Source organism: Methylorubrum aminovorans (genome assembly GCF_022179725.1).
Lineage (GTDB): Bacteria > Pseudomonadota > Alphaproteobacteria > Rhizobiales > Beijerinckiaceae > Methylobacterium > Methylobacterium aminovorans.
The window spans coordinates 111,581-166,309 of record NZ_BPRC01000009.1; the positions used below are offsets into that span (position 1 = coordinate 111,581).

The 54,729-nt window shown below is 69.2% G+C and carries 55 protein-coding genes and 1 pseudogene (2 of these 56 only partly in view); 27 read left to right on the plus strand and 29 right to left on the minus strand.

The window, feature by feature from the left end:
• Positions 1–1,021: the 5' portion of a DUF8728 domain-containing protein gene (locus MFF24_RS14200; protein WP_238225062.1), read on the minus strand. 479 nt of this gene lie to the left of the window's left edge; only the first 1,021 of its 1,500 coding nucleotides appear in the window; it begins with the start codon at positions 1,019–1,021; its stop codon lies beyond the left edge, outside the window.
• A gap of 216 nt (positions 1,022–1,237) precedes the next feature.
• On the opposite strand from MFF24_RS14200, the gene MFF24_RS14205 reads away from it, so the two are divergent.
• The 5 genes from MFF24_RS14205 (at position 1,238) to MFF24_RS14220 (ending at position 3,457) form a co-directional block, all read left to right on the plus strand.
• Positions 1,238–1,657 (plus strand): hypothetical protein, encoded by a 420-nt coding sequence (locus MFF24_RS14205; protein ID WP_133089918.1) that lies wholly within the window; start codon positions 1,238–1,240, stop codon positions 1,655–1,657.
• Between the two features lie 81 nt (positions 1,658–1,738).
• Positions 1,739–2,011 (plus strand): sulfurtransferase TusA family protein, encoded by a 273-nt coding sequence (locus MFF24_RS14210; protein WP_238225063.1) that lies wholly within the window; start codon positions 1,739–1,741, stop codon positions 2,009–2,011.
• Between the two features lie 23 nt (positions 2,012–2,034).
• Positions 2,035–2,601, plus strand: coding sequence for an NUDIX domain-containing protein (locus MFF24_RS14215; RefSeq protein WP_108938869.1), 567 nt, complete (start codon positions 2,035–2,037; stop codon positions 2,599–2,601).
• Between the two features lie 98 nt (positions 2,602–2,699).
• Positions 2,700–2,834, plus strand: a complete 135-nt coding sequence (locus MFF24_RS28835) for a hypothetical protein (RefSeq protein WP_283214504.1) — start codon at positions 2,700–2,702, stop codon at positions 2,832–2,834.
• A gap of 221 nt (positions 2,835–3,055) precedes the next feature.
• The gene (locus MFF24_RS14220; protein ID WP_133089921.1) at positions 3,056–3,457 is read left to right on the plus strand and encodes a DUF3775 domain-containing protein; all 402 of its coding nucleotides are present in this window, start codon (positions 3,056–3,058) and stop codon (positions 3,455–3,457) included.
• Positions 3,458–3,524: 67 nt separating this feature from the next.
• Here the strand turns inward: MFF24_RS14220 and MFF24_RS14225 are convergent, their stop codons facing one another.
• The 5 genes and pseudogenes from MFF24_RS14225 to cobS form a co-directional block, all read right to left on the minus strand.
• Complete coding sequence (locus MFF24_RS14225) at positions 3,525–3,965, minus strand: phospholipase A2 family protein (RefSeq protein WP_238225065.1); 441 nt, start codon at positions 3,963–3,965, stop codon at positions 3,525–3,527.
• Positions 3,966–4,284: 319 nt separating this feature from the next.
• A complete protein-coding gene (locus MFF24_RS14230; protein ID WP_238225067.1) occupies positions 4,285–4,977 on the minus strand; it encodes a retropepsin-like aspartic protease family protein in 693 nt (230 codons plus the stop codon).
• Complete coding sequence (locus tag MFF24_RS14235; protein WP_238225069.1) at positions 4,977–5,186, minus strand: DUF1289 domain-containing protein; 210 nt, start codon at positions 5,184–5,186, stop codon at positions 4,977–4,979. The genes MFF24_RS14230 and MFF24_RS14235 overlap by 1 nt, the downstream gene beginning before the upstream one ends.
• 54 nt (positions 5,187–5,240) lie before the next feature.
• Positions 5,241–5,919 (minus strand): annotated as a pseudogene (locus tag MFF24_RS14240) (DUF6891 domain-containing protein).
• Between the two features lie 14 nt (positions 5,920–5,933).
• Entirely contained in the window at positions 5,934–6,761 is an 828-nt protein-coding gene (cobS, locus tag MFF24_RS14245; RefSeq protein WP_166058534.1) for an adenosylcobinamide-GDP ribazoletransferase, read from the minus strand.
• Between the two features lie 169 nt (positions 6,762–6,930).
• Here cobS and cobT point away from each other — a divergent pair, with 169 nt between their 5' ends.
• Entirely contained in the window at positions 6,931–7,962 is a 1,032-nt protein-coding gene (gene cobT, locus MFF24_RS14250) for a nicotinate-nucleotide--dimethylbenzimidazole phosphoribosyltransferase (protein WP_238225072.1), read from the plus strand.
• Between the two features lie 231 nt (positions 7,963–8,193).
• Here the strand turns inward: cobT and MFF24_RS14255 are convergent, their stop codons facing one another.
• Positions 8,194–9,735 carry a sensor histidine kinase gene (locus MFF24_RS14255; protein ID WP_238225074.1) on the minus strand — a complete coding sequence of 514 codons (1,542 nt, stop codon included), beginning with the start codon at positions 9,733–9,735 and terminating at the stop codon, positions 8,194–8,196.
• Between the two features lie 323 nt (positions 9,736–10,058).
• On the opposite strand from MFF24_RS14255, the gene MFF24_RS14260 reads away from it, so the two are divergent.
• From MFF24_RS14260 to MFF24_RS14270, 3 genes are all read left to right on the plus strand, one after another.
• Positions 10,059–10,514, plus strand: coding sequence for a (2Fe-2S)-binding protein (locus MFF24_RS14260; RefSeq protein ID WP_238225076.1), 456 nt, complete (start codon positions 10,059–10,061; stop codon positions 10,512–10,514).
• A gap of 35 nt (positions 10,515–10,549) precedes the next feature.
• Entirely contained in the window at positions 10,550–12,745 is a 2,196-nt protein-coding gene (locus tag MFF24_RS14265; protein ID WP_238225078.1) for a xanthine dehydrogenase family protein molybdopterin-binding subunit, read from the plus strand.
• A 149-nt stretch (positions 12,746–12,894) separates the two neighbouring features.
• Positions 12,895–16,662, plus strand: coding sequence for a GAF domain-containing protein (locus tag MFF24_RS14270; protein ID WP_238225079.1), 3,768 nt, complete (start codon positions 12,895–12,897; stop codon positions 16,660–16,662).
• 89 nt (positions 16,663–16,751) lie between these two features.
• Here MFF24_RS14270 and MFF24_RS28840 read toward each other — a convergent pair whose 3' ends face one another.
• Both MFF24_RS28840 and MFF24_RS14275 read right to left on the minus strand, forming a co-directional pair.
• Positions 16,752–16,877 (minus strand): hypothetical protein, encoded by a 126-nt coding sequence (locus tag MFF24_RS28840; RefSeq protein WP_283214505.1) that lies wholly within the window; start codon positions 16,875–16,877, stop codon positions 16,752–16,754.
• Between the two features lie 33 nt (positions 16,878–16,910).
• Complete coding sequence (locus tag MFF24_RS14275) at positions 16,911–18,143, minus strand: amidase (RefSeq protein WP_238225081.1); 1,233 nt, start codon at positions 18,141–18,143, stop codon at positions 16,911–16,913.
• Positions 18,144–18,256: 113 nt separating this feature from the next.
• Here MFF24_RS14275 and MFF24_RS14280 point away from each other — a divergent pair, with 113 nt between their 5' ends.
• From MFF24_RS14280 to MFF24_RS14295, 4 genes are all read left to right on the plus strand, one after another.
• Positions 18,257–19,240 carry an extensin-like domain-containing protein gene (locus MFF24_RS14280; protein WP_238225083.1) on the plus strand — a complete coding sequence of 328 codons (984 nt, stop codon included), beginning with the start codon at positions 18,257–18,259 and terminating at the stop codon, positions 19,238–19,240.
• Positions 19,241–19,417: 177 nt separating this feature from the next.
• The gene (locus MFF24_RS14285; protein ID WP_108938882.1) at positions 19,418–19,885 is read left to right on the plus strand and encodes a hypothetical protein; all 468 of its coding nucleotides are present in this window, start codon (positions 19,418–19,420) and stop codon (positions 19,883–19,885) included.
• 98 nt (positions 19,886–19,983) lie between these two features.
• Positions 19,984–20,658: a ribonuclease T2 family protein gene (locus MFF24_RS14290; protein ID WP_108938883.1), complete on the plus strand. Its 675-nt coding sequence runs from the start codon at positions 19,984–19,986 to the stop codon at positions 20,656–20,658.
• 95 nt (positions 20,659–20,753) lie between these two features.
• Positions 20,754–21,560 carry a 23S rRNA (adenine(2030)-N(6))-methyltransferase RlmJ gene (locus tag MFF24_RS14295; RefSeq protein ID WP_238225085.1) on the plus strand — a complete coding sequence of 269 codons (807 nt, stop codon included), beginning with the start codon at positions 20,754–20,756 and terminating at the stop codon, positions 21,558–21,560.
• Between the two features lie 12 nt (positions 21,561–21,572).
• Here MFF24_RS14295 and MFF24_RS14300 read toward each other — a convergent pair whose 3' ends face one another.
• The 3 genes from MFF24_RS14300 to MFF24_RS14310 all read right to left on the minus strand — a co-directional run bounded on the left by MFF24_RS14300 (position 21,573) and on the right by MFF24_RS14310 (position 23,635).
• The gene (locus MFF24_RS14300; RefSeq protein ID WP_108938885.1) at positions 21,573–21,842 is read right to left on the minus strand and encodes a DUF6894 family protein; all 270 of its coding nucleotides are present in this window, start codon (positions 21,840–21,842) and stop codon (positions 21,573–21,575) included.
• Positions 21,843–21,855: 13 nt separating this feature from the next.
• A complete protein-coding gene (locus tag MFF24_RS14305) occupies positions 21,856–22,086 on the minus strand; it encodes a hypothetical protein (RefSeq protein ID WP_108938886.1) in 231 nt (76 codons plus the stop codon).
• A gap of 115 nt (positions 22,087–22,201) precedes the next feature.
• The gene (locus MFF24_RS14310; RefSeq protein WP_108938887.1) at positions 22,202–23,635 is read right to left on the minus strand and encodes an FAD-linked oxidase C-terminal domain-containing protein; all 1,434 of its coding nucleotides are present in this window, start codon (positions 23,633–23,635) and stop codon (positions 22,202–22,204) included.
• Positions 23,636–24,001: 366 nt separating this feature from the next.
• Between MFF24_RS14310 and MFF24_RS14315 the strand changes: the two genes are divergently transcribed.
• Positions 24,002–24,364 (plus strand): c-type cytochrome, encoded by a 363-nt coding sequence (locus MFF24_RS14315; RefSeq protein ID WP_108938888.1) that lies wholly within the window; start codon positions 24,002–24,004, stop codon positions 24,362–24,364.
• Positions 24,365–24,597: 233 nt separating this feature from the next.
• Here MFF24_RS14315 and MFF24_RS14320 read toward each other — a convergent pair whose 3' ends face one another.
• The 4 genes from MFF24_RS14320 to MFF24_RS14335 all read right to left on the minus strand — a co-directional run bounded on the left by MFF24_RS14320 (position 24,598) and on the right by MFF24_RS14335 (position 29,321).
• The gene (locus MFF24_RS14320; protein WP_238225087.1) at positions 24,598–25,083 is read right to left on the minus strand and encodes a MarR family winged helix-turn-helix transcriptional regulator; all 486 of its coding nucleotides are present in this window, start codon (positions 25,081–25,083) and stop codon (positions 24,598–24,600) included.
• A gap of 670 nt (positions 25,084–25,753) precedes the next feature.
• On the minus strand, positions 25,754–26,362 hold the full coding sequence (locus tag MFF24_RS14325; RefSeq protein WP_133089940.1) for a DUF1254 domain-containing protein: 609 nt from the start codon (positions 26,360–26,362) through the stop codon (positions 25,754–25,756).
• A complete protein-coding gene (locus MFF24_RS14330; RefSeq protein ID WP_133089941.1) occupies positions 26,359–27,042 on the minus strand; it encodes a DUF1214 domain-containing protein in 684 nt (227 codons plus the stop codon). The genes MFF24_RS14325 and MFF24_RS14330 overlap by 4 nt, the downstream gene beginning before the upstream one ends.
• Positions 27,043–27,053: 11 nt before the next feature.
• The gene (locus MFF24_RS14335; protein ID WP_238225088.1) at positions 27,054–29,321 is read right to left on the minus strand and encodes a transglycosylase domain-containing protein; all 2,268 of its coding nucleotides are present in this window, start codon (positions 29,319–29,321) and stop codon (positions 27,054–27,056) included.
• A 322-nt stretch (positions 29,322–29,643) separates the two neighbouring features.
• Here MFF24_RS14335 and MFF24_RS14340 point away from each other — a divergent pair, with 322 nt between their 5' ends.
• Positions 29,644–30,108, plus strand: coding sequence for a YcgN family cysteine cluster protein (locus MFF24_RS14340; protein WP_238225089.1), 465 nt, complete (start codon positions 29,644–29,646; stop codon positions 30,106–30,108).
• 10 nt (positions 30,109–30,118) lie between these two features.
• On the opposite strand, the gene MFF24_RS14345 is transcribed toward MFF24_RS14340, so the two are convergent.
• A complete protein-coding gene (locus MFF24_RS14345) occupies positions 30,119–30,751 on the minus strand; it encodes a GNAT family N-acetyltransferase (RefSeq protein WP_238225090.1) in 633 nt (210 codons plus the stop codon).
• Positions 30,752–31,019: 268 nt separating this feature from the next.
• On the opposite strand from MFF24_RS14345, the gene MFF24_RS14350 reads away from it, so the two are divergent.
• The 4 genes from MFF24_RS14350 to zapE all read left to right on the plus strand — a co-directional run bounded on the left by MFF24_RS14350 (position 31,020) and on the right by zapE (position 35,237).
• A complete protein-coding gene (locus MFF24_RS14350; RefSeq protein WP_238225091.1) occupies positions 31,020–31,571 on the plus strand; it encodes a TadE/TadG family type IV pilus assembly protein in 552 nt (183 codons plus the stop codon).
• A 152-nt stretch (positions 31,572–31,723) separates the two neighbouring features.
• Positions 31,724–32,407 carry a TadE family protein gene (locus tag MFF24_RS14355; RefSeq protein WP_238225092.1) on the plus strand — a complete coding sequence of 228 codons (684 nt, stop codon included), beginning with the start codon at positions 31,724–31,726 and terminating at the stop codon, positions 32,405–32,407.
• Positions 32,392–33,825, plus strand: a complete 1,434-nt coding sequence (locus tag MFF24_RS14360) for a TadE/TadG family type IV pilus assembly protein (RefSeq protein ID WP_238225093.1) — start codon at positions 32,392–32,394, stop codon at positions 33,823–33,825. The genes MFF24_RS14355 and MFF24_RS14360 overlap by 16 nt, the downstream gene beginning before the upstream one ends.
• A 197-nt stretch (positions 33,826–34,022) precedes the next feature.
• Positions 34,023–35,237, plus strand: a complete 1,215-nt coding sequence (gene zapE, locus MFF24_RS14365; protein ID WP_238225094.1) for a cell division protein ZapE — start codon at positions 34,023–34,025, stop codon at positions 35,235–35,237.
• Between the two features lie 3 nt (positions 35,238–35,240).
• Here the strand turns inward: zapE and MFF24_RS14370 are convergent, their stop codons facing one another.
• The 4 genes from MFF24_RS14370 to MFF24_RS14385 form a co-directional block, all read right to left on the minus strand.
• Complete coding sequence (locus MFF24_RS14370) at positions 35,241–35,816, minus strand: DNA-3-methyladenine glycosylase (RefSeq protein ID WP_238225095.1); 576 nt, start codon at positions 35,814–35,816, stop codon at positions 35,241–35,243.
• A 20-nt stretch (positions 35,817–35,836) separates the two neighbouring features.
• Entirely contained in the window at positions 35,837–36,523 is a 687-nt protein-coding gene (gene rnhA / locus MFF24_RS14375; protein WP_238225097.1) for a ribonuclease HI, read from the minus strand.
• A 106-nt stretch (positions 36,524–36,629) separates the two neighbouring features.
• The gene (locus tag MFF24_RS14380) at positions 36,630–37,433 is read right to left on the minus strand and encodes a hypothetical protein (RefSeq protein ID WP_238225099.1); all 804 of its coding nucleotides are present in this window, start codon (positions 37,431–37,433) and stop codon (positions 36,630–36,632) included.
• Positions 37,430–37,654, minus strand: coding sequence for a hypothetical protein (locus tag MFF24_RS14385; protein WP_238225101.1), 225 nt, complete (start codon positions 37,652–37,654; stop codon positions 37,430–37,432). Before MFF24_RS14385 ends, MFF24_RS14380 begins: the two co-directional genes overlap by 4 nt.
• A gap of 463 nt (positions 37,655–38,117) precedes the next feature.
• Between MFF24_RS14385 and MFF24_RS14390 the strand changes: the two genes are divergently transcribed.
• Together MFF24_RS14390 and gshB are read left to right on the plus strand one after the other, a co-directional pair.
• Positions 38,118–38,426: a hypothetical protein gene (locus MFF24_RS14390; RefSeq protein ID WP_108938899.1), complete on the plus strand. Its 309-nt coding sequence runs from the start codon at positions 38,118–38,120 to the stop codon at positions 38,424–38,426.
• A 147-nt stretch (positions 38,427–38,573) separates the two neighbouring features.
• Entirely contained in the window at positions 38,574–39,530 is a 957-nt protein-coding gene (gene gshB, locus MFF24_RS14395; RefSeq protein WP_238225103.1) for a glutathione synthase, read from the plus strand.
• A gap of 220 nt (positions 39,531–39,750) precedes the next feature.
• Here gshB and MFF24_RS14400 read toward each other — a convergent pair whose 3' ends face one another.
• From MFF24_RS14400 to MFF24_RS14420, 5 genes are all read right to left on the minus strand, one after another.
• Positions 39,751–39,906, minus strand: coding sequence for a hypothetical protein (locus tag MFF24_RS14400; protein WP_238225105.1), 156 nt, complete (start codon positions 39,904–39,906; stop codon positions 39,751–39,753).
• 599 nt (positions 39,907–40,505) lie between these two features.
• Positions 40,506–42,080 (minus strand): cation:proton antiporter, encoded by a 1,575-nt coding sequence (locus MFF24_RS14405; protein ID WP_238225107.1) that lies wholly within the window; start codon positions 42,078–42,080, stop codon positions 40,506–40,508.
• Between the two features lie 120 nt (positions 42,081–42,200).
• Positions 42,201–42,953, minus strand: a complete 753-nt coding sequence (locus tag MFF24_RS14410; RefSeq protein ID WP_238225109.1) for an N-acetylmuramoyl-L-alanine amidase — start codon at positions 42,951–42,953, stop codon at positions 42,201–42,203.
• Complete coding sequence (locus MFF24_RS14415; protein WP_238225111.1) at positions 42,950–43,675, minus strand: TerB family tellurite resistance protein; 726 nt, start codon at positions 43,673–43,675, stop codon at positions 42,950–42,952. The genes MFF24_RS14410 and MFF24_RS14415 overlap by 4 nt, the downstream gene beginning before the upstream one ends.
• A gap of 202 nt (positions 43,676–43,877) precedes the next feature.
• Positions 43,878–44,147 (minus strand): YMGG-like glycine zipper-containing protein, encoded by a 270-nt coding sequence (locus tag MFF24_RS14420; protein ID WP_012252649.1) that lies wholly within the window; start codon positions 44,145–44,147, stop codon positions 43,878–43,880.
• Between the two features lie 230 nt (positions 44,148–44,377).
• On the opposite strand from MFF24_RS14420, the gene MFF24_RS14425 reads away from it, so the two are divergent.
• The 3 genes from MFF24_RS14425 (at position 44,378) to dusA (ending at position 46,584) form a co-directional block, all read left to right on the plus strand.
• Positions 44,378–45,004, plus strand: coding sequence for an urease accessory protein UreE (locus tag MFF24_RS14425; protein WP_238225112.1), 627 nt, complete (start codon positions 44,378–44,380; stop codon positions 45,002–45,004).
• Positions 45,005–45,132: 128 nt separating this feature from the next.
• A complete protein-coding gene (locus tag MFF24_RS14430) occupies positions 45,133–45,285 on the plus strand; it encodes a hypothetical protein (RefSeq protein WP_238225114.1) in 153 nt (50 codons plus the stop codon).
• 276 nt (positions 45,286–45,561) lie between these two features.
• Positions 45,562–46,584, plus strand: coding sequence for a tRNA dihydrouridine(20/20a) synthase DusA (gene dusA, locus MFF24_RS14435; protein WP_283214506.1), 1,023 nt, complete (start codon positions 45,562–45,564; stop codon positions 46,582–46,584).
• 121 nt (positions 46,585–46,705) lie between these two features.
• Here dusA and MFF24_RS14440 read toward each other — a convergent pair whose 3' ends face one another.
• The 3 genes from MFF24_RS14440 to MFF24_RS14450 form a co-directional block, all read right to left on the minus strand.
• Positions 46,706–48,718 carry a putative bifunctional diguanylate cyclase/phosphodiesterase gene (locus MFF24_RS14440; RefSeq protein WP_425543184.1) on the minus strand — a complete coding sequence of 671 codons (2,013 nt, stop codon included), beginning with the start codon at positions 48,716–48,718 and terminating at the stop codon, positions 46,706–46,708.
• 311 nt (positions 48,719–49,029) lie between these two features.
• Positions 49,030–49,482 (minus strand): response regulator, encoded by a 453-nt coding sequence (locus MFF24_RS14445; protein WP_108938907.1) that lies wholly within the window; start codon positions 49,480–49,482, stop codon positions 49,030–49,032.
• 60 nt (positions 49,483–49,542) lie between these two features.
• Positions 49,543–50,010 carry a BLUF domain-containing protein gene (locus MFF24_RS14450; protein ID WP_108938908.1) on the minus strand — a complete coding sequence of 156 codons (468 nt, stop codon included), beginning with the start codon at positions 50,008–50,010 and terminating at the stop codon, positions 49,543–49,545.
• Between the two features lie 226 nt (positions 50,011–50,236).
• Here MFF24_RS14450 and MFF24_RS14455 point away from each other — a divergent pair, with 226 nt between their 5' ends.
• The 3 genes in view from MFF24_RS14455 to MFF24_RS14465 are tightly spaced (at most 26 nt apart) and all read left to right on the plus strand, a layout consistent with a single transcriptional unit that may run on beyond the window.
• Positions 50,237–51,622 carry a flagellar hook protein FlgE gene (locus tag MFF24_RS14455; protein WP_238225117.1) on the plus strand — a complete coding sequence of 462 codons (1,386 nt, stop codon included), beginning with the start codon at positions 50,237–50,239 and terminating at the stop codon, positions 51,620–51,622.
• A 26-nt stretch (positions 51,623–51,648) separates the two neighbouring features.
• Positions 51,649–53,541 (plus strand): flagellar hook-associated protein FlgK, encoded by a 1,893-nt coding sequence (flgK, locus tag MFF24_RS14460; RefSeq protein ID WP_238225118.1) that lies wholly within the window; start codon positions 51,649–51,651, stop codon positions 53,539–53,541.
• Between the two features lie 14 nt (positions 53,542–53,555).
• Positions 53,556–54,729 carry the 5' portion of a hypothetical protein gene (locus tag MFF24_RS14465; protein ID WP_238225119.1) on the plus strand. The gene runs 620 nt beyond the window's last position, so 1,174 of the gene's 1,794 nt are visible here — the first part of the coding sequence; it begins with the start codon at positions 53,556–53,558; its stop codon lies off the right edge, out of view.

The following is a 54,729-nucleotide window of genomic DNA, read 5'->3' on the forward strand; positions in this document are numbered from 1 at the left end:
CGCGCCCAGCGCCGAAGCTCAGGGCCGCGAACAGGGCGATCGGCAGCAGCGCGTAGGTATAGCGGTACCCGTTATGCGCGAGCACTTCCCAGTTGGTCAGCGCGAAGCCGAGAATGAACAGACCCACAAAGCTCCAGATAGCCCAGGCCATTCTATCGCGGCCGAGAAAGGGCAATGCCGCCACCGCCGGCCCGATTCCGATCGCTGTCAGCAGCGCGGCGTAGAAGAGGTTCTCCGGTAGGCTGCCGGAGGGCTTAGGGAAGAACGCCCGCTTCGCCGCCATCGTCTGCGGCAGCAGGGCACCGGTCGTGGCGAGGCTCCAGACCAGCCAGGGACTGGCCGCCAACAGCACGATCGTCGCGTCCGCCGTGACGGCACGCAGGGCTGTCACGCGATCGGGTCCGGCCTTGAGCCGCAGCCACAGCTGCCGCGTCATCAGGATCAGCGAAAGCAGGCCGAGTTCGGGGCGCAGGAAGGGCAGGAGCCCGCAGACCAGTGCCAGCCGCCGCGACGGACGGTCGAGAGCAAACACCAGCGCCCACGTCACGGCCGCCATGACGAGGCCGGTCTCCAGACCGTTGAGGAGCTGACCGGCGCCCGAGGCTACGCCCACGAGAGCCAGCGCGGTGCCTTCCGGCCAGGGAAGGCCAAGCCGTTGCGCCAGCGTCAGCAGCCCGGCGAGGAACAGCACCAGTCCGATACTGGCGACGAGATACGCCGCGGCCTCACCCGGCAGCACCAGGCTGAAGGCCGTCACCAGGGCGAGGTGGATCGGGCTGCTCGCGCCGACGAGGGCCGGGACACCGTAATTCGGGTCGCGCCCGTCGATCAGGACACGGGCATTGTGGAGCGTGATGTAGGCATCGTCGAGGGGGAAGATCCAGCCGCCGCGTGCCCAACAGAGCAAGGCCAGGCCGAAACAGGCGGCGGCACAGAGCGCGATGCGCAGATCGGGCTCGACGCGTCGGCCGAGCTTGGCCTGCGCGATCGGCGCAGAGGCGGTTGCAGATGAGGCGGGCATCGAGACCGTGTCGTGATATGTCACGATCAGATCATGCCGGCCTTACCCGCCGATGAAGGGACGACCCGGACCCTCGATCGGCCTGCCGAAGATCGGGTTCACGATGGGGAGATCGGCTGCGGCGAATTTTCCTCGCGGGCAAGCTTTGCCGTTGGAACGCGTTCGGCACTGCGTTGTTCCTCTGCGTGTTCCTTAATGGCTAAGGAGTCCGCACCCATGTCCCGCATCACGACCCTGACGCTGGCCGGCCTCACCGCGGTGGGCCTGACCGTGACGGCCGTCCCGTCGGCCGAGGCTGCACCTCTGCCCGCGATGAACGCCGCGCAGGTCGGCGGTGGCAACACCACCGTCGACACCGTCCACTGGCGACGCGGCTACTACGGCGGCTATTACGGCCCCCGCTACGGCTACGGTTACGGCTATCGACGCCGCAATGTCGGCGGCGCGCTGTTCGCGGGCGCGGCGCTCGGGCTGATCGGCGGAGCGATCGCCGCCAGCGCGGCGCCCCGCTACTACGGCTACCCGGCCTATGGCGGTTATTACGGCTACGGCCGCCCCGTCGGCTATTACGGCGGCTATGGCTACGGCTACCCGGCCTATGGCGGCTATTACGGCTACGGCCCCTACGGCTGGTAACAGACCCTTCCAGCCATCGAGACGATCGCCCCGCCGGCCGGGTTCAGCCGGCGGGGCTTTTTTGTGCTATGCGCCGCTGCCATGCCCGAGATTCCGCAGGACGGCGCGGTCGAACTCGACCTCAGCGGCCTCAAATGCCCTCTCCCCGCCCTGCGCACGCGCAAGGCCCTGCGGGCGCTTGCGCCCGGCGCGTGCCTGGCCGTGACCGCGACCGACCCGCTCGCCGAGATCGACATCCCCAATGTCGTCCGCGAGGAAGGGGCGTCGCTGGAGGCGCAGGAACGAGACGGTCCGGCCTCGCGCTTCCTGATCCGCCGCTGCGCCGACCGGGCCTGCGAGCCCGCCCGATCCTGAACCAGCCCTCCCGAGGAGACGCCATGCCCCCCGAGATCCGCGGCACCCGCACCGTTCACGACGGCTGGGCCAGCTTCGTCGTCGCCGAGGTGACGACGCCCGAGGGCGCCGAGGTGACCCGCGAGATCGAGGATCACGGCGAGGCCGTCTGCGTGCTGCCCTACGACCCGGAGCGCCGGGTCGCCCTGCTGATCCGGCAGTTCCGTGTGCCCCCCTTCTTCACCGCGGGCGTGACCGACCTGCTCGAAGTGCCTGCGGGCCTCCTCGACGAGGCGGATCCGGCGGAGGGTGTGCGCCGGGAGGCCTTCGAGGAGACCGGCTTGCGGCTGTCGCAGCTGGAACCGGTCTCCACGGTGTGGAGCCTGCCGGGGATCTCCACCGAGCGGATGCACCTGTTCCTCGCCCCCTACGCGGAGAGCGACCGGGAGGGGCCGGGCGGCGGCCTGGCCGAGGAGCACGAGGCGATCACCGTCGTCGAGATGCCGCTTCCCACCCTCGCGGCCATGAGCGAGGCCGGCGAGATCACCGATATGAAGACGCTGGTGCTCCTGCTCTCCTTGCGCCTACGCCGCCCCGAACTCTTCGCCTGACACACCGGCTTGCGGGCCGGCCGGCAGCGCCTATCATCCTTCGCGCGCGGAACGGGTTCTCTCGCACCCACGGAGGCCGCCGCGCGGGAGATGCGCCCATGTCGTTCTTCATCGGGATCGCCGGCCCCTGGCTCGTGGTTTCCGCCCTCCTCCTGATGTGGCACCGGCGGGAAGAGGAGCGTCCGGCGCAGACCGTGCCCGCCGAGACGGGCGGGTATCCGCCCCGCGCCTGAGGCTTCGCGGGCGGCCTCGTCCACCGTTACCTCGCCATCCCTGTCCCGCACGGCGCCCCGTCCGCGTCGAACCAATGGCTACGCCACGGGTTGTCGAGGCTCTGCGCCCCGTTGCGGCCCGAGGTCACCGGCTGGTCCGGACAGCCGCGACGGATCCCGCGCATTCCGTTCGAACCCGACGTGCCGCCCTCTCCGGCGGGCCGTCGAAGCTGGAGTGACGTATGGACATCGCCCTCGACAAGGTCACCGAGATCATCCTCCGGCTGCGGGCGGTCGAGGTGAAGGAAGGGGTGACCGATCCGGATTCAGGCTCCAACCCGACTGATGACGGCTCGATCGACATCCTGACCAGCGGCACCGACGACGCCACCGAGCAGGAGATCCGCAGCATGATCGCCGGGCTCAACGAGGACGAGCGCGCCGATCTGGGAGCGCTGCTCTATATCGGCCGCGGCGACTACGAGGCGGTGGAGTGGCGCACGGCGGTCGCCTTCGCCAAGGAGCGCGAGGCGGCGGGCGATACGGTGATGCGCGAACTGCTCGGCACGCCGGACGGGGCCTCATTGCTCGAGGAAGGCCTCGACGCGCTGGGCATTCCCATGGAGCCGCCCGAGGCGACTTGAGACGGAGGTCGCGGTATCGGCGCGGAACGGAAGTTCCTCGCCGATACCTGATGACGAGCGGAAACGATCAGGGTTCGCAGGCCAGAGCCTTCGCGCCGACGGCGACGAACTGCGCTGCGGTCCGCAATTCATCGCTGATCCGCGGCGTGCGGGCCACAACGGTGGCCTCCCGCGCTAGCCGGTCGTTGCAGGAGCAAGTGGGCAGCCCCTGCCCCACGGGCGGCGAGCAGGCATCGTGGTGCATGCAAGCCCGATCGAGGGCATCGACCGGAGGAAGTCCAGCGCCGCGGCTACCGGAGCCACAGTAATTGCCGTGAAAGACCAGGGCGCCTTGCGGCAGTCCGTTGCCGAGATCGGGCGGAGTCGGTGCCTCGATGGTGGGGGCCTCGACGACCGGCGGGGCGACGGATTGGGCGGAAGCCGCCGACGTCGCGAGTGCGAGAAGCGCAGCCGAGACTCCGGCGGCCAGGGAAAGGCGCCGGACGGCGGGGAAGGCAGGAGTGGTCACGGTCAAAGTCTCTCCGTTCGATACGCTCCCCTCAAAGCCTTCCGTGGGCCGGGCAGATCACCCGCCTGATGAAGGCTGAGCCGTTCAAACGATTTTCCCTGGCTGCGGTTCACTGTTTCACGCAAGAAACAAGCCAGGGACTTGATTTCAGAAACTATAATTCAGGCCGCCGCACACGACAGGGAAGCCGGGCGCTGAATGCCCGCTGTCTAATCGGTGAGAATGGTCGTGGCGTGGAAGCACAATGCTCTCGCCAAGACGGTTTTCCGGGCGGCGCGCATGGAAGTGGGCGCTTGGCCGATACCGGTAAAGGCCGGCGTCAGCGGCTGCGCAGGATCAGCCGGTCGCCGCGCACCTCGTAGGAGGGCAGCCGATCAAGGAAGCTCTGGCCGAGCAGGTTGGTGGTCAGCGCGCCCGGCCGGCTTACCATCGCGTTGACGTTTCGCTCGGTGATCGGCCCAACCGTGATCGAGTCGAGCCGGATCGGCGCTGTCAGCGCGGTGCCGTTCGCCGTGGAGACGCGCTGGGTGAAGGCGCTTTCCGGCGGGCGGATGCCGAGCCGTTCGGCGGTTGCGGCGGTGAGCACGACGCTGCTTGCCCCCGTGTCGAAGACGAAGCGCTCCTCGGCGCCGCCATTCACCGCCGCCAGCACCGAGAAATCGCCGTCGGAGCGGCGGGTGATCGTCACCTCGTCACCGGGGCCGAGCACGGCAGTGCCGGGGCGCAGCGCCCCGACCACGTTGGCGCCGACCTGCTGCGCGTCGTTGCGGTAGGTGTAACCGATGACGATCACAGCGCCGATGGCGAGCCAGATCAGGATCGAGCTCACGGTCTTTCCCGGCATCGCGAGCGCCTGCCGCCAGCGCCCGGCGGTGAGGAGGAGCAGCAGCGCCGTCGCCGAAACGAGGCCAGCGACTTGATCCGAATCGAGCCCCATCACCGGGCCGCCATCGTGGTTGGCGATCAGAACGACGAGGCCGATCCCGAGGATGGCGAGGCCGGCCCACATCATCACGCGCGGATCTCCCGCTGAGGGTAGGCCCGGCGTAGCCGCTCGGGCAGCACCGCCATGACCGCCAGACGCTGCGGCTCGGAGAGCGAACCCCATAGCCCGATCTCCTCGCGCGTGCGCCCGCAGCCCTCGCATAGGCCGGTTACGGCATCGAGCACGCAGAGCTTGGTGCAGGGTGAGGAGGGTTTGTTTGAAGGAGTCGCCAGCATCGTCCGTGCAGATGGGGCGGAGCGGGGCCGTGAATCAAGGCCTCGCCGGCAACGTCATGCCTCCCGCGGGTCGTCGGGCGGGCTGCGCTTCAACCACTGGATCGGATGGACAAGGATGCGCGTGCCCACGTCGCCCTCCCACTTGGTCCGCAACCCTTGTGCCTCCCACCGCCGCCACGATCTCGGCGGCGATGGCGGCCATGGTCTCGTCGCGATCGTCGAACGAGCCGAAGGCGATGTAGAGCCCCTGGTCGAAGACCACCGCCTCGACATCCTGACCGTGGTAGAACACGAACCCACGCGAGGCGCGCCCGCGCTCCTTACGCCGGTGATAGACCTCGGCCGCGTCCGAGATCCCGTCGGAGCGGGTGTAGCCGGCGCGATGCAGAGCGATGATGCCGGCGGCATCGAGCCTGTCGAAGGCGATGGCGAGGCGGTCGAAATCCGTCTCCAGCGGCCAGGTCGCCTCGTCGGCCCGCTTGCGCGCGAAGGCGCGGGCCACCTCCGCCTCGACCCAGCGGCGATCGTCGGGCGCGACCGCGTCGGGGTTCAGGTAGGTGTCGAGAATCGTCCCGCGCGTCGAGGCCTCGGTCTCGAAGCCGCCGCGGGCCAGGATCTCGATCTGCTCGGCCGTGTCGGCACGGTCGATCTTTTCGACGGGCATATCGGAGGACGTCCGGACCTGCGCCTTGGCCCGACGGCCGGCAAGGAGCCGACGGAGGATCCTCAGCATCGTGCCACCCTCGCCTACGCCGTTGCCGCCACCAGAGCCAGCAGCACCGCGATCTCGCCAACCTGCTGGCAGGCGCCGACGACGTCGCCGGTCTGGCCGCCAATCTTCCGCTCGGCGAGCGCGCTCAGGCCGAAGGCCGCGAGCGGCGCGAGGATCAGTGCGAGGACGAGGCCGAGCAACGGCAGGCCGAGGGCGGCCGCGATTCCGGCGATGATCAGGCAGAGCAGCCCGGCAATTCCGAGCGTGGCGCGGCTGGGCCGACCGACGGCGGCACCCGCGCCGCCGGGACGGGCGGGGTCGAGGATCGCGAGGGGGATCAGTGCCGCCGTCCGCGAGAGGGCAGCGGCGAAGAGGAGCGCGACCGCGGCGAGCGTACCGGAGCGATCGAGCAGGGTCGCGAGCATCGCCGCCCGCAGTGCCAATCCGAGGAACAGCGCGGTGCCGCCATAGGCGCCGATGCGGCTGTCGCGCATGATCTCCAGGCTGCGCTCGCGGCTCTGCCCGCCGCCGAACCCGTCGGCGACGTCGGCCAAACCGTCCTCGTGCATAGCGCCGGTGATGAGGGCGAGGGCGACGAGGGCGAGCGCAGCGGCCACGAACGGCCCGAGCCGGATCTCCCAGGCCAGCACCAGCACCAGAGCGGCCGGCAGCGCGATCAGCAGCCCAGCCAGCGGCAGCACCCGCGGCACGGTGCGGAAATCCGGTGCGGCATGGGGCGCCGGCTCGTCGGGAAGAGGCGGGATCGGCAGGCGGGTGAAGAAGCGGAGGCAGGCGGCGAGGTCATAGACCCAGTCCGCACCGGGAAACGGCGGTCCGGGATCGCGGCCGCTGCGCTCGATCATTCCGTCCCCCTTCGTCCGGCCGCCTGGACCCGCGGGCCCGTCCGCTTCTATAGCGCCGGGAGCCCCCTGCCTGCTACGCGGCGCCGTCGTCTATCCGGTGGCAATTCCCGCGCCGATCGGGCGACCTCCTTTCGCGGTGTCCCCGCCCCCGACGCGCACGAGATCTCCCATGACCTCAGACCAAGCCGCCTCCCCCTTCGCCGATATCCGCCGCCTGCTCACCGAGATGCCCGGCCCGGACGGGGACACGGTCGCCGCGATCCGCGCGCGCGACGCGCAGCTCACCAAGCCGCCGGGGTCGCTCGGGCGGCTCGAAGAGTTCGTGGAATGGCTCGGCGCGTGGCAGGGCAAGGCTAAGCCCACCCTCGACCGGCCGATGGTCTGCGTCTTCGCCGGCAGCCACGGCGTGGTGGAGCGCGGCGTCTCCGCCTTCCCGGCCGCGGTCAACCGGCAGATGCTGGACAACTTCGCCGCCGGGGGCGCGGCGATCAACCAGCTCTGCGCCGCCTACGGCCTCGGCTTCCGGGTGTTCGACCTTGCCGTCGACATGCCGACCGGCGACATCTGCTCCGGCCCGGCGCTGGACGAGAAGGGCTGCGTGGCCACCATGGCCTTCGGCATGGAGGCGGTGGCCGCGGGCACCGATTGCCTCGCGGTCGGCGAGATGGGCATCGGCAATACCACGGTCGCGGCGGCGATCTACGCCGCGCTTTACGGCGGCGAGGCCGAGCACTGGGTCGGGCGCGGCACCGGGCTCGACGCGGCCGGCCTCGACCGCAAGGCGCAGGCCGTGCGGCTGGCGCTCGAAACGCACAAGGATCATCTGAGCGACCCGCTGGCAGTGCTGGCGCGCCTCGGCGGCCGTGAGATCGCGGCGATGGCCGGCGCCATCCTCGCCGCGCGGCTGCAGCGAGTGCCGGTGGTGCTCGACGGCTACGTCGCCACCGCCGCGGCCGCCGTGCTGCACGCTGCCGACCCGCACGCCCTCGACCATTGCCTCGCCGGCCATCGTTCGGCGGAAGGGGCGCATGGCGAGGTGCTGGAGCGGCTCGGCCTCACACCCGTCCTCTCGCTCGACATGCGGCTGGGCGAAGCCTCGGGCGCGGCGCTGGCCCTCGGCCTGCTGAAGGGCGCGCTCGCCTGCCACCGCGACATGGCGACGTTCGAGCAGGCGGGGGTTTCGGGCAAGAGCGCGGACTAGACGTCTTTTCAGTCGAGGGGCTTGGCAAGCTCATCCCCCCTCATGCCGAGGCGCCGAGCCAAGGCTCGGCCTCGAAGCACGGCCGAACGGTCGATCCCGAACAGCGATCCTGTCGCGTCGGTCTGGCAGGAGAAGCGTCGCGGCGTGCTTCGAGGCTGCTGCACCGCTCCTCATCATGAGGACCGTGGTGACTGGCGGAACCGGTTGGTCGAACGGAGGCCGAAACCTCCGTCAGGCCGCCCGCGCGCGCTTGGCCGGCCCCGTCTCGGCCGGGACCCTCTCGGCACCGAGATTCATAGCGGGCAGAGTGTCCATGCCGCGGCTGGCCGGGAAGGTGACGATCACCTCGGTGCCCTCGCGCGGCTTCGACTTGAGCTGGAAGCCGCCGCCGTGGAGGTCGATCAGGCCCTTCACGATCGGCAGCCCCAGGCCCGAGCCCTGCTCGGCGGTCTTGATCGCCAGCGAGCCGCGCCCGAACGAGGACATCACCGTGCCGAGCTCGTCCTCGGGGATGCCGGGGCCGGAATCCTTGACGCTGACATACTGCCCGCCCGACGAGGTCCAGCCGACCTTGATCGTGATCTCGCCGCCGGGCGGGGTGAACTTCACCGCGTTCGACAGGAGGTTGAGCACGATCTGGCGCAGGGCCCGCTCGTCCGCCCAGAGACGGGGCAGGGAATCGTCGATGAGACTCGTGAAGGTCTGACCCTTGCTGCGGGCGCGCAGGGTCATCATGTGGCGGCACTCCTCGACCGTGTGGGCAAGTTGCACCGCCTCCTCGCTCAGGTCGTAGCGCCCGGCCTCGATGCGCGAGAGATCGAGGATCTCGTTGATGAGGTTCAGCAGGTGCATCCCGCTGTCGTGGATGTCGGTGGCGTATTCCCGGTAGGCCGGGGCGGTGTGGGCGCCGAACACCTCGTTCTTCATCACCTCCGAGAAGCCGAGGATGGCGTTGAGCGGCGTGCGCAGCTCGTGGCTCATGGTGGCGAGGAAGCGGGATTTGGCGAGGTTCGCCTCCTCCGCGCGCCGGCGCGCCTCGTCGGAATTGGCCTTGGCCTGTTCGAGTTCGGCGAAGATCGCGTCCTTCTCCGCCCGCGACTGCAGGGTGCCGACGGCGGAGGCGTAGAGGCGGCGCGCCAGACCGGCGAAGAAGACCTGGCTCGCCACCGTCATCGCGACGAGGAGCATCGTGTCCATGTCGCGAGAGAAGAGCAGCAGCGACAGGGCCGCCAGCATCAGCGGGAGCAGGCCGGACAGGGCGGCGACCGGCACGGTCGCGGCGAGCATCGTCGTCACCGCGGCGACGATGACGAGGCCGAACAGCGCCAGGGTGCGGGCATCGGGAGCGCCGACGAGCAGCAGCATCGCCCAGGCGAGGCTCTGGCCGAACTCGGCGGCGATGAAGGCGCGCCCCCACCGCTGCAGCGGCAGGCTGTCCGGCGCCTGCCGCAAGAATCGGCGGCTCAGCAGCAGCATCAGTGCGGTGGCGGCGAGCGCTCCGGCCGCCCAGAACGCCGCGGTCACGGCCGGCACCCAGATCGAGGAGGCCCCCGCGACCACCAGCGCCAGCGCCAGAAGCGGGATGCCCGCACCCACCCGGTACTGGGCGTAGAGGCGCAGCAATTCGTAGTCGAAGGCCCGCTCCAGGCCGCTCGTCGAGGTCAGCCGCTCCCGGGCCGAGCGCATGTCGCGGGCGATGCCGCGCCGCTTGGCCACTTCCTGCGAGGAGGGCCCACGCCCGCGCTGAACCATCTCCGCTGTAAGGTCGGCCATAACAGTCGAGATCGCCAATCGGGAGCGGTGCGGGGCCTGATCGTGGTCTTGCGGCGCACGCGGCAAGGTTGAGAGCCGACAGCCTGCCCGCGAACCGTTAAGAAGCGGCTTCGAGACTCCCGCGAATTGTTTCGATCCCAGTCGAGAAAAGCTCATTTCGTATTCAGGTGCGCTGCCGCACATCAGGAATCGGCGTCCGGGATCAGAATCGGAACGATTCCAAGTGCCGTCCCGAAGTGATGCGCCCGACGTGCCCTGTCCTTACGGGAGAGCGCTCGCGAGCCCCGGCGCATCGTGCGGCCCGTCGATCACGGAGTGCGCCCATGCTGACCCTCAACCTGAACGGCGTGGTCCGGGAGGTCGATGCCGACCCCGACATGCCCTTGCTCTGGGTGATCCGCGACCGGCTCGACATGACCGGCACCAAGTATGGCTGCGGCATCGCCCAGTGCGGCGCCTGCACCGTGCATGTCGATGGCCAGCCGGTGCGCTCCTGCCAGACCCGCATCGGCGATGTGGGTGAGGCCAAGGTCACGACGATCGAGGGCGTCGAGGGCAAGGTGGCCGACGCGGTGAAGGCGGCGTGGCGCGGTCTCGACGTGGTCCAGTGCGGCTACTGCCAGTCCGGCCAGATCATGTCGGCCATCGGCCTGCTCAGCGACAACCCGAAGCCCAGCGACGCCGACATCGACGGCGCCATGGAGGGCAATGTCTGCCGCTGCGGCACCTATCAGCGCATCCGCGCCGCCATTCACGAAGCCGCCCGCTCGCTCGCCTGAGCCGCCTCGCAATCCACCGCATACAGGAGCCTGGCATGCTCAAGCCCGATTTCACCGCTGCGCCCGTTCCCTCCCGGCGCGCCTTCCTCACCGGCGCGGCGGCCGGCGCCGTGCTGATCGCCTTCCGCCTCGACCTGAAGGGCGCCCGCGCCGCGGAAGGTTCGGACGCTCTGTCCAAGGCCCCGGCCCAACCCAACGCCTTCGTGCGTATCGCCGCCGACGACACCGTCACGGTGATGATCAAGCACCTCGACATGGGCCAGGGCAACACGACCGGGCTCGCGACCATCCTCGCCGACGAGCTCGACGCGGATTGGGGCCAGATGCGCGTCGCCTTCGCCCCGGCCGACGCCCGGCTCTACGCCAACCTCCTGATGGGCCCGGTCCAGGGCACCGGCGGCTCGACGGCGATCGCCAATTCCTGGTTCCAGCTCCGCAAGGCGGGTGCGGCCGCCCGCGCCATGCTCGTGGCTGCCGCCGCCGACAAGTGGGGCGTGCCGGCGTCTGAGATCACCGTCGCGAAGGGCGTGATCAGCCACAAGTCCGGCAAGCAGGCCCGCTTCGGCGAATTCGCCGAGGCCGCCGCGGCCAAGCCGGTGCCGCAGGAGCCGCGCCTCAAGACCCCGGCGGAGTGGACGCTGATCGGTCAGCGCGTGCCGCGCATCGATTCGGTCGCGAAGACCGACGGCACCGCGATCTACTCCCTCGACATCCGCCGCCCCGGCCAAGTCACGGCGCTGGTCGCCCACCCGCCCCGCTTCGGCGCCACGGTGAAGTCGGTGGATGCGGAGGCCGCACAAGGCATGCCCGGCATCGTCGGCATCGTCACGATCCCGACCGGCGTGGCGGTGATCGCCCGCGACACCTGGAGCGCGATGAAGGCCCGCGAGGCCCTCAAGATCACCTGGGACGACTCGGCGGCCGAGACCCGCTCCTCGGACGCGATCCTCGCTGAGTACCGTGAGACCGCCAAGACCGCCGGCCTCGTCGCTTCCCAAGCGGGCGACGCCGACGGCGCCCTCAAGGGTTCGGCGAAGGTGTTGGAGGCGGAGTTCTCCTTCCCCTACCTTGCGCATGCGGCGATGGAGCCGTTGAACGCCACGATCGAGCGGGCGTCGGACGGTAGCTACGACGTCTATGCCGGATGCCAGATCCAGACCGTCGAGCAGGCGGTGCTCGCCGCGACGCTGGGCGTTACCACCGACAAGGTCCGGCTGCACACGCAATGGGCCGGCGGCTCGTTCGGCCGGCGCGCGACGCCGGGCGCCGACTACTTCGCCGAGGCCGCCGCGATCGTGAAGGCCTGGGACGGCAAGGCGCCGGTCCACCTCGTCTGGACCCGCGAAGACGACATGGCCGGTGGCTACTATCGCCCGCAGGTCTTTCACACGGTCAAGGCGGGCCTGAACGAGAAGGGACAGATCACCGGCTGGCGCCACGCCATGGTCGGCAAGTCGATCATGATCGGCTCGCCCTTCGAGGCGATGCTGGTGAAGAACGGGATCGATTCCACCACCGTCGAGGGCGCCTCCGACACGCCCTATGCGCTCCCCGCCTACCGGTTCGAGGTGCACAATGCCCGCGAGGGCGTGCCGGTGCTGTGGTGGCGCTCGGTCGGCCACACCCACACCGCGCATGTGATGGAGGTGTTCATCGACGAGCTGGCGCATGCTGCGAACGCCGATCCGGTCGCCTATCGGCTGTCGCTGCTGACCCGGGCGCCGCGCCTGTCCGGCGTGCTGCGGCTGGCCGCCGACAAGGCGGGCTGGAGCCAAAAGCCCTCCGAGAAGGGCCGCGGCCTCGGCGTCGCCGTGCACGAATCCTTCGGCTCCTACGTGGCGATGGTGGCCGACGTGACGGCGGGCGATTCGAGCGTGAAGGTCAATCGGATCGTGGCGGCGGTCGATGTCGGCGTGGCGGTGAATCCGGACATCATTCGCGCCCAGGTCGAGGGAGCGGTGGGCTTTGCCCTGTCGGCGGTCCTGCGCAACCGCATCACCCTCAAGGACGGCGTGGTGCAGGAGCGGAACTTCGACAGCTACCAGCCGACCCGCATCTCCGAGATGCCGCGGGTCGAGGTTCACATCGTGCCCTCCGAGGTCGCGCCCACCGGCATCGGCGAGCCCGGCGTGCCGGTTCTGGCGCCGGCCATCGCCAACGCGGTCTTCGCTGCGACGGGTCAGCGCCTGCGCTCGCTGCCGCTCGATCTCTCGGCCCTGCGCGGCGCGTAGTCGATCCGGCCCGGCCCGCCGGATTCGATCGGGGCCGAAGCGGTTCGGTCCCGATCGTCCGGCAAGATGCTCGATCTACCCCTGCGTGCTTTACAACCGTATCAGACTGTCCCTTAGGTTGAACCCATCGAGCCACAGCGGAGTGTGGGATGGGTGCGAAGACGGATCCGCCCGAGCGGCCGTCGTCTCCCGGCACGGCGAACCGGCTGACTCGCGAGGACGATTGGGCCGAAACGCCACTCGGCCCGATCGAGACGTGGCCGGTTTCGCTGCGGTCGGCCGCCGGGCTCGTGAACGATCTGGGCGCACCGGCGGCCCTGGCCTGGGGTCCGGCCCTGACAGCCCTTTGCAACGACGCCTTCCGGACCCTGGTCGGCCCCGTCCCGGTCGGACGCGCCTTCCCCGCCCTCGCGCGCACCGGACATGACGCGCAGAGGCTGGACCTCCTCCTCCGCCGGGCCGGGTCCGGCGAAGCGATCACCGCCGCCGGCCTCGTCCTCGGCCCGAAGCCATCCGGTGCGGGGCTCACGCTCTGTCTCAGTCCGGTCCGCGGTCCCGGCGGCGGAGCGGCGGGGGTCCTGGTGCTCGTCACCGGAGCAACGGTCACGGAGGGCCGCTGCCAGGCGCCGCTCCGGGTCGGCGAGGCGACGGACAGCCCCCTGTTCCAGACGAAGGGACAGGGCTTCTGCGAGCTCGAATTCGAGCGTGATGAAGAGGGCCGTGCCGTCGATTTCCGCTTCGTCGCGCTCAATCCCGCCTGCGAACGGCTGATCGGCCTCCCGGCAGCGCTGGCGCGCGGGCGGCGGGCGCGCGAGGTGATGCCGGATCTCGATCCCTGGTGGGTTCAGACCTACGAGCGGATCGCCGCCGCGGGCATGCCGGCACGGTTGGAGCATACCGACACGCCGAAGGGGCGCTGGTTCGAGGTCTCGGTCTATCCGCAGGCGAACGATCGGCTGCTGGTCCTCTACGAAGACGTCACCAAGCGCAAAGCGGCCGAGACGGCCCTGCGGGATCGCGAGGAGCGGCACGCGTTCCTCCTGGCGCTGAGCGACGCGATGCGCACGCTGACCGAGCCGGCCACGATTCAGAACGAGGCCTGCCGGCTGCTCGGCGAGCGGCTGGAGGTCGACCGGGCCTACTACGTCGCCATCGACGAGGCTGCCGGAACCGCGCGGATCGCTTGGGACCACCTGCGCGGCGGCGCGCGCTCGATCGCCGGCGAACACCGCATCGCGGATTTCGCATGGTCGGTCGACATCCTCCGCCGCGGCCAGTGCCACGTCGTGGCCGACACGCAGACCTCGACCGCGGTCCCGCCGGCGCACCGTCCGGCCCTGGCGGCTCTCGGGATCACGGCCTGCCTGGGGGCACCGCTCATCAAGAACGGCCGTCTGGTCGGCGCGCTCTGCGTCACGCAGGCGATCCCGCGGGATTGGACGGAGACCGATGTCGGGTTGCTGCGCGACGTCGCCGAGCGGATCTGGTCGGCGGTCCAGCGCGGACGGGCGGAGGCGGACATCCGGCGCAAGAACGCGGTGCTCGAAGGGATCAACCGCATCTTCCGCGAGGCGCTGGCGGCACGCACGGAGGAGGAGCTCGGCCGCGTCTGCCTCGCGGTCGCCGAGGACGTGACGCAGAGCGCCTTCAGTTTCATGGGCGAGATCAACCACGGGAGCGGCCAGTTCGACGAAGTCTCCATCAGCGATCGCGGCTGGCACCACTTCGCGATCGACGATCCCGCCTTCCCGAAGGGCGTGCCTCCGAAAGGACTCAAGCTCCACGGCCTCTACGGCCGTGTGCTGAAGGACGGGAGCAGCCTCATCGCCAACGACCCGCAGACGCATCCCGACCGCATCGGCACGCCGAAGGGGCATCCGCCGCTCAAGGCCTTTCTCGGCGTGCCGTTGAAGCGGGATGGGCAGACCGTGGGAATGATCGGCCTCGGCAACCGGGAGGGCGGCTTCAGACCGGAGGATCGGGAGGCTGCCGAGGCGCTGGCCCCGGCCATCCTCCAGGCACTGCTGAGCCGGCGGACCGCCGACACCCTGCGCGACAGCGAGGAGCGGTTCCGCAACCTGACCGAACTCGTGCCGAGCTTTCTCTGGCACATGGATCGCGAAGGGAAGATCACCGTCGCGAACCAGCAATGGTACGACTACACCGGCCTGACGCCCGACCAAGTGCAGGACGGCGGCTGGCTCGCGGCCCTCCATCCCGACGATCAGGACGAGACGTGGCAGGTCTTCGGCGAGGCCCTCGCCACCGGCCGCGCCCTGGAGCGGCAGCAGCGCATCCGCCGCCGGGACGGGACCTATCGCTGGTTCCTGATCCGCCATGCCCCGGCCCGCGACGCGGAGGACCGGATCGGGCGCTGGTTCGGTGCAGCCACCGACATCCACGACCAGTATCTCGCGGCCGAACACCTGCGGGCGGAGGAGGCGCGCCATGCCTTCCTGCTCGACCTCGCCGACCGGCTGCAGGGCCAGACCGATCCGGTGGCGACCCTGCGCGTCGCCGTCGAGACGCTCGGCCCTCATCTCGGCCTCAGCCGGGCCGGCTATGCGCGCGTCTACGCCGACGGAGAGATCCTCGAACGGCAGGTGCGCTACAGCGCGGTCGAGGAGCCGCATCTCGGGCCGCTGCGCATCCGCGATTTCGGCGAGAGCTTTCGCGACCGGTGCCACCGGGGCGAGACGATCATCGTGAACGACACCAACGCGCTCCGGAATCCCGAATTCTACAGGAAGGTGGACATCGGCAGCCTGGTGGCGGTGCCCCTGGTGCGCGACGGCCAGTTGCGCGCCCTCTTCTTCCTCGACGACCGCAAGCCGCGGGCGTGGTCACGCGCCGAGGTGGCGTTGGCCGAGGACGTGGCCGCCCGGACTTGGGATGCGGCCGAGCGCGCCCAGGCCGAGACGGAGCTGCGCGCCAGCGAAGCCCGGCAGCGTGCCCTGGTCGAGGGAATTCCCCAACTCGTTTGGCGGGCGGATCAGGACGGCGGCTGGAGTTGGGCAAGCCCGCAATGGCACGCCTATACCGGCCAGACCGAGGCCGAGAGCGGCGGCTCCGGCTGGCTCGACGCGCTCCACCCCGACGACCGCACCCGGGCGCAGGAGGCCTGGAACGGGACCGACCCGACCAGCGCCCTCACCGTCGATTACCGCATCCGCCATGCCGCGGAGGATCGTTACCGCTGGTTCCAGAACCGGGCGCTGCCCGTGCGCGGGGAGAGCGGCATCGTCGAATGGTTCGGCACCTCGACCGACATCGACGACCTGCGCCGGCTCCAGGAGCAGCAGGGCGTGATGGTGGCCGAGCTGCAGCACCGCACCCGCAATCTCATCACGGTGGTGCGTTCGCTGGCCGAGCAGACCATGGCCGGAAGCACCTCCATGGAGGTGTTCCGCAGCCGCTTCTACGGTCGGCTCGCGGTGCTCTCGCGCGTGCAGGGCCTGCTCTCCCGCTCGACCCTCGAACCAATCACCCTGCACACCCTGATCAGCACCGAACTCGATGCCCTGGGCGCCTGGGAGGCTGCGGAGCGCATCGTCCTCAAAGGCCCGCCCGTGCGGTTGCGCAAGGCGACGGTGCAGACCTTCGCCCTCGCCCTGCACGAACTCGCCACCAATGCGCGCAAGTACGGTGCGCTCGCCGACCGCGCCGGGCGACTGAGCGTGACGTGGCAAACCTACACCGAGGGCGAGCGGGCGCGGCTGATCCTGTACTGGCACGAGACCGGGTTCGAACGCTCCGCCGAGGAGACCATTCCGCAGCGGCGCGGCTACGGCCGCGAACTGATCGAGAAAGCCCTGCCCTACTCGCTGGATGCGCGCACCCGCTACGAGTTGAGCGAGACCACCCTGCACTGCACCATCGATCTGCCGCTGACCGAGCGGCACAAGCCGAGCCGGTAGCGCTGACGCCACCTCGAGGGAGAGGGCCCGGATCGAGGATCCGGGCCGCTCGCATCCGCCTCAGTGAACCGCGGCTTCGGAGGCTACGCTCACCAACGGTAGGTGAAGCCTCCCTTGACGGCGTGATCCTGGGCGCGGGCGCCGACCTGACCGGTATAGGCCAGACCGAGCGTCGCGCTGGCCGAGACCCGCAGATCGAGACCGGCATTCGCCACCAAGGCGTCGCGGTCGACCTCTTCAGGACGCCTCTACGCCGACGCCAGCGCCCCTTCGATCGCTCGCGCGACGGCGAGCGCTCGCCCATCGTCGCCGAAGCGGGCGATCACCTGCACGCCGAGCGGCAGGCCGTCGCCCGGCACCGGAACGTTGACGCAGGGCACGCCCATCAGCGTCCAGAGCCGGTTGAAGCGTGCATCCCCCGTCGAGCCGAGCCCGTGCGGGGCACGGCCGACACTGGACACCGTCAGGATCGCGTCGACATCCGAGAACAGCTCCTTCAGCAGACGGCGCGCCCGGTGCGCCTCGCGGCGGGCGCCGTCGTAGTCGGCCGCGCTGAGATCCTGCGCCCGGTCGAGCTGGCCGCGCAGGACCGGCGGCAGGGCGTCGCGATGCTCGGCATATTCCCAGGCGAGCGCTTGGCGCGCCTCGAAATCCTGCACGGTCGGGTGCGCGGCCCAGGCCCGCGCGAAGGGCTCCGGCAGGACGAGATCGCGCACCGACGCCCCGGCCCGCTCGGCGGCGCGGGCGGTACGCTCCAGGGCAACGAGGGCGTCCGCGTCGGGGCTGCCGGCGAAATCCTGGAGACAGAGGGCGAGGCGCGGGCGCTCCGGTGCCGCCGTCTCGATGCCCGGCCGATCCGCGATCAGCGCCAGCGCATGGGCGATGTCGGCGACCGAGGCGCCGAACAGGCCCACCGTGTCGAGCGCCCAGGAGAAGGTCTTGACGCCCACCGTCGGCAGCAGTCGGAACGAGGGCTTGATCGCCGCCACCCCGCAGAAGGCCGCCGGGCGGATCACCGAGCCGCCGGTCTGGGTGCCGAGTGCCAGCGGCAGCATCCCGGCGGCGACCGAGGCGGCCGAGCCCGAGGAGGAACCGCCCGGCGTGTGGTCGGGATCGTGCGGGTTCACGGTGGCGGCGGGATCGAGGCCGGCAAAGGCTGTGGTCGCGGTCTTGGCGAGCGGCACGGCGCCGAGCGCCCGCAGCCGCGACACGATCGCCGCGTCCGCCCTCGGCCGCCAGCCGGCATGGATCGCCGAGCCGCACTCGGTCGCCATGTCGGCGGTGTCGATGATGTCCTTGATGCCCACCGCGATGCCGGCGAGCGGCCCGGTGTCAGGCACCGCCGCCTCGGGCGCGGTGCGCAGCACGGCGCCGATGCGGGCATCGCGCGCGGCGATCCGTTCGCGCGCCGCGCGAACCGAATCCGCGGCGGATAGGGTACCGTCGGCGATGCGGGTGCGGATGTCGAGGAGCGATATCATGCATCGTCGAGTCACCGCCCGTCACCCATCTGTCAACAGCGCTCCACAAGGGGTCAGGCGCGAGGCAGCATCGTTAGCGGCTCGTTTACGCGACGGTGCGCATCGTCCGGTCCATGTGGCGTAAAGCGTTAGCGTTCTCGGCCCTGGTGCTGTTCGGCGCGGGGCTCACGGGCTGTGCGATCAACCGGTTCGAACGCCGGGAGGCATGGCGCGACCAGGCCGAACAGATGTGCATCGCGCGCAAGCTGGTGCAGCCGACGGCCTATGTCTCGCTCGCCAAGGAGATCGACGGCCCCGGCCCCTGCGGCATGCAGCAACCCTTCCGGGTGACGCGGCTCGGCGGCGGCACGGTGGCGCTCAAGCAGCGCATGACGCTGGCCTGCCCGGCTTTGGCCGAGGCCGAGGCGTGGCTCGCCGACACGATCCAGCCGGCCGCCACCCTCTATTTCGGCGTGCCGGTGGCCGAGATCAACGCGGGCTCCTATTCCTGCCGCGGCCGCAACAACCAGGCCGGCGCCAAGCTCTCCGAGCATTCCTTCGGCAACGCGCTGGACATCATGTCCTTCACGCTCGCCGACGGCCACGTCATCACCGTCAAGGGCGGCTGGCGCGGCACCGAGGCCGAGCAGGCCTTCCTGCGCGAAGTCTTCGTGGGGGCGTGCGCCCGGTTCTCGACCGTGCTGGCGCCGGGCTCCAACGTGTTCCACTACGACCACATCCACGTCGATCTCGCGATGCACGACCCGCGCGGCCTGCGACGCGTGTGCAAGCCGCTGCTGAAGTTCGAGTCGCAGCTCAACGCCGCCAACGGCTCGCCGCGTCCGCTGGCCTCGCCGCGGCCGCCCGCGCGGCAGACGATGCCGACCCAGGCGCCGATCGACGTGGAGGAAGACGATCCCTACGGCGTCGCCCCGACCTCCTCGCGCACCACCGGCACGCGGGTCGCCCGCGCACCCGCCGCCCCTGCGCCGACCGCCTACGCCGCCGCACCGGCACCCCGGCGCGCCCCGGTCCCGGCGCACGACGCGGCCTATGCGCCGCTGTCGCTCGCCGCGCCCGACGCCTCGGATCACGCCTCGGACGAGCCGATCTATTAATCCGTCCGGGGTGTGCCCGGCACACCCCAGGCCGGCCCAAAAGCGGCGCCCGCGCCCGGTCGAAGCTTGACTTGAGCCAAGCGCGGCGCATCGTCTTTCGCCCATCCGGTGCCCGCCGCGACACGCCCTGCGTGGGCGGGCGTCGCGCGGTACCCTCAACAGGCGGATCAGAGCGGCATGCGCCCGAACCTTCCCCTCGCCGTCCTGGCGCTCGGCCTCTTCACGGCGTCGTCCGTGCTGCCGGCGCTCGCCCGCTCCGGCCGCGAGGAAATCTCGCCGGCCGAGGAGCAGACCTTCCCCTACGACGCCGACATTCCCGGCTGCCAGGACACCGGCGTTCTGGAAAAGGTCTCGACCCAGTTCGCCGAGAAGGAGGCGAAGTTCTGGAACTCCTCGCTGACGATCGTCTCCTACGAGCGGATCGAGCGCACGGCGTGGCGGCCCTACGGCGTCGACTTCATCCCGCGCCGCTACTGCTCGGCGCTGGCCACCACCTCGGACGGTGTGCGGCGCAAGGTCGATTACTCGGTGCGCGAGAGCCTCGGCATCATCGGCTCGACCTGGGGCGTCGATTTCTGCGTCCACGGCCTCGACCGCAACAACGCCTACGCCTACGCTACCGCCTGCCGGATGGCCCGGCCCTGATCGATGGTTGAGAAAGGTGGGCGGGCGGCGAACACACGCTTGACTTGTACTCCGCCCCCGGCATCGTCCTGAGACGTCCCGCGCCCCGAGTCCCGTCCATGCCTCGCCTTCGCCGCCTCGCTGCCCTGGCCCTCGGCCTCGCCCTGGCCTCCGGCGCACAGGCACAGGATTTCGGCGGCTTTCGCCGCGGCGGCGAGCCCGGCAGCTTCGACTTCTACGTGCTGGCGCTGTCGTGGTCGCCGACCTATTGCGACGGCGAGGGCGCGCGCCGCGACCGCAATGGGCAGTGCGCACCGGGCCGCGGCCTCGGCTTCGTGGTGCACGGGCTGTGGCCGCAATACGAGCGCGGCTATCCCTCGAACTGCTCGGCGGTGGAACGTCCCCTCACCCGCAACGCAGTGGAGGCCGCGGGCGAGATCATGCCGAGCGAGGGGCTCGCCCGCCACGAGTGGCGCACCCACGGCACCTGCTCCGGGCTCGATCCGGTCGCCTATTTCAAGGCGGTGAAGACGGCCCGCGAGGCGGTGACGATCCCTGAGGCCTTCGTGAAGCCGCAGGGCGACATGCGGGCCGCCCCGATCGAGATCGCCCGGCAATTCGTGATGGCCAACAAGGGCCTGCGCCCGGACATGATGTCGGTGACCTGCCGCCGCGGGCAGCTGCAGGAGGTGCGGATCTGCTTCTCGAAGGATCTGCGCGGTTTCACCCCCTGCCCCGAGGTCGCGCGCCAGAACTGCCGCGCGGGTGAGGTCTCGGTCGAGGCGGCGCGCTGACGCGGGCAGGACTTTCCTGTTAAGCGCGGTCCTCAGACAGTGAGGACCATGCCCTGAACTACCGCCACGCTTTCCACGCCGGCAATTTCGCGGACGTGCTCAAGCACCTCGTGCTGACGCGCGTGCTCGTACATCTCTGCGCCAAGGACAAACCGTTCCGGGCGATCGACACCCATGCGGGCCTCGGAGTCTACGATCTCGAGGCGGACGAGGCCGGGCGCACCGGCGAATGGCGTGACGGCTTCGGCCGGCTCGACGCGCCGTTCGAACCGGAGGTCGAGGCCCTGCTCGCGCCCTACCGGGCGGCGGTCGCGGCGGTGAAGGCGCGCTTCGGCCCCACCACCTATCCCGGTTCGCCCGCGATCATTCGCGAGCATCTGCGCGCGGGCGACAAAGGCGTGTTCGTGGAGTTGCATCCAGCCGACGCGCAGACGCTGGCGCAGCGCTACGCCAGCGATTCCCGCACCAAGGTGATGCATCTCGACGGCTGGACCGCCCTCAACGCACTGATCCCACCGCCGGAGCGCCGCGGCCTCGTGCTGATCGATCCTCCCTACGAGGAGCGCGGCGAGATCGACCGGCTGGGCGCGCACCTGTTGAAGGCCGCGCGGAAGTGGCCGACCGGGACATATCTCGGCTGGTACCCGGTCAAGGATGTCGCCGGGATCGACCGCATGGCGGCGGCACTCGACCAGGGACTGGAGCGGCCGGCGCTGCGCCTCGACCTGATGATCGAGCGGCCCGACGATCCGACGCGGCTGACCGGCACCGGCCTCGTCGTCATCAATCCGCCCTGGACGCTGGCGAGCGAGGCGGAACTGTTCCTGCCGGCCCTGGCGGAGCGGCTGGCCCGCAGCGGCTACGGCGCCTTCCGCTGCGAGCGGCTCGGGCCGAAAGGGTGAGAGCCCGCCCTCTCAGTGCAGGGTCCCCTCCCCCGGCTCGGCCGGATCATCCGCTGCGTCGATCGCCTCGGCGAAGGGGAATTCCAGGACCACCTCGCCCGCCTCGTCGGTGACGACGAGGATCGCCGCGACGAGACGCGGGTCACCACCCTCGTCCTCCAGACTCGCCCGGATCGTCGCCCGCGCCACCCGCCACGCCTGATCCGGATCGCGCAGCTCCACGCCATCCTCATCGGTGAGCGTGTCGGCGGCGATGCGAGTGTGGAAGAAGTAGCGCGGCACGGGGAACGCTCGCTTACTTGGCCGGAGCTGGCTGCGCGTTCTGGCCGCCTGCCTTGTCCTTCTTGTTGGCCTCGTGGTGGCCGATGACGCAACCGGCGGCGGCACCGGCCTTGCCGTGGCCGGCCATGCTGCCCGCCGCACCGCCGACGACGGCCCCTTTGAGGCAGCCCTTGGCCTCGGCCGGGCCGGCGAGGGCCGCGACGCCCAGGGCGAGGACGGCGGCGGTGAGAATTGGATGCTTCATGGCACCTACCTCTTGGCGTGAGTCCCTCATGAAAGCATCGCCCGGAAGCCGAGGCTCCGGGCCGATGCGATCGGATGAGACGCCAACCGGCTGCCGACCGCATCCGTTCCGTCGGTCAGGCCGCGACCCGGCCTTCGAGCGGGAACACCTTGGCCGGGTTCATCAGCCAGGCCGGGTCGAACACGTTGCGCACCCGCATCTGCTGTTCGAGGTCAGCTTGCGCGTACTGGAAGCGCATCAGCTCGCGCTTCTCGATGCCGACGCCGTGCTCACCGGTGAGGCAGCCGCCGACCTCGACGCAGAGCTTGAGGATCGCGTCGCCCGCGGCCTCCGCCTTCTGCAACTCGCCGGGCGTGTTGATGTCGAACAGGATCAGCGGGTGCAGGTTGCCGTCGCCGGCGTGGAACACGTTGGCGACGCGAAGCCCCTGCTCGGCGCAGATCGCCTCGATCCGCTCCAGCACGTGGCCGAGCTGACCGGTCGGGATCGTGCCGTCCATGCAGATGTAGTCGGAGATGCGGCCGGTGGCGCCGAAGGCGGACTTGCGGCCCTTCCAGATCGCGGCGGACTCGGCCTCCGATTTCGAGACGCGGATGCTGGTCGGGTTGAAGCCTGCGGCGATGGCCTCGATGCGGGCCAGCATGTCCGTGCACTCCTCGTCCGATCCCTCGACCTCGATGATCAGCATCGCCGCGGCGTCGCGCGGGTAGCCGGCTCCCGAAAAATCGTCGGTGATGAGGATCGCCTCGCGGTCCATGTACTCGATGGCGACGGGGATGATGCCGGCGGCGATGATCGCCGCGGTGCAGGCGCCGGCATCCTCGACCGAGGAGAAGCCGACCAGCGCGGGCCGCGCGCCTTCGGCCGCGCGCAGGATGCGCACGGTGGCCTCGGTGACGATGCCGAGCTGCCCTTCCGAGCCGCAGATCAGGCCGAGCAGGTCGTAGCCGGGCGCATCGAGATGCTCGCCGCCAAGCTCGACCACGGTGCCGTCGTTGGTCACCAGCGTCACGCCCATGAGGTTATTCGTGGTCACGCCGTATTTCAGGCAATGCGCCCCGCCGGAATTCATGGCGATGTTGCCGGCGATGGTGCAGGCGAGCTGGCTCGACGGATCGGGGGCGTAGAAAAAGCCCTCGTGTGCCACGGCCCCCGAGATCGCGAGATTGGTGATCCCGGCCTCGACCCGGGCGGTGCGGTTGGCGAAATCGAGATCAAGGATGCGCGTCATCTTGCCCACCCCGAGGATGATCGCGTCTTCCTGCGCGATGGCGCCGCCAGCGAGTGACGTGCCGGCGCCGCGCGGCACCACCCGCACGCCGTTGGCGTGGCAAAAGGCCATCACCGCCGAGACCTCCGCGGTCGTCGAGGGCAGCACCACGGCGAGCGGCATCTTGCGGTAGGCGGTCAGCCCATCGGTCTCAAAGGCGCGGCGCTCGTCCTCCGTCGTCACCAGGGCCTCCGGCGCCACCAGCGCGGACAGCCCCTCGATGATCGCGTCACGGCGGGCGACGACATCCGCATCCGGTGCGGGGAAGGCGATCGACATGGCCGGCATCTCCTCCAGAAATGGGTTCGGCGTCTTCGCTCGGACGCGCGTTGTCGGACCGGGCTCACTTCGATGGTGAGCTCGCGCCGGTCGGTCATCCACAGGTGCCCTGCGGGACCTTCAGCCCCGCTTCAGCCGCCTGATCCTAGGTTTTACCCGGACGACGCCGATAGCGCATTCTAGCCGAAACACGTTCGAGACGCACAAGTGGTTCCTGCCGACCCATGCAGCCACCGAAAGGAGCGTGAGCGTCTTCGTGAAGTGGCCTCGGCTGGACGACTGCCCGGCTTAGTCTATATCTGTTCTAAGGCTAAAAGCTCTGCCATAAGCAAGCCGGCTTCGGCCGTTCCAAGGAGGAAAAAAACGATGCGTCATCTCATCCTCGGCGCCGCCTTCGCGCTGCTGCTTCCTGTCGCCGCCCATGCCGAGGGCGATGCCGCCGCCGGCGAGAAGGCGTTCGCGCCCTGCAAGGCCTGCCACAACTTCGAGAAGAACGGCGTCGGCCCGACCCTGAAGGGCGTCTTCGGTGCGAAGGCTGGCGAGGGCGCCGACGGCTACGCCTTCTCCGACGCGCTGAAGAAGTCCGGCCTCACCTGGGACGAGGCCAACCTCAAGGAGTGGCTGATCGATCCGAAGAAGAAGGTCCCCGGCACCAAGATGGTCTTCCCCGGCGTCAAGGACCCCAAGAAGGTCGACGACATCATCGCCTACATCAAGTCGAAGTCCTAAGTTTCGAGCGGCGCCCGCGCGCCGCTGTTTCGAAAAACGGAAAGCCGCCCTTCGGGGCGGCTTTTTCGTATCCGGACTGCGATGGGATAGGCCCGTCATACCCGGATCGATCGGCTCCATTCGGATGGCAAAGCCGTGCCTCGGCGAGACCCATCGCGCTCCCCCTACGGGGATCTCAAGCGACGCGCAGCCTCGCCGATACGGCTTCTGTCTCGATTCAGCGGAACCGCGCTTCAGCCGGGCGCATTGGCCGCGGTCAGCTCGGTGCTGCCGGCACGGGCGTGAAGCTCGTCGCGCATCAGGGCCAGACTGTCGAGCAGCGCGCGCCGCTCATCGAGGGTCATCCCGGTCATGCCGCCCACCGTGTGAGGCAGGCAGTCCATCTTCCCCTTGAGGCCCCGCCCCTTCTCGGTGAGAAAGATGCTGACCTGACGCTCGTCCGGCCGGTCACGGGCGCGGCGGACATGGCCGGACGCTTCGAGGCGCTTGAGGAGCGGCGTGAGGGTGCCTGAATCGAGGAAGAGGCGGCTGCCGATTTCCTTGACCGAAAGGCCCTCCTCCTCCCACAGCACCAGCAGCACGAGATATTGCGGGTAGGTCAGCTCGTGGTGGGCCAGGAGGCTGCGGTAGGCGCGACCGAAGGCATGCGCCGCCGCGTAGACGGCGAAGCAGAGCTGGTTGTCGAGGGATTGCGGGTCATCGCGGCCCGTTTGACTCATGACACTCTTCCTCGGTGCGCACGCGGCGCACTGTCGTTTCGAACCCGCCGACGGATCCGACACCGGCCGATATGGGGGCGGCGAGCCGCCTTCGCGAATCGTCGGGCCGCCTCGCGCTCCGCCGACGCCTCCGAAAAGGCCCCCGTGCGGAAGGCAGCAGCCTCTTTCGGCTCTGTGATCTTCCGCGACAGGCATCCCCGCCGACGGCAGCCGCGCGGCAGAAGCCCTGCGACAGACCTAAGACTCGGACCCTAAAGAAAAATCGCCGTGGGTACAATCGAACCACGCGCATGGCTTTCGCGGCGATCCGCATGAAAGTCTCGCTTCCGAAGCCGGACCGGCAAGAAACCTCCGCGCGCGCCTTGAAAGCCGGAGGCTAACACGGCCTCCGCTTGATCAGAGAGGGGAGCGGATCAGCAAGCCCGCGCGGCGCTTGAGCGAAAGCCAGATCCGCCATCCCGAAGGGATCGACCGGATTTGGTATGAGACCCCGCTTCGCGTGTGCCGCTCCATCGTCGATCCGAGGACGCCGCGTGGCGCTTTGACACCCCTCCGGATTATCACCTCAGGTATCGCCCCGACCGTCAGCGCGAGTGACAGCGAAGCGATCCGGGACGCGACCCGTCCGGGAGGGGCGCCCTAGCCGGCGGCCGTCCTTCGGGCCAATGCGCTAGCTCTTGCCGTTCCCCGCCTCGTCCCCGGTCGGCTCGGCCGGGCTGTCGATGGTGCAGGCCACCGCCTGGACCGCCGCGTCGGCCACGGCGCGTTCGCTCGGTAGGGCGGCGATGACCCGGACCACCGCGAAGCCGCGCCGGGCGGGTGCGATGATGCGCACGTCGCGCGTCACCTCGCCGGCCACGTCGTTGGCCAGAGCCTCATCGTACTGGGCGCGGGTCATCACCACGAGATCGAGGCCGCCACGCACCGCGGCCTGATCGGTCACCGCGTAGAAGGCGCCGCGGCGGCTGTGCATCGAGACCGAGAGCATCAGCGAACCGGCCTGGGCCGAGACCCGCATCGGCCCGTCGTCGAGGTCGTAGGAGCACACGCCGACCGAGACCGCCGGATCGGGATTGGGCAGCCACGCCCCGCCGGCAGCCGGCGGGCCGCCCGCGAGGCCGTGGATGCGCAAAGGGTGGTCGAGGGTCTCGCTCGCCCGGGCGCGGGTGAAGGCGTCGCCCTCCGAGAAGCGCGGGATCGCCAGCACGGTCGCGATGTGGACGATCCCGGCGATGACGAGGCCGCAGGCGGTGGCGAGCCAGAAGGCGCTCCGGCTCATGAAGCGCACCCCGTCCGCTCGATCGCCGGCAGGCTGTCGCGGTCGAGCGAGCCAACGCTCGCGGCGACCGGCGTGTCGTAGAGGCGAAGCGCCAGCCGAACCGGCCCGCTCGGCCGCGGCATCGGCAGCCAGTTGCCGGCCTGAACCTCGGGACTGAGCAGGATCGCGAAACGGCCGTCCGTCTCGCGCAGGATCTCGGTGGAGGTGAATCCGGTTCGCACTGGTTCCTGCCCCGGCGCGGGCGCGCCGCGGCCGGACACGGTGATCGTCCAGGCACGGGCCGGGGGCGTGACCCCCGCGAGGCGATAGGTGCAGGCGGCATCCAGCGTCCGCCCGCTATCGTCGCTGGCCGCCGTCAGCAGCATGCCCTCCCCGACCGCGAGAGGAATGTCGCCGCGCCGCGCATTGACGGCGCGGGCATAGGGGTCGGAATCGAGCGAGCCGGCCTTGGGCCACGCCGTCCAACTTCCGATCGACGTTCCGCCGAAGGGATAGCCGCCGCTGGTGGCGTAGTCGGCGCTGGCGAGACCCAGAAGGCCGCCGAGGGTGAGCGCGTAGACGAACAATCCCACCCGCGAACTGCGCGAGGCGGCGCCGCGCGCGAGGCGGCGCAAGCGTGAGGACGCATCCTCGCGCCCAGGGGCTCCGGTCGCCGGGCCGACTCCACTCGACAGGGCCATCGGGAGCGGCCTCAGGGCGTCCCGAAGCCGCCGGAGGCGCGGGCGCCCTCGGCGACGTCGACGGGCGCGAGGCCCGGTGCCCGCATCCGGTCGGGGGCGACGGCGCCGGAGCGCGCCGGCTCGGGCTTCGCCGCGGAGCGGCTGGTCTCGACGGTACGGAACAGACCGTTCAGGCTCGACAGCACCTCGAAGGAGCGGCGCGAGAGCCGGCCGCTCGAACTGGCAGCCGCCGCCGCACTGTCGGCCTGGGCCTGGGCCGCCTGCGGCGCGCTCCTGCGGTCGTTCAGGCCGGGCATCGGCTTCAGCTCGATGCCCTGATGGGCAGGCGCCATGATCTCGTGCCACGTCATCGCGGGAAGCGAACCGCCGGTCATCTTGTTGGTCGGGCTGTGGTCGTCGTTGCCGTACCAGACGGCGCCGACATAATTGCCGGTGTAGCCCACGAACCATGCATCGCGGTAGCCGTTGGTGGTGCCGGTCTTGCCCGCGACCTTCACGCCCTCGATCTGGGCTTTGCGCGCGGTGCCCTCCTCGACGACCTTGTTGAGCATGTAATTCATGTCCGCCGTCACCTGGGACGAGAGTACCTGCACCGGCTTCTCGTCGGCGTGGCGGTAGATCACCTCGCCGCTGGAATTGCGCACCTCGCTGGCGACGTAGGGCTTGGCGACCCGTCCGCCATTGGCGAAGACGGCGAAGCCCGCTGCCTGATCCATCACCGTCACCTCGGTGGCGCCGATCGGCAGGGAGGGCGTGTCGGTGAGCGGCGTCGTCACACCCATCGCCTTGGCGAGCTGGATGATTCTCTCGCGCCCCGCCTTGGCCGCCTTCCACTCGTGAGTGATGCCCATCCCCTTGCCGATGGCGGTGGTGATCTTGATCGGGATCGTGTTGACCGATTTCGCCACCGCGAGCCACATCGGCTGGCGGCCGGAATAGGAGCGACCGTAATTCTGCGGGCACCAGTTGCCGACGCAGACGGGCGAGTCCACCACCGCCGTGTCCGGCTTGTAGAGACCCGAGGCCAGCGCCGCGGCGTAGACGTAGGGCTTGAACGAGGAGCCGGGCTGGCGCAGCGCGTCGGTGGCGCGGTTGAACTGGCTCTCGCCGTAATCGGCGCCGCCGACCATGGCGCGCAGCGCCCCGTCGGGGTCGAGGATCACGACGCCCGCCTCGTCGACGTCGTACTGGTCACCGAAGCGGCGCAGGGTGTTCTCCACTGCCTGATCGGCGGAGCGCTGGATCGAGAGATCGAGCGGCGTCTTCACCGTGAGGACGCGGTCGTTGCGCAGCTTGCCGGCATCGGCCAGCCGCTTCACCTCGTTGAAGGCCCAGTCGAGGTAGTAGTCGGCGGTGATGTCCTTGGTGCGGGTCACCGGAGTCGCGGGGTTGCGCAACGCCGTCTGGATCTGACCCTCGGTGACGAAGCCGGCCTCGACCATGTTGTGCAGCACGTCCACCGCCCGGCTGCGGGCGGCCGGCAGGTTGACGTTGGGCGAGTACTTGGTCGGCGCCTTGAACAGGCCGGCGAGCATCGCGGCCTCCGCCAGCGTGATGTCCTGCAGACGCTTGCCGAAATAGTAATCCGCCGCCGCCACCGCGCCGAAGGTGCCGCCGCCCATATAGGCGCGGTCGAGATAGAGCTTCAGGATCTGGTTCTTGGTCAGGTGCGTCTCGAGCCAGAACGAGAGGAACGCCTCGTTGATCTTGCGCTCCAGCGAGCGCTCGTTCGACAGGAACAGGTTCTTGGCGAGCTGCTGGGTCAGGGTCGAGCCGCCCTGCATGTTACCCTTGCCGGACGAGTTCGAGACGAGCGCCCGCGCCGTGCCGATCGGGTCGATGCCCCAATGCTCGTAGAAGCGCCGGTCCTCGGTCGAGAGCAGCGCCTTGATCATCAATTCGGGGAAATCGTCGAACTTCAGGGAGTCGTCGTGCTTGATGCCGCGGCGCCCGACCTCGGTGCCGTAGCGGTCGAGGAAGGTGACGGCGAGATCCTGGGCCTTGAGCCAGTTGTCGCTGGTGAGATTGAAGGCGGGCTGGGCCAGGAACAGCAGCATCAGGGCGCCGGCCGTGCCGATGGTGACGCCCTCGCTGGTGAGGTCGAGGACGGTTCGCTTCCAGCCGCGGACGGAGAAGACCTGCATTCGCGCCTGGAAGCGCTCATAGGCCTCCGTCGTGGAATGGCTGCCCTCGTAGAGGCTCGCATTGACCCAGGCATCGAAGGCCAGGGCCGCGCGGCTGATCCGCGTCGTCAGCGTCTTGAGGCTGGGCAGGCGCAAGGCGGATTCCGGTTTCTCTCGACGTTGGCCGGGTCGGTTGAGGAGCGGTGCAGACCGACAACGATACCCCGATACGTTCTGTATCAGGACACGCGCCGGCCCGCGAGCTTCCGCTTCCGTTAAGGAACGCGAAGAACGGGCCGGCGGCACCCGGCGCCCCGTCAACCGCGCATTAACCTTAAGAAAACTCTAACCGCCGAATCCGGCCGTCGGATGGCGTGGAGAGCCGATCATCCGGCCACGCTTGCCCCCGAGGCGGCCATGCGGCAGGAGGGGCACCCTGTCCCGAAACGAGACGATCAAGGAAGGCGAGGCGCCAGAGATGGCCGAGCGCAGCGATGGGCCGTTCTGGCGCGTGAAGAGCCTGGAGGCGATGAGCCCGGCGGAGTGGGAAAGCCTGTGCGACGGCTGCGGACGCTGCTGCCTGCTCAAGCTCGAGGACGACGACACCGGCGAGATCCACCACACCGATGTCGGATGCACGCTGCTCGACACCCATACCTGCCGCTGCCGCGACTATCGCAACCGTGCCAAGCGCGTGCCGGACTGCGTGCGCCTGACCCCTGAGGCGGTGCGCACGATTCCCTGGCTGCCGCCGACCTGCGCCTACCGCCTCGTGCGCGAGGGCCGCGACCTGCCGGCCTGGCACCCGCTTAAGACCGGCCGCCGGGCGAGCGTCCACGAGGCCGGCATCTCGGTGCGCGGACGCGTCGCCGGCAACGAGGAGGAGTTTGCCGAGGAGGAACTGGTCGAGCGCATCGTCGCCTGGCCGGACGAGGCGGCGTGACGCACGGGACTCAGGCCGCCCGCGGCAGCGGAAGCTGAGGCAAGGCCGTCACGGCGAGACCGAAATCGAGGGCCGTCTCGATTCCCTCTCGCCACAGCGAGAGCGGCGTCGCCTGAGCGAGCCGGATCGTTCCCTCGTTCTCGCCCTCCTCAAGACGCATCTGCGCGCCGAAACCCATGACCAGCCGGCGCATGGCGGCGTTGTAGGGCAGACAGCGCAGATGAAGCTCGGCGATGCCGCGATTGCGGGCCGCCTCCGTCATACGCCGCAGCAGCATCGTGCCGAGGCCCGCCCGCCGGAATCCCTGCTCGACCGTGAGCGCGACCTCCGCACGCCGCGCTCCGGACGCCCCGCTGCCGAAGGGGCGCAACTCGCCGAGCGCCCGCAGGGTGCCGCCCACGAAGACGCCGACGACCATGCCGGACATCACCGTCGCCCGCTCCGCATAATCGGCCAAAGCCCTGTCCCCGACGGACGCCATGAACCGGCTCGCACGGGTCTCGGCATCGAGGCGGAGGAAGAAGGCGCGCAAAGCCGGGCCGTCGCTCGGCCAGAGGCGGCGCAGGCTCGTCTCGCCGCGACGTGCAACTGGACGGCGCGAGGAACGATCGACGGGAGAGTAGGACACGGAGGCGGAGGACATCGGGAAAGCGAAGAACTCTTGCGGTATGCCGGATCGGCGATCGGCCGCGCAGGCCCCCTCCCCGACGCGGTCACATGGGATTTGGCCCGCGACCCTTCCTATCGCAATGCACCAAAGTGCCGGATCGTCACGCCCGACCGCATGGCTGGCCTGTCGGGACCGACCTGCTCGCCGAACCGCAGGAACGCAACTCCGGTCAAACACCAAAGCCCAGGATTTCTAACATCATGTTATCTTTTATTTAAATTCTGGCCGATAGACTGCCATCATGCGGCAAGAATCGAAATACATTGAGAACGAACAGGGCTCGGCAGCCGTAGAATTCGCTCTGGTCGGCTCGGCATTCATCATCACTTTGTTTTTCATCATGGCAACGGCCTTAGTCTTGTATATCAACCAGGTGCTCGACAATGCCACGGCGCGGGCATCACGGAAGATCCTGACCGGCGACCTCCAGTCACAATCCACGGCAGCGACACTGGAGGGTTTCAAGCAGAGCGTCTGCGGATATCTGCCGGCCGCGTTCTCCTGCAACGACATCATCGTGAACCTTTACGTCGTGCCGAGATCGGCGCAGCCCAGCGGTTACTACTCCTTCGTCAGTTCCGACATGAACGGCGTCATCGTCTCCAATCTCGCGTCAGGGGCCGGGGTGCTCAATATGGGCGGCCGGGGGGACTATCAGTACCTGCAGGTCATCTATCCGATCACCTTCCTGCCCGCACCGATCTCGTCCTGGCTGAGCGGCGGAGCGACCTACAACGGCAAGCCGGCCTATCTCGCGATCTCGGCCGCGGCCTTCCGCAACGAGCAGTACTGATGGCGGTGCATCCCCCTCATACGCCCTCGCCCGCGGCGCTGCCCGTTCCGGGATCGACGCGCGGGTGCGGCCGCCGCAGCGGGGCTCTGTTGCGGGCCGCCCGAACCGGCCTTGCCCTCCGTGTCGCGCGCTTCCGTGCGGCCGAAGGCGCCATGGCCGCCGTCGAGTTCGCGCTGATCCTGCCGACCCTGCTGCTGATCATGTTCGCCAGCATCCAGATCGTTGCCTACATCGACGCGACCCGTAAGGTCGAACTGGTCGCCCATTCGATCAGCCAGATGATCTCGCAGGCGGCGCCGCCGAGGAACACGACGGTTGCGCAGGTCAACGCCGCCGACCTGCACTTCAGCTACGACTCGGCGCTCGTGCTTTTTCCCTACGTGATGAAGGATGCCAAGCGCCGCGGCGTCGCGTGGTGGCAGACCATCTCGATCAATTACGCCGCCATTCAGTTCAGGGCGAGGAACGCGGCCTGCCAGAGCCGGACCGACACCAGCGGCGACCTCAGCGCCTGCTTCGACGCCAACGTGGTCTGGACCAGCACCGGCACGCACCAGCCGGCCAGCGGCGAGAACTATCGACCCTGCAACACGGCGCAGCTGCCGGCCGACGACAATGCAGCGCCGAACCGGGCCACCCTGCCGCGCTCGTCCTACGGACCCGGGTCCCTCGTGGTGATCGATGTGGTGTTCGACTTCGAGCCGACCTTCGGCTCGGGCTTCGTTCCGGCCATCCGGATCGCGCGATCGGCCTACGTGCTGCCGCGCTACGCTTCGCTGGTGAACTACGACACGGCCAACAACACAGGGATCGCGACCAGATGTACCGGCTTTTGACCCGCGCGCGCCGGCTCAAGGGCCGGGCGAAGGCTCTGGCCTCCGATCACGGCGGCAGCATCAACGTCATGTTCGCCCTGGCGGTGATTCCGACCGTCGGCCTCGTCGGTCTCGGTGTCGATTACGGCATGGCGATCACCGGCAAGACGCGGCTCGACAACGCGGCGGACATTGCGGCACTCGCGGGCGTCGTGACGGCCAAGGAGTACATCGCCGCCAACGCGAAGCAGAGCGATGTGACAAGCGCCGGCCTTACCGCGGGCCGGAACCAGTCCCTCAAGGCCTTCAACATCAATGCCGGCAGCGTGTCGTTCGCGACAGTGAACCTGTCGCCGCCGCAGGTGACACGAAGCGGGAACGTGCTCACCGCGACAATCACCTATACGGCGACGGTTCAGAGCGTCTTCGGGAAGATCCTCGGCGTGTCGGCGTCGACCTTCAGCAACACCGTGACCGCCTCGGCGGACCTGGCAGGCTACTCCGACTTCTACCTAATGGTCGATGTGTCGGGCTCCATGGGGCTGCCGACGACGGATGCCGATGCGGAGAAGCTCGCCAGCCAGAGTGTCGAGTCCCAGGGAAATTGCCAGTTCGCGTGTCACTTCCCAACGGCGAAGGGTTGGAATCTGGCCGCGGGAAAAATTCAGTTGCGGTCCGACGCCGTGAACAACGCCGTCTGCGCCCTTCTCGACCGGGCCTCGACGCCAGTCGTGCCGAACCAGTATCGGATCGGCATCTACCCGTTCATCAACCGGTTGGCGACGCTGTCCCCGCTCAGCGACACCACCACATCGCTGGCCTCGATGAAAACCCTCGCTGAGTGCGACAAGAAGTGGCCACTGGCCTTCACCAAGCTTCTCGATACCGGCAGCACACAACTTTACACCAACAACGATCCAACCACCGGCACCGGGAGCGGCGGCACCCATTTCGAAACGGCCCTGCCGCAGATGAAATCGGCTATCCAGACCTATGGCAACGGGTCCAGCGTGACGAATCCGAAGCCGTTCGTGTTCCTCATCACCGACGGGATGCAGAACAGCCAGACCTATTCGTCCTGGAAGGACAAGAGGACCTATCCCGGCAATCCGTCAAAGTTCACAGGTTATCGCAACGCCGAATGGGACGGATCGCAGCCTGCTCAGATCGATTCATCAAAATGCACTGACCTGAAAAACGCTGGCGCAACCATTTCAGTGCTTTATATTCCGTATAATTTTGTCAAGACATATGGCAAGGACGCCACTATCGTGCGGGAAAACAACTTGGTCAACGGGTTCAGCCCGACCCTCGCCGACCCGCTGCGCAGGTGCGCCTCGCCAGGCATGTTCTTCAAGGCCGACAGCGCGGAGGGCATCACCGCGGCGCTCCGCGAGATGTTCGATCGAGCGCTGAAGGTCGCCCGCATCACGGAGTAGAACCGCCGGCTACATGCCGGAGATCGCAGTGCCGCCCCGGCGGTGCCATGGCGCGAGCTTCGGATCGGAGCGGATGTTTGCACGGTTGCCTCGTGCCGGCTTGATCGCCGTGTCGCGGCGCGGCAGAGCGGGCAAGTCCCGTCTCCGCCGGCCCGCTCGCCGAACGAGGCGCTTCCTCACGCGAACGATCGGCCGGGATGCCCGAGAGTCACGCCCCCTCCGACCCTGCCCGCGCCGGCGCGCCCCCGCCCGGCCGGGTCCGCGAGCGCTACGACGCCCTGGTGGCCTCGGGCGCGATCGAGCGCGACCCCTCGCAGATCCGCCTCGTCCAGGCCCTCGACAGGCTGGTGCAGAATCTGGAACGCCGCCGCCGGGCGAAGAAGGGCAGTGCGCTCGGCTGGCTGTTCGGTCGCAAGGACGACGATGCCGGGCCTCCGAAGGGGCTCTACATCTGGGGCTCGGTCGGCCGCGGCAAGACCATGCTGATGGACCTGTTCCACGAGGTTGCGCCGGGTCCGAAGCGGCGGGTGCACTTTCACGGCTTCCTCGCCGACGCGCATGAGCGCATCCACGCCCACCGGCAGGCGCTGAAGCGCGGCGAGGCGAAGGGCGACGATCCGATCCCGCCGGTGGCCGACGCGCTGGCGGCGGAGGCGACGCTGCTGTGCTTCGACGAGTTCACGGTGACCGACATCGCCGACGCGATGATCCTGGGCCGCCTGTTCGGAGCGCTGTTCAAGCGCGGCGTGACAGTGGTGGCGACTTCCAACGTCGAGCCCGACCGGCTCTACGAGGGCGGCCTCAACCGCGCGCTGTTCCTGCCTTTCGTGGCGGAGCTGACGCAGCGGGTGGAGGTGCTGCGCCTCGACTCCCGCACCGATTTCCGGCTGGAGAAGCTCGGCGGCAGTTCGGTCTACCATGTTCCCGCAGACGCGACGGCCGATGCCGCGCTGGACGCCGCCTTCAGGGCGCTCACGGGCCGCGCGAAGGGCAAGCCGAGCACGGTCACGGTGAAGGGCCGTGCGGTGCCGGTGCCGGAGGAGGCCGGCGGCGTCGCCCGCTTCCATTTCGACGATCTGTGCCGCAAGCCGCTCGGCGCCTCCGATTACATGGCGCTCGCCGACAGCTTCCACACCCTGATCGTCTCGGGGGTCCCGGTGATGGGTGAGGCGGAGCGCAACGAGGCCAAGCGCTTCATCACCCTCATCGACACGCTCTACGACGCGCATGTGAAACTCGTCGCCTCGGCCCAAGCCGAGCCGACCGGGCTCTACACCGCGGCAGAGGGCCGCGAGGCCTTCGAGTTCGAGCGCACCGCCTCCCGCCTGATCGAGATGCGCTCCGAGGAATATCTCGGCACGCCGCACGGCCGCGCGCCCTCGCAATCCAGTGCGGGCCTCGCCGAGACCTGAGCCCTACCCTGCCGCACCGGCGCCGGACCTTGTCCGCGGCAGCGGCCGGCTGAGATAGGGTGAGCCGGGGACGAGGAAGCGCCAGGGCGCCTCGACCCCGCGGCTGATGCCGATGCGGGTCGTCGCGGCTACGCTCACGTGTCCGACCGGCGCCACCCAGGTAAAAGGCGCCCGGTCGAGGGGCAGGCCGTCATGCGAGCGGTCGATGCCGAGGGCCTGAGCGAGCCGGCCGGGCCCGGCGCAGAGCAGGCGCGGCGTGTCGAGCCCGCGGCGGGCGCGCATCGTCTCCAGACCCGCGGTCGGTTCGAGCGCGCGCAGCAGCACGGCGCTGCCGGTCTCGCAGACGAGATTGAGGCACCAGTGCAGGCCGTAGGAGCGGTAGACGTAGGCGCGGCCCGGCGGCCCGAACATGCTGGCGTTGCGCGGCGTCGGCCCGGCGAAGCTGTGGGAGGCCGGATCGGTCCGGTCATAGGCTTCCGTCTCGACGATGCGGCCGCCGACACCGTCCGCGAGCAGGCGCCAGCCGATCAAGTCGGCGGCCACGGTCGCGGCGGGGCGATCGAAGAAGGCCGGATCCATGGCGCCCATCCCCGGCCCGATCAGGACGCCTTCTGCAACTCGGCCCGGACGCGGGCGACACCCGGCGGCTTGAGTTCCAGCGCCAGCCGCACCGCATCCTCGAGATAGGCCTGCGGGGTGATGCCAGCCCGGGCCGCCGCCCGCGACAGGGCGTTGGCGAGATCCGCGCTCAGGGCCATCGGCACCGTCTTGGATTGCACAGGCTGGGCGGGCGCCGGCGCAGCCTCGGCCGGCACGGGATCGGCCGGCGGGAGCACCGTTTCACCCGAAGCCTTCCCGCTCAGGGCCTCGCGCCGGCCGAGCGCCGCGAGACGGTCGGCGCGCTCGTTGCCGGCCTCGCCGGCATGGCCGCGCACCCAGGTCCAGCGCACGTCGCGGGCGGCGGCCAGCGCGTCGAGCCGCTGCATCAGGTCGATGTTCTTCACCGGCCCCGTGGCGGTGCGCCAACCACGAGCCTTCCAGCCGCGCATCCACTCGGTGACGGACTTGATCACGTATTGGCTGTCGCAGCGCATCTCGATCGCGGCGCCCTCGGGGAAATAGGCCAGCGCGCTGATCGCGGCGGTCAACTCCATGCGGTTGTTGGTGGTGGCGCGCTCACCGCCATGCAGCTCGACCGTGCCGGCGGGATCCTGGATCACCACGCCCCAGCCGCCGGGACCGGGATTGGGGTCGCAGCCGCCATCCGCGTAGACGATGGTTCGCATCGATCCCCTTCACTCCGAACTGATGAGCCTGCCGATTCCGGGGCGAGGCCTGGGCTCAAGCATCGTCCTCGTCCGAAAGCCGGCGGCCGGCTTTCGGGAAGATACCCTAATATTTGGCAATGACCGGCGGGGCCACCACCGCCTGCTCCGGCGGATCGACGAGGCCACAGCGGGCGGCGGCGTCCGGGGGCAGGAGCGGGTCGAGCAGCCCCCGCCGCCCTTCGAGGAAAGCGACCGCCTGCTCGGCCGGCGCCGCCTCGCGACCGGGCATCTCGACCAGGAAATGTTCGAGCGCGTAGCGGTAGCGAACGATCCGCAGGGAGGTTTCCAAGCGCATCCAGGCGACGAGGCAGCGGTTCTCGGCCACCCGCATCGCGGCCTGGCGCACGTCCCCATCGTCGAGGCTCTTGGCGAACGGCAAGGCACGCAGCCGTACCGCATCCGCCTCGAAGACGCGCCCGGCCAGTGCCGCGAAGGGCGGGATCAGCCGACCATCGGCGACAGCGTCCTCCGACAACTTTCGGTAGCGCGAATGAGGAGACCGAAACGACTCGGAGATCAAATCGCCGTGATAGGCGGGAATGTCGGGCTGCCGCCAGCGCGGCGGCAGAACGCGGGCACGGGTCAGATTGGCCAGCGCATCCTCGAAGGCGGCCCGGCTGTCGGCGGGCATCAGGAACCGCCAGGCACGGTCGCGCAGCACCCCCTCGTCGTCGGTGAGCGGATAGACCGAAGCCGGCGTGCCGCGCTCGCGGGCCGCCAGGGTCCCGGTGGTCTCGATCAGCCGGTTCCAGGCGCTCGGCGCCGGGCGGCCGAAATCCCCCTCCTGCGCGCAGGCGCTCAGCAGAAGCGGCGCCAGAAGCAGAGCGCGGGGAGGCAGGCCGAAGAGTCGCGAGCCGAGGCGCGTCACGAGCGGCGGCGGCGCGGAACCGGCAGGACCTCGACCTCCGGCATCCTCTCGTAGCGCACACCCGTGAACAGCAGGATCTGGCCGCGCGGCGCATCATCCGCCTCGCGGCGGAAGCGGCGGTTCGTCGTGGGGACGAAGGGAACGACCGAGTCTGTCGCGCCGCGATCCCGATGACCCGGCTTCGCGGACAGGGCGGATGAAGACGTCTTGGAAGAGGGCATGGGCCTGTCCCGTCGATGTGTGTGGCGGCCGGCTCCCGCCCGTCGCCGTCCGGAACGGGGGCGGCGGGTCGGGCGGGCGCTGCTCGTGAGCGGGACGGGCCCGCCCCGGCCGGGCGATCTCGGCAAAAAGCTCAGCACGACGTGGTTAACGGAGTGTTTCAACACACGCCGCATTCCGGCCTTCCAAGGGGCCGGCAGGGGCCTTCGCCAGCACGCGTGGCGTCTCCGGCACGGTCTTTGCGAGACGGATTGCGCCCATGGCGGGCGTTTCCTCCCTTGACTTCGGCCCCGCGCGAATCCCGCTGCGGGGCCCCTTTCTTTTCGGCCCTTCGATCATGGGTCGCAAGCTCAGGCCGCGCGTGTCGGCGCGCACGAGAGCGGCGGCGTGCTGCGCTTGCTAACGAGGGGCGATGCCCGATATGCGGTGCCAACTCATTTTGGATCGAGCGAAGGACAAGGCAGGATGCGTCCGGACTTCTCACGATTTGGCGGCGCGGCGCGCGGCGCGTCCACGGCCCTGAGACTGGCGCCGCTCGCGCTGCTGGCCCTGGTGGCGGCGAGCCCGGCCCAGGCCCAGCGCGAGGACCAGGGACTGCAGCTCGGCTGCGCCAACGATTATTTCCGGCTCTGCGCCGGCGTCGATCCGAACAGCTCGGATGCCGATGCCTGCATGACGCGCAATCGCCCCCGCCTCTCGCCCGAGTGCAAGTCCGCGATCAGCGACTATGACCGGCGCACCGGCGGCGCCTCGCAGCCCCGTGGCCAGCGCTAAAGCATCGTTTCTTTCCGAAAGCCGGGGGGCACCCTTCGGGATGGTGCCCGAGGACCGCCGCCATCGGAGAGCGATTGATCGGAACGGAGCGGGCTCGTCGAGAGCCCGCTTTTTCGGCGGAACGCGCACGGTAAGCCGGGGACGAGCATGGCGTTGAGCGTCGCGGTCCAGATGGACCCGATCCAGTCGATCCGCATCGCGGGCGACACCACCTTCGCCCTGATGCTTGAAGCGCAGGCGCGAGGCCACAGCCTCTACACCTACACGCCGGACCGCCTCTCGATGCAGGGCCGGCTGGTGACGGCCTATGCCCAGCCGGTGACGGTCCGGGACGTCGAGGGCGCACATGCGAGCCTCGGGGATCCGGAGCGCATCGATCTCGCCGCGGTCGACGTGGTGCTGATGCGCCAGGATCCGCCCTTCGATATGGCCTACGTCACGGCCACCCACATGCTGGAGAAGGTCGCCGGGCGCACCCTGGTGGTCAACGATCCGGCCGAGGTTCGGAACGCACCGGAGAAGCTGTTCGTCCTCGATTTCCCCGAATTGATGCCGCCGACCCTGATCTCCCGCGACCGCACCGAGATCGAGGCGTTCCGCAAGGAGCACGGTACCGTCGCAATGAAGCCGCTGCACGGGCATGGCGGCGCGGCGGTGTTCCGGGTCTCGGAGGAGGATCCGAACTTCGGATCGATGTTCGACCTGTTCACCGCCACGTTCCGCGAGCAGTGGGTGGTGCAGCGCTTCCTGGAAAAGATCACCGAGGGCGACAAGCGCATCATCCTCGTGGACGGCGAGCCGATGGGCGCGATCAACCGCGTGCCGGCCAAGGGCGACATCCGCTCCAACATGGTTCGTGGCGGTGCGGCCGGCGCCTCCGACCTGACCGAGCGGGAGCGCGAGATCTGCGCCACCATCGGCCCGGAACTGCGCCGTCGCGGCCTGATCCTCGTCGGCATCGACGTGATCGACGGGCATCTCACCGAGATCAACGTCACCTCCCCTACCGGCATCCGCACCATCAAGCGGCTCGGCGGCCCCGATCTGGCGGTCTCGGTCTGGGATGCGATCGAGGCGAGGCTCGCCGCCCGCGTGAGCCCGTAACAGCGGCCCGGGACGGCGCAGCGGAACCCGGGATCTGCCCGCGACGCCACGCTGGACATGATGTCGAGGCCCGCCATGGGTTGCACGCCTGTGGCGCGCCCCTCGGGTCCGGGCTCGCTGACCAGCGCCCCGGAATAAAGGCGGTGAGAGCAAGACCGAACCGATCGCCCCAGGAACGGTCTCAGACATCTCCTGCCCGGCGGGGCGACGCGCGACGCCGCTATCGAAACACCGGCAACCCCGAGCCGATCAGCGCGAGGCCGAGAATCAGCAGGACGCCGGCCAGGGATTCGGCGAGCGTTGAGCGCGGGCCGAAGCGGTGCGCCTGGGCCGCCAGACCAACACCCGTGACGAGGCAGACTGCGCTCGCAACCATCAGCACGGCCGCTCCCGGCCAGCGCGACCTGCCGCATCGAACCGCTTCGGCGGATGCGGAAGTTGATGTGACGGCTCGAACATTGAAATCAGCATCTGTGCCGCCTCCGGCCCATTTGCGCCAGCGGAGGGCGCGAAGATATGAGAGATCGCAAACGCGTCGCTGGACACACGCCATGACGTGACACGTGAGCGAAAGACTTTCCCGGCGCACTTCCGACCACTGCCCTCTGTCGTCGCCGCTCCGAGTCCACGATTTTTAACGCGTTTGCTTGAGAAACGCTCAAAATCTGCGGTTGTATATTTCGATCACACACAGTTATTTTGGAAAATTAGATCTATTGTCCTACATGCAACACTGAATTTCGATCAACGAACCATTTCTTCACACATGAATGTGGCGGAAAGATTATAATCATGAGGCGACAGACAGTTCATATGTCACATCATCCTCGATTTTGCGCGCGAAACATGCGTGCGAATTCACAACTCCCCGTACATCTTCCGCGCAGACCTACGACGAATTGCGCCTTCACTTCACCTCGCACTCGGCGCATTCGAAGATGAAGAGCGAGACTTCAGCGGCGCATCCTATGCCGATCACGCCTCGCCCCGCGGGGTTGCATTGAGCTCCGCCCAATCGAGCTCCTCCTCCAGCACGAAGTAGGCATCGTCGCCGATCCGCCCATCTCGGCGCAGCGCGAGGAGGCGGTCGCGGGCGGCGTGAATCGCGCGCCGGCGCGGCCGGTCGGTCGGCAGGCCTTCCGGGGCGAGACCTTCCTCGTGCGCCTCGGCCTTGGCCAGGGCGGCGTGAAACTCCCGCCGCAGGGCGTCGGCCGCCTCCGACCGGTCGCCGCTCAGAGCCTCGACCGCGGCCCCGTAGGCTTCGGCCCGCGCCCGGCCCACCTCGCGGCCGACCGGATCGGAATCCTCCAGGCCGAGCCACGCCAGGATCGGACGCAGGGTGAGGCCCTGCACCACGAGCGTGCCAATCACCACGCAGAAGGCCGTCAGCACGATCAGGTCGCGGTAGGGGAACCCGCCGCCTGGCCCGCCCTCGGGCAGGGCCAGGGCCGTGGCGATGGTGACGAGGCCGCGCATGCCCGACCACGAGACGGCGAAGCCCGCGCCGAGGCCGAGATCGCGGCTCTTACGCGGGTCGTCCCGATCTGCGGGATCGGTGCCGAAGCCGACGCGGCGGATGGCGCTCGCCGGCAGCACCCAGGCGATACGGACGAGGATCACGGTGACGACCACCGCCCCGGCGACGGAGGCGTAGGCGAATTCCTGCTCGGGCGTCATCCGCGCGAGGATCGGCCCGATCTGCTCGCCGATCAGCACGAAGGCGAGAACGTTGAGCACGAAGATCGCCGTGTCCCAAACCGCGTTCGAGATCACCCGCAGGCGCGGCGAGGTCTGGCCGGGGGCGCGGCGGGCCACGGTGATCGCGAAACTCACCACCGTCAGCACGCCGGACAATTCCAGCGCCTCGGCAGCGATCCAGAGGCCGAAGGCGGCCGAGAACTGCAGCACGATCACGCTCATCGGTTCCTCGACCCGGCGCAGGATCCGCAGGTAGACGAGCGCGGCGAGCGGCCCGGCCACGAGGCTGCCGACGACGCCGATCGCGAAGGCCGGCGCCACCTCGGCGAAGGAGAAATGGCCCGTCACAGCGGCGGCGACGCCGAGTCGGTAGATCAGCAGCGAGGCGGCATCGTTCAGAAGGCTCTCGCCGCGCAGGATCGTGGCAAGGCGGTGCGGCAGCGAGACGTGACCGAGCACCGAGAGCGCCGCCACCGCATCGGGCGGCGCCACGATCGCGCCCAGCACGATGGCGGCCGCGAGCGGCATGTCGGGGACGAGCCAGAGCGCGACCGCCGCGACCGCCGCCGTCGTCGCCGCCACCGCCCCGACCGCGAGCCCGGCGATGGGGCGGGCATTGCGCTTCAGATCTCGCAGCGAGGTGCTGTAGCCCGCATCCATCAGCACGGGCGCGAGGAACAGGGCGAGCGCCAGTTCGGGATCGAGGCTGAGACTCGGCACACCCGGGATGAAGGCGATGCCCACGCCGCCGAGCGCCAGGAAGGCCGGATAGGGCGCGCGCAAACGCCGCGCCAAGCCGGCGAGCAGTACCGCGCCGACCAGGACGCCGACGATCCAATAGAACACGAACATGAAGTCAAACGGGGCCCGACGCCCAACCGTGCCGATGACGGTGGCGTCGAAACGCCGGGCAGCCGGAAATCTTTCCGAATTTTCCCGCTCGTGTGACGTGAGCGTGATGTGAGGTCTTGGTCAGGCCGGCTGCGCGGCGATTAGGTCACGCAGGGTCGTGATTGTGGAGGAATCCGCAATCCCATCGATGCGGGCCGGGCGGAAATGGCGCTGGAAGGCGGTCACGACCGCGCGCGTCGCCTCGTCGAAGTGCCCGGTGACCGGCTGCTCGTAGCCGTAGAGGGCGAGCATCGCCTGAAGGGCCTCAATGGGCTGGCCGGTCTCACCCATGGCGAGGAAGCGCCCGTCGCGCACGGGGGCGGGCGCTACCCAGTGCCCGACGCCTTCGCGCGCCAGACGCTCCCAGGGAAAGTTTTCGCCCGGATCCTCCTTGCGGGCGGGCGCCACGTCGGAATGGGCGAGGATACGGGGGCCCGGAATCGCGCGCCGGACGACGATGTCGCGGGCGAGCTCGATCACCGCCGCGATCTGCGCCTCCGGATAGGGCGGAAGACCGCCGGCATGGCCGGGATGGGCGATCTCGATACCGATGGAGCGGGAATTGATATCGCGCGCCCCCGCCCAGGCGCCGGCACCGGCATGCCAGGCCCGGTCGGCCTCGGACACCATCTGCACGATGCGCCCGTCCTCGAAAACGAAGTAATGGGCCGAGACTTCCGCCGCCGGGTCGCACAGGCGCTCCAGTGCTCCCTGTGCAGTGGGCATGCCGGTGTAGTGCAGGATCAGCATGTCGAGGGCGTCGCCGACCCGAACGCCGCGGTTGGGCGAGGCGACGACGGCCTGCACGAGCGGGCTGTCGGAGGCGAAGCTCACTTCAATCCCCGCTCGGCCGCGATCCGATCCCAGGCGGCGTTGATGGCGGCGAGCCGGTGCGTGGCGATCGCCACCGCCTCCGGCGGCAGGCCGCGGGCCAGCGCCCGGTCGGGATGGTTCTCGGCTACCAGTCGCCGGTACTGCGCCTTGAGGGCGGCCGGGTCGGCGGAGCTTTCGAGGCCGAGCACGAGGTAGGGATCGTCGGAGAGCCGCACATGCCGGGCGGCGATCCGGCGGAAGGCGGCCTCGTCGAGGCCGAAGATGCCGGCCACCGCGCGCAGGTACTGCTCCTCACCCTCGTGGATCGCCCCGTCGGCGGTGGCGATGTGAAACAGGCCGTCGAGCACGTCCTCGAGCAGGGCCGGTTCTTCGCCGAAGGCCGAGGCGAGTTGCCCGGCATAGGCCTCGAAGCCGTCCGTCGTCGCCTTGGCAAGGTCGAACAGGCGCTGGACGCCCGCGCGCGCCTCGGGATCGACCTGCACGACGCGCCCAAACGCCTGAACCTCGGAATCGGTCACCACCCCGTCGGATTTCGCCATCTTGGCCGCGAGCGCCACGAGTCCGGTGGTGAACACCACGTCCCGCGGCGTCGGCCCGAAGGGCGCCCCCTCGCGATCGACGAGGAAGTGGCCGGCGACGCTCCCCACCAGCGCCCCGATCGGCCCGCCGACCAGCACGCCGATTCCCGCCCCGCCGATCTTACCCCACAGGCCGGTGCTCATCGGGCGCCGCCCGTGGACGGTCGAGGGGAAGGTGAGAGATCCAAGACGGGCAAGGACGAATCCGAGGTCATTCGGCGGGAGCGTTCGTCACGGCTTAACGCCGCAAACCGTACCGCGGCGCAAGCCCGATGCGTTGACAGGCCGCAAAAAGAAAGGGCCGAGGCTCCCCGCCCCGGCCCTTCCCGCAACGCACGTGTCGCAATCAGCGGCAGTAGACGTTGCCGTACTCGTCACGGAAGGTCCCATAGGGGCAGCGCGGCGCCGTGGCGGCACCGGCGATGGCGCCACCCGCGCCGCCGATCGCGGCACCGGCGAGCGCACCGCCCGCGCGGCCGGTGGCGAGACCGCCGACCGCGGCGCCCAGACCCGCACCGAGGGCCGCACCGCCCAGCGCACGATCCTGAGGCGTGTTGCAGGCACCGAGCGAGAGCGCGAGGCTGCCCGCGAGGGCAGCGGCAATGAGTCTCTTCATGGTGGTCCGAACTCCCTTGTGCATCGGCGATCGGGCCTGTTGCCGGCGCGGAGCACCGTTTGGCCTTGATTTGTCACCGGCCGCCATCGACGGCACATGAAACGGCCAAGATTGGGGCAGGTTGCATCGGCGCATGACTTTTCGCCCTGCGCCTGCCATCTGAGGGCACATCTGTTGCAAAATCGCCCGGCTTCGGCCCGTTGCCGCCGGGTTCATGACCGAGGACCGCCATGCCTAAAGCCAGCCTGATCGTCCGCAAGGCCGCCGTCCGGCCCGATCTCGTCGTCGATACGGTGACCCTCGACCACACCGCGCGGGGACAGGCGCACGCCCATCTGACCACGGCGGGTGGGCTATCGGTCGATCTCACCTTGGAACGCGCCGCGGGCCTTGAGGACGGCGACGCGTTGAAGCTCGACGACGGACGCCTCGTCGGCGTGCGCGCCGCCGAGGAGGCGCTGCTCGAAGTCCGCGCCGGCAATCCCGTCCGTCTACTGCGCCTTGCCTGGCAACTCGGGGGCGAGCACGTTCCCGCCGAGGTCGGTGCGGATGTTCTCTACGTCCCGGCCAGGGCCGCCGAACTGGTCCGCGGCGCGGGCTGCACGGCCAACCCGGTGAACCGGCCCTTCAAGCCGGAAAAGGCAGCCCACGACCACAGCCAGTGCGGTCACGACCACCATGACCATGGCCACCATCACCACGACCACGAAGCCCACGCGCATCACGATCATGGACACGACCAGGGGCACAAGCATGGGTCCGACCATGACCACGGTCATAGCCATGACCACGGCAGCTGCGGGCACGATCACAGCCATGATCACGAGCATGGCCACGGGCATCGTCATAAGCATTGAGCCCCCGGCTCCGTCGAGAGACAGCGCTGAAGTTGCGTGGGCGGCACGGGCGTAGCCCTTGCCGTTCCAGTACGGAACAGGTGGCGATGCGGGATCGTTGCCCCTGAGATTACACCCGGAGGCGGGCCGTGACGGCACTCAGCGTCTTCCAGAACGACGACGGCCTCTGGGCCGTCACCGCACAAGGTCTCGTGGTCACTGGCCTGACCAAGGAGGGCGCGGAGGCCTTTGCGGAGGCCTTCCTGCGTCTTCACGACGAGCCGCCCCCGGCAGCAACCTAGCCGGTCGGCGTCAGGCTGCCTGCCGCTGCGCAGGCGCTCGGCCTGTCATGACGTTCGCTTCTCTTCCGGCTCTGGATCAGGCGTGATATCCGGGCGCGCATCGCGGACAGCCCCCCTCAACGATGGCCTTCGGCTCGTGGAGCGAAGGCGCAAGCCGATGACCGGCCTCTCCGGATAGGGCGGTGCGCTTCCGATCGAACCGCCCCGTGCATCGATCCTGCATCGGTCCTCGCGGACGGCTCAGGGCGGACGAGAATCGAACGGAACAGGGCGCACGTGTCGACGCCGACAGACATCCCGAACGCTCTCAGCGGCTGGCGCTTCAGCGTCGCCCCGATGATGGACTGGACCGACCGGCAATGCCGCGCGTTCCACCGCACCCTGTCGCGCCGGGCTCGGCTCTACACCGAGATGGTGACGACCGGCGCCGTGCTGCACGGGGATCGGGAGCGGCTGCTCGGCTTCGATGCCGGCGAGCATCCGGTTGCGGTGCAGCTCGGCGGCTCCGATCCGGGGGATCTCGCGGCGGCGGCGCGGATCGCCGCCGATTTCGGTTACGCCGAGATCAACCTCAATATCGGCTGCCCGTCCGACCGGGTGCAGGAGGGACGCTTCGGCGCCTGCCTGATGCGCGAGCCGGACCTGGTCGGCGCCTGCGTCGCGGCCATGAAGGCGGCCGTCTCCGTACCCGTCACGGTGAAATGCCGCCTCGGCGTCGACGATCAGGATATCGAGCAGGCCCTCGACGCCGTGGCCGGCACGGTAGTCGCGGCTGGCGCCGACGGACTCATCGTCCATGCGCGCAAGGCCTGGCTGAAAGGCCTGTCACCGCGCGAGAACCGGGATGTACCCCCCCTCGATTACGGCCGCGTCGCCCGGTTGAAGCGGGCGCATCCCGCCCTGCCGATCGCGATCAACGGCGGGATCGCCGACATCGCCGCCGCCAAGGCGCGGCTGACGGAGGTCGACGGCGTGATGATCGGTCGGGCGGCCTACACCGAGCCGGCGCTGCTGCTCGACGTCGATCCCGAGCTGTTCGGCGAGCCGGCGCCCGTGGCCGACGCCTTCGCCGCGGTCGAGGCGTTCGAGCCGGTCATCGCGGAAGGCCTCGAACGCGGCCTGCGGCTTCATGCCTATACCCGGCACATGCTCGGCCTGTTCAACGGGCGACCCGGAGCGCGGGCCTATCGCCGGCATCTGGCCACCGCCGGCATGGGCGCGGAGGCCGGGATCGGCACGCTGCGCGAGGCGGCGGCCAAGGTCTCGCGGGAACGTCCGCCGGCTTCCGCAGCGGCCTGACGACTGGTCCGTCTCAAAGGGACGAAATGGCGATCGGTCTCAGAGCGCCTCACGAAACGCCCGCTCACCGACCGTTCTCGCCCTGGCGAGGACAACGCCGCGGGCGTTTTGTGAGAGGCGCTTAGGCGGCGCAGCGCTTGGGGCCGTTCCAGGTCTCAAGAAGCGCCGGAAGGGCGCTGGCCGGAACCGGCGGGCTGAACAGGTAGCCCTGCACCTCGTCACAGCCCTCCTCGCGCAGCCAAGCGAGTTGCTCCGGCGTCTCGACGCCTTCCGCGGTCGTCGTCATGCCGAGGCTGGAGGCGAGGCTGACCACCGCCCGCACGATGAAGCCCGAACCCTGCTCCACCGTCAGGTCGCGGGTGAAGGACTGATCGACCTTCATCTTGTCGAAGGGGAAGCTGCGCAGGTAGCTCAAGCTGGAATAGCCGGTGCCGAAATCGTCCATGGCGATGCGGACCCCGAGGTCCCGCAGCCCGTGCAGGATCGCCACCGTGGCGCTGCCGTTCACGAGCAGGACGCTCTCGGTAATCTCGAGTTCGAGGCGGCGGGCGGGCAGTTTGCTCTCGGCCAGCGCCTCCTTCACGGTACCGATCAGCGCGCTCGAGGTGAATTGCGCCGCCGAGACGTTGACCGCGACCTTGAGCCCCTCCGGCCAACGCGCGGCCTCCCGGCAGGCGCGCCGTAGGACCCATTCGCCCAAAGGCACGATGAGGCCGATCTCCTCGGCGAGCGGCACGAATTCGGCGGGCGAGACGCGGCCTCGCGTCGGATGAGTCCAGCGCAGCAGCGCCTCGAAGCCGCAGATGCGCTCCTGGGAAAGGTCGTAGATCGGCTGGTAGTGCAGGTCGAACACCTCCGCCTCGAAGGCGGCGCGCAGGTCGAGTTCGAGGGAGCGGCGGGCCTGAAGGCGGGCGTCCATCTCCGCCTCGAAGAACCGGAACACGCCGCGCCCGTCGCCCTTGGCGCGATAAAGGGCGACGTCGGCGCATTGCATCAGCCGCTCGGGCTCCAAGCCGTCGCTCGGCGCGAGCGCGATCCCGATGCTGACGCCGATGGTCACGGAATGATGGGTGAGGGCGTAGGGCGCGCTGACCACGTCGAGAATGCGCTTGGCCAGGGTGGCGGCATCCGCCGGCGTCTCGACTGCCGCCTGGATCACCGCGAACTCGTCGCCGCCGAGCCGGGCCACGATGTCCACCTCGCGCAGGCAGGCTCTGAGGCGATGGGCCACCGCCCGCAGCAACTCGTCGCCGACCGCATGGCCGAGCGTGTCGTTGACCTGCTTGAAGTTGTCGAGGTCGAGGCAGAGAACGGCGAAACCGGTATCGCGCCGGGCCTGGATGATCGCCCCCTCGATGCGCTCGCGCAGCAGCACGCGGTTGGGCAGTTCGGTCACGGCATCGTGCCGGGCCATGTGGGCGATGCGGGCCTCGGCGTTCCAGCGCTCGGTCACTTCCTCGAAGATCGCCACGAAGCCGCCGCCGTCGATCGGCTGGATTTCGATGGCGACGATGCGCCCGTCGGCGAGGTGCTGGATCTGGGTCGGCACGGCGTCGGCCCCCATCAGCGCGCCGATCTCGGCCAATTGCTCGGCCTCGCTCCGTTCCGGCCGGCTTTCGGCCATGACGCTCCGGCGCAGCACCTCCTGTGCCGGCATGCCCGGCGTCACCGCACCGGGCGGCAGGCGGTAGATCTCGTGATAGCGGCGGTTGATCACGAGCAGCCGGTGATCGCGATCGTAGAGCAGGAAGCCCAGGGACAAGGTGTCGAGCGCCGCGTTCAGCCGGGCGATACGGTCGCTCAGTTCCTCCTCGCGGCGCTCCAAACCCGCGATGTCGGTTGCAGACCTCAAGCCGGCCCCGTGCCCGGCCATCGCCGCACCGAGACCGCTGACGAGCTGACGCAAGGCGAGGAGCACCAGGGCGAGCGCCGCGGTACCGGCGCCGGCGATCAACAGCGCACGCGAGGCCGGTTCAGTGGAGAACGAGGCCGCGAACGCGGCGGCCGCCAATCCCGTCACGGTCAGGCACAGCCACAGGCCGGCGCGCAGGACGTTGCCGCGCATTCCACCGACGCCCCTTCGCGGGACCGACGAGCGATCCGCGGCTCCGCAACCTTCGGCCTGCGCCTGCATCAGTAGCCCGACCTTCCTCACCGTCCGCGACGACAATGCCCGGATCCGGTTAAGAGGGCCTCACGGAATCCAACCACAGATCGACCTGTCTCGGGCTCAGCCGACGGTTCGGAGCGATCCTGCCTCCCGCGCGTGCCCCTCTTCCCGGCATGCGCGTGCGCCTGTTCGAGGCGGCGATGCGCGACATCCCGGATCGACCATGAGACGGGCCGTCCCCGGAGTGGCCGGTTCAGAGTGCCTCACAAAGCTCCCGGTCCCCGACCGTTCCCGCTCCGGCGAGAATAGCGCGGCGGGAGTTTTGTGAGAGGCACTCAGAACTTGCCCAGCAGCGGAAATTCCTGGCTCAGCGTCGACTCGGCGGGCAGCGGCGCCTCGCGGCGGCGCGGCTTGCGGTTGAGCACCTGTTTCAGCTTGGTCTTCAGGAGGTTGATGTCGAACGGCTTGAGGATGAAGGCGTCGGCACCCGCGACGTGGGCGTGGTTGATGTCCTCAAAATCGAATGAGGTCTCGGTCAGGATGAAGGGCGTGTTCATCAGGCTGTCGTCGGCCCGGATCTCCCGCAGGAGCTGAAGCCCGTCCATCGGCTCCATGGCGAGGTCGGAGATGACCAGGGCGTAGCGGCGCTCCCGCATGCGGCTGAGGGCCTCGGTGCCGTCCGATACGCCCTCCACGTCCGGGAATCCGAGGCGGGACATCAATTCGATGATCAGCCGCAGCAGCTTGGGCTGGTCGTCGACGATGAGGATGGGAAGTGTGTCGCTCATGGCGTCCGAGGGCGTGTCTCAACAGGAACTCTGGGGGGCGGGCTCAGGCCGTCCGCCCGCTCAAACGAACAAGTGGTCGATGCCCTGTTTGGCCATCGATTCGGCTTGCAGCGTGATGGCCAGCCCATGAATGGCGCTGCCCTTCGGCGTACCCCGCTGCAGCATCGGCAGCAGGCCGGATTTGGCGAAGTGCGGATCGTTGGCGGGCGTGCGGCTCACCGTCGTGAACGAGCTCACGAACTCGCGCTTGGCGATCTCGCGCCACTCGACGATCTGCACGTCGCGATGGCGCGAATCGGCGGCGATGCGCTGGAAGGTCTCGTTGACCGACTGGCGCTCGCCTTCGACCACTTGGATCGCGAAATTCTGGTCGATGATCAGGAAGCTCGTGATCACCGCGAACTCGTTCTTCTTTTGAGCCTGCCGCGTGATGTCGCCGATCTGCTTCGCGCGCAGAGCCGGCTCGTTCGAGATGGTCAGGCGCGAGAAGTAGATCAGGTGGACGAGGCTCGTCCTCTTGTTCTTCATGGATGCCGTCCGACGCGAAAGCTCGGTCTCCATCCTAACGGCCGTCGCGATAACGGGCCGTAAACACGGCCGAACTGGGCAGAAACTGCCGCACAGACCCCCCAGGTAGTCCGAATCTGCCGAGATCGCGCGACACCCGGCCAACAAGATCAATGACTTAGAACTGGCATACCGCTTGCGGCCTCTCATCGACCGCCCGTGCGGCCTTAGGGAGCGAGCCAAAGCCATGGACGTCTTTTCCGCGCTTCAGACCGCGGTCTCGGGCCTGAAGGCGCAATCCTTCTCGCTGAGCAACATCTCCGGCAACATCGCGAACTCGCAGACGACCGGCTACAAGCGCATCGATACGGGCTTCGTCGACATGCTCGTCGACAGCAGCAGCACCAAGAACCAGACCGCGGGTTCGGTCGCCGCATTCTCGGAACTCACCAACTCGATCCAGGGCAACAAGGTCTCGACCGGCGTCTCCACCAACATGGCGCTCGACGGTCAGGGCTTCTTCGTGGTGCGCAAGAAGACCACCGACACGGGCGGCGGCGAGAGCTTCTCCACCGCCAACCTCTATACCCGCCGCGGCGATTTTGCCGCGGACAAGGACGGCTACCTCGTCAACGGCGCGGGCGCCTATCTCGTCGGTGCGAGCCTCGACCCGGTCACCGGCCAGACCAACGGCACCGGGCCGATCCGGATCTCCAACGCGATCATCCCGGCCAAGCCGACGACGACGATCACCTACTCGGCCAACCTGCCGAAGACACCCGCCACCACCAACGTCGCCTCGACCAACGGCATGCTCTCCACCTTCAGCGACGGCTCCGATGCGCGGGTGACGCCGACCAACGGCAGGACCGGCGGCACCGTCTCCCAGGCCAACGCGCAGAGCCTGATCGACAACAGCATCGCCGGCCCGGCGCTGACCGTCTACACCGCCTCCGGCGCGCCCGTGAGCGTGCAGAGCCGTTGGGCAAAAGTGGCCGCCGCCGACACGGCGACCGGCACGAGCGACACCTGGAACCTGTTCACCGCTGACAATGCCAGCGTCACCGGCAACCAGACAAGCTGGACCAATATCGGCCAGGCCTTCACCTTCAGCGGCAGCGGTCAGATGACGGCTCCGACCGGGGACACGGTTCCGATCAACAACCTGACGGTCGATGGCGTCAACGTCGGTACCGTCAGCCTCAATCTCACTGGTGGCCTGACGCAGTACGCCGCCGCCTCCGGCTCGGTGACGACCAACGACCTCAAGCAGAACGGCTACGCCTCGGGCTCGCTGAATTCCGTCGAGGTCGGCGAGAACGGCATCATCAGCGGCAAGTACTCGAACGGCTCGGTGATCGGGCTGGCCCGGATCGAGGTGGCGCAGTTCGTCAATCCCGACGGGCTGAAGCCGGATTCGCTCGGCAACTACCAGCAGACCGTCGCCTCCGGCGAGGCGATCAGCGGCCTTAAGGACTCGACCGTGGTCGGTGCCAACCTCGAACAGTCGAATACGGACATTGCTGCGGAATTCTCAAAGATGATCGTTACCCAACAGGCCTACTCTGCCAACACCCGGGTGATGTCCACGGCGCAGACGATGATCTCCGATCTCCTGAACGTCATCCGCTGACCGGCTCCTGAGCGAGGAGAGACGCCTTGGCCCTCGATGCGTTCAGCACGGCGACCGCCGGCCTGCGGGTCACGCAGGCCCAGATCGGGGTCGTCTCGCAGAATATCGCCAATGTCGGCACGGCGGGCTATGTCCGGCGCACGCTCTCGCCCGTCAGCTCAGGCCTGGGCAATGCGGGCGTCGCCACCGGCACGATCGGGCGTGCCCTCGACGCCGCGGCGCTCAAGCAGCTCCGCTCCGAGACGTCGGGCGCGGCCTACACCTCGCTGATGTCCAAGACCCGCACGCAGCTCGATACGCTCTACGGGCGGCCCGGCGACGCTTCCGCGCTCGACGGCGTGTTCAACCGCTTCACGCTCTCGCTGCAGACGCTCGCCGCCAACCCGACCTCGACGGCGGCGCGGGCGACGGTGCTCAGTGCGGCCAACGACATCGCCAGCCGCATCGGCAGCGCCGCCAACGGCGTCCAGGCCCTGCGTTCGGGGCTGGAGACGCAACTCGGCATCGACACCAGCAAGGCGAGCGACCTGCTCGCGCAACTGGCCAAGCTCAACACCCGCATCGTCGCGACCTCGGCCGGCGATCCGAGCCGCCCCGAGCTGGAGGATCAGCGCGACCAGGCGCTCACCAGCCTGTCGGGCCTGATCGACATCAACGCCGTCACCCAGAGCGACGGCAGCGTGAGCGTGCTGACGAGCTCGGGCGTCACCCTGCTCGACCGCTCGAATGCCGCCACACTCAGCTTCGATGCCCGGGGCACCCTCTCGGCCAACGCCCTCTACGACAGCGATCCCTCGCGCAGCGGCGTCGGCACCATCGTCGCGACGACGCCCGGCGGCGGCAAGATCGATCTGCTCGCCTCGGGAGCGATCCGTTCCGGCTCGATCGCCGCGGCGATCGAGCTGCGCGACACCGCCCTGCCGCAGGCACAGCGCCAGCTCGACGACCTCGCCGCGGGCCTGTCGCGGGCGATGTCCGACCGGGTCGCCACCGGCACCGTTCCCACCGACGGCACCCAGGGCGGCTTCGACATCGATCTCACCGGCCTCTCGGCCGGCAATGCCATCACTCTGACGGTGCAGGACGGGAGCGGGACGCAGCGCAACCTGATCCTGATGCCGTCCTACCAGGCGCCGCCGCCGGCCGTTCCCGCCGGGGGCACCGAGGACGCGAACGCTACGATCATTCCCTTCACGATCCCGCAGCCCGGTTCGGGCCGCGACCCCGCCTCGGTCCGCAGCGCGATCGCGGCCGCCCTGGGCGGGGGTTACAGCGTGTCGAGCGCGCCGGGCGGCGCGGCCGGCGCGATGCGGATCCTCTCGACCGGCGGCGCCTCCCTGGTCGCGGCGAGTGCCAGCGTGACCCAGGTCACCTCGGCGGGCGACATCAAGGGTGCCGCCACGCAGCTTCCGCTCTTCGTCGACGGCGCCTCCGCCGCGCTCTACACCGGCTCCTTCGACGGCGGCTCGCAGCTCACCGGCTTCGCGCAGCGCATTGCCGTGAACCCGGCGGTGGTCGGCAGCGCCGGCAGCCTCGTCGGGATTACCGGGGCCGGCACCGGATCGAGCGTCGGCGACGGGACCCGGCCCCAGGCCATGTACACCGCGCTGACGAGCACGCAGCGCCTGTTCTCCTCGTCGAGCGGCATCAGCGGCATCGACGCGCCGACGCGCTCCAGCGTCGCCGACTTCGTCCAGGGCGTCATCTCGGTGCAGGGCGCCGCGGCCGCGGCGGCGCAGGATCTCGACGAGGGCCAGAGCATCGCCCTCTCGACGGCGCAGGGGCGCTTCGCCTCCGCCTCGGGCGTCAACATCGACGAGGAGATGTCGAACCTGATCGCGCTTCAGCAGGCCTACGCGGCCAATGCCCGCGTGCTGACCGCGGCGCGCGACATGATCGACACCCTGCTCAGAATTTAGCTGCGGAGCCGCCGATGACCATTTCCGCCTTCGCCGCCGGCACCTACCGCTTCGACCGCCAGTCGGCGAGCCTCGTCGGCATGAAGAACCAGCTCGACGGGCTGGCTCAGCAGCTCTCGACGGGGCGCACCGCCGAGACCTATGGCGGCCTCGGCGTGGCACGCACGACGAGCCTCAGCGCCCACGCCGCGATCAGCGCCCAGGACGGCTACGTCGCGGCGATCTCGTCGGCCGAGACCCGGGTGAAGCTCACGAGCGCCAGCCTGACCCAACTCAAGTCGCTGTCCGACAACACCCGCTCCAGTATCAGCGGCAACGTCACCTCCCGCAACGAGAAGCTGCCGGCCACCACCGTGCAACTCGCCGCCAACAACCTCGCGGCGGCCGTCGATGCCCTGAACCAGCAGGCGGGTGGGGTCTACGTCTTCTCGGGGCGGGCCACCGAGACGCAGCCGGTCGTCTCCCAAGAGGCCATCATGAACGGCATTCCGGCGGAGGGCCTGGACGGACTCAAGGCGCTGATCGCCGAGCAGAAGAAGGCCGATCTCGGCCCATCCGGGAACGGACGCCTGATCCAGGGCACCGGCACCCGGACGGTCAGCCTGTCGGAGGATGCCAACCCGGAGGCGCGGGCGAATTTCGGCTTCACCCTCATGGCCGCGTCGAGTTCGAACAGCGCCTCGCTCGGCGCCACCTTCTTCGCGGGGGCGAAGCCCGATGTCGCCCTCAACTTCGCGCAGCAGCCCGCCGACGGCGCCCAGGTGCGGGTCGTCGTGCAGCTCGCAGACGGCAGCCAGAAGACCCTCGACCTGACGGCCCGCGCGGGGGAAGCCGGGAACGCGGCCGGCGCCTTCGCCATCGGCAACACCGCGGCGGAGACGGCCGCGAACTTGAAGCGGGCGCTCGGCGGCGCCGACATCGCCAGTGTGCAGAGCGCGAATCCGCCCGGCGTGACCGCCACCTTCTCCAACGGGCAGGCTGCCTCGACCGTTTTCACGGTCGGGAGCGGCATCGCGGCCGGCGACGCCATCACGCTCAAGCTCGGCCTGCACGACGGCACGACCCGGACGATCACCCTGACCGCTGCCGAGACGGCCGCTTCCACCTCGACGACGACCTTCGCCCTCGGCGCCACCCCGGACGACACCACCGCGAACCTGTCGCGGGCGCTCCAGAACGCCCTGACCT

Excerpts from the sequence above, each read along its gene's own strand:
- MFF24_RS14205 (WP_133089918.1), top strand. The coding sequence starts at position 1,238 with ATGTCCCGCATCACGACCCTGACGCTGGCCGGCCTCACCGCGGTGGGC.
- MFF24_RS14210 (WP_238225063.1), top strand. The coding sequence starts at position 1,739 with ATGCCCGAGATTCCGCAGGACGGCGCGGTCGAACTCGACCTCAGCGGC.
- MFF24_RS14215 (WP_108938869.1), top strand. The coding sequence starts at position 2,035 with ATGCCCCCCGAGATCCGCGGCACCCGCACCGTTCACGACGGCTGGGCC.
- MFF24_RS28835 (WP_283214504.1), top strand. The coding sequence starts at position 2,700 with ATGTCGTTCTTCATCGGGATCGCCGGCCCCTGGCTCGTGGTTTCCGCC.
- MFF24_RS14220 (WP_133089921.1), top strand. The coding sequence starts at position 3,056 with ATGGACATCGCCCTCGACAAGGTCACCGAGATCATCCTCCGGCTGCGG.
- MFF24_RS14230 (WP_238225067.1), bottom strand. The coding sequence starts at position 4,977 with ATGATGTGGGCCGGCCTCGCCATCCTCGGGATCGGCCTCGTCGTTCTG.
- MFF24_RS14235 (WP_238225069.1), bottom strand. The coding sequence starts at position 5,186 with ATGCTGGCGACTCCTTCAAACAAACCCTCCTCACCCTGCACCAAGCTC.
- cobS (WP_166058534.1), bottom strand. The coding sequence starts at position 6,761 with ATGATCGAGCGCAGCGGCCGCGATCCCGGACCGCCGTTTCCCGGTGCG.
- cobT (WP_238225072.1), top strand. The coding sequence starts at position 6,931 with ATGACCTCAGACCAAGCCGCCTCCCCCTTCGCCGATATCCGCCGCCTG.
- MFF24_RS14255 (WP_238225074.1), bottom strand. The coding sequence starts at position 9,735 with ATGGCCGACCTTACAGCGGAGATGGTTCAGCGCGGGCGTGGGCCCTCC.
- MFF24_RS14260 (WP_238225076.1), top strand. The coding sequence starts at position 10,059 with ATGCTGACCCTCAACCTGAACGGCGTGGTCCGGGAGGTCGATGCCGAC.
- MFF24_RS14265 (WP_238225078.1), top strand. The coding sequence starts at position 10,550 with ATGCTCAAGCCCGATTTCACCGCTGCGCCCGTTCCCTCCCGGCGCGCC.
- MFF24_RS14270 (WP_238225079.1), top strand. The coding sequence starts at position 12,895 with ATGGGTGCGAAGACGGATCCGCCCGAGCGGCCGTCGTCTCCCGGCACG.
- MFF24_RS14275 (WP_238225081.1), bottom strand. The coding sequence starts at position 18,143 with ATGATATCGCTCCTCGACATCCGCACCCGCATCGCCGACGGTACCCTA.
- MFF24_RS14280 (WP_238225083.1), top strand. The coding sequence starts at position 18,257 with ATGTGGCGTAAAGCGTTAGCGTTCTCGGCCCTGGTGCTGTTCGGCGCG.
- MFF24_RS14285 (WP_108938882.1), top strand. The coding sequence starts at position 19,418 with ATGCGCCCGAACCTTCCCCTCGCCGTCCTGGCGCTCGGCCTCTTCACG.
- MFF24_RS14290 (WP_108938883.1), top strand. The coding sequence starts at position 19,984 with ATGCCTCGCCTTCGCCGCCTCGCTGCCCTGGCCCTCGGCCTCGCCCTG.
- MFF24_RS14305 (WP_108938886.1), bottom strand. The coding sequence starts at position 22,086 with ATGAAGCATCCAATTCTCACCGCCGCCGTCCTCGCCCTGGGCGTCGCG.
- MFF24_RS14310 (WP_108938887.1), bottom strand. The coding sequence starts at position 23,635 with ATGTCGATCGCCTTCCCCGCACCGGATGCGGATGTCGTCGCCCGCCGT.
- MFF24_RS14315 (WP_108938888.1), top strand. The coding sequence starts at position 24,002 with ATGCGTCATCTCATCCTCGGCGCCGCCTTCGCGCTGCTGCTTCCTGTC.
- MFF24_RS14320 (WP_238225087.1), bottom strand. The coding sequence starts at position 25,083 with ATGAGTCAAACGGGCCGCGATGACCCGCAATCCCTCGACAACCAGCTC.
- MFF24_RS14325 (WP_133089940.1), bottom strand. The coding sequence starts at position 26,362 with ATGAGCCGGAGCGCCTTCTGGCTCGCCACCGCCTGCGGCCTCGTCATC.
- MFF24_RS14330 (WP_133089941.1), bottom strand. The coding sequence starts at position 27,042 with ATGGCCCTGTCGAGTGGAGTCGGCCCGGCGACCGGAGCCCCTGGGCGC.
- MFF24_RS14340 (WP_238225089.1), top strand. The coding sequence starts at position 29,644 with ATGGCCGAGCGCAGCGATGGGCCGTTCTGGCGCGTGAAGAGCCTGGAG.
- MFF24_RS14345 (WP_238225090.1), bottom strand. The coding sequence starts at position 30,751 with ATGTCCTCCGCCTCCGTGTCCTACTCTCCCGTCGATCGTTCCTCGCGC.
- MFF24_RS14350 (WP_238225091.1), top strand. The coding sequence starts at position 31,020 with ATGCGGCAAGAATCGAAATACATTGAGAACGAACAGGGCTCGGCAGCC.
- MFF24_RS14355 (WP_238225092.1), top strand. The coding sequence starts at position 31,724 with ATGGCCGCCGTCGAGTTCGCGCTGATCCTGCCGACCCTGCTGCTGATC.
- MFF24_RS14360 (WP_238225093.1), top strand. The coding sequence starts at position 32,392 with ATGTACCGGCTTTTGACCCGCGCGCGCCGGCTCAAGGGCCGGGCGAAG.
- zapE (WP_238225094.1), top strand. The coding sequence starts at position 34,023 with ATGCCCGAGAGTCACGCCCCCTCCGACCCTGCCCGCGCCGGCGCGCCC.
- MFF24_RS14370 (WP_238225095.1), bottom strand. The coding sequence starts at position 35,816 with ATGGATCCGGCCTTCTTCGATCGCCCCGCCGCGACCGTGGCCGCCGAC.
- rnhA (WP_238225097.1), bottom strand. The coding sequence starts at position 36,523 with ATGCGAACCATCGTCTACGCGGATGGCGGCTGCGACCCCAATCCCGGT.
- MFF24_RS14385 (WP_238225101.1), bottom strand. The coding sequence starts at position 37,654 with ATGCCCTCTTCCAAGACGTCTTCATCCGCCCTGTCCGCGAAGCCGGGT.
- MFF24_RS14390 (WP_108938899.1), top strand. The coding sequence starts at position 38,118 with ATGCGTCCGGACTTCTCACGATTTGGCGGCGCGGCGCGCGGCGCGTCC.
- gshB (WP_238225103.1), top strand. The coding sequence starts at position 38,574 with ATGGCGTTGAGCGTCGCGGTCCAGATGGACCCGATCCAGTCGATCCGC.
- MFF24_RS14400 (WP_238225105.1), bottom strand. The coding sequence starts at position 39,906 with ATGGTTGCGAGCGCAGTCTGCCTCGTCACGGGTGTTGGTCTGGCGGCC.
- MFF24_RS14405 (WP_238225107.1), bottom strand. The coding sequence starts at position 42,080 with ATGTTCGTGTTCTATTGGATCGTCGGCGTCCTGGTCGGCGCGGTACTG.
- MFF24_RS14415 (WP_238225111.1), bottom strand. The coding sequence starts at position 43,675 with ATGAGCACCGGCCTGTGGGGTAAGATCGGCGGGGCGGGAATCGGCGTG.
- MFF24_RS14420 (WP_012252649.1), bottom strand. The coding sequence starts at position 44,147 with ATGAAGAGACTCATTGCCGCTGCCCTCGCGGGCAGCCTCGCGCTCTCG.
- MFF24_RS14425 (WP_238225112.1), top strand. The coding sequence starts at position 44,378 with ATGCCTAAAGCCAGCCTGATCGTCCGCAAGGCCGCCGTCCGGCCCGAT.
- MFF24_RS14440 (WP_425543184.1), bottom strand. The coding sequence starts at position 48,718 with ATGCAGGCGCAGGCCGAAGGTTGCGGAGCCGCGGATCGCTCGTCGGTC.
- MFF24_RS14445 (WP_108938907.1), bottom strand. The coding sequence starts at position 49,482 with ATGAGCGACACACTTCCCATCCTCATCGTCGACGACCAGCCCAAGCTG.
- MFF24_RS14450 (WP_108938908.1), bottom strand. The coding sequence starts at position 50,010 with ATGAAGAACAAGAGGACGAGCCTCGTCCACCTGATCTACTTCTCGCGC.
- MFF24_RS14455 (WP_238225117.1), top strand. The coding sequence starts at position 50,237 with ATGGACGTCTTTTCCGCGCTTCAGACCGCGGTCTCGGGCCTGAAGGCG.